This window comes from Niallia sp. WK069_GA_01, assembly GCF_983173855.1.
Map to the genome: position 1 here is coordinate 4,670,001 of NZ_OZ470138.1, position 57,671 is coordinate 4,727,671.

At 36.4% G+C, this 57,671-nt stretch carries 49 protein-coding genes, 11 tRNA genes, 1 rRNA gene and 2 riboswitches; of the genes, 5 read left to right on the forward strand and 56 right to left on the reverse strand.

Annotated features, from left to right (window positions below; genetic code table 11):
* Nucleotides 1-75 precede the first annotated feature (75 nt).
* From AC5LWL_RS21715 to AC5LWL_RS21775, 13 genes are all read right to left on the reverse strand, one after another.
* A 16S ribosomal RNA gene (locus AC5LWL_RS21715) occupies nucleotides 76-1,626 on the reverse strand.
* A gap of 124 nt (nucleotides 1,627-1,750) precedes the next feature.
* A tRNA-Gly gene (locus AC5LWL_RS21720) sits at nucleotides 1,751-1,824 on the reverse strand.
* Between the two features lie 34 nt (nucleotides 1,825-1,858).
* Nucleotides 1,859-1,935 (reverse strand) — tRNA-Pro (locus tag AC5LWL_RS21725).
* Between the two features lie 5 nt (nucleotides 1,936-1,940).
* A tRNA-Arg gene (locus tag AC5LWL_RS21730) sits at nucleotides 1,941-2,017 on the reverse strand.
* Nucleotides 2,018-2,084: 67 nt separating this feature from the next.
* Nucleotides 2,085-2,168: transfer RNA gene (locus AC5LWL_RS21735), tRNA-Leu, on the reverse strand.
* 55 nt (nucleotides 2,169-2,223) lie between these two features.
* A tRNA-Leu gene (locus tag AC5LWL_RS21740) sits at nucleotides 2,224-2,308 on the reverse strand.
* A gap of 22 nt (nucleotides 2,309-2,330) precedes the next feature.
* A tRNA-Lys gene (locus tag AC5LWL_RS21745) sits at nucleotides 2,331-2,406 on the reverse strand.
* A 1-nt stretch (nucleotide 2,407) separates the two neighbouring features.
* Nucleotides 2,408-2,482, reverse strand: a tRNA-Gln gene (locus AC5LWL_RS21750).
* A gap of 4 nt (nucleotides 2,483-2,486) precedes the next feature.
* A tRNA-Asp gene (locus tag AC5LWL_RS21755) sits at nucleotides 2,487-2,562 on the reverse strand.
* Between the two features lie 32 nt (nucleotides 2,563-2,594).
* Nucleotides 2,595-2,666: transfer RNA gene (locus AC5LWL_RS21760), tRNA-Glu, on the reverse strand.
* A gap of 25 nt (nucleotides 2,667-2,691) precedes the next feature.
* Nucleotides 2,692-2,782 (reverse strand) — tRNA-Ser (locus AC5LWL_RS21765).
* 6 nt (nucleotides 2,783-2,788) lie between these two features.
* Nucleotides 2,789-2,863: transfer RNA gene (locus AC5LWL_RS21770), tRNA-Asn, on the reverse strand.
* Between the two features lie 547 nt (nucleotides 2,864-3,410).
* Nucleotides 3,411-3,881 carry a SprT family protein gene (locus tag AC5LWL_RS21775; RefSeq protein ID WP_493436241.1) on the reverse strand — a complete coding sequence of 157 codons (471 nt, stop codon included), beginning with the start codon at nucleotides 3,879-3,881 and terminating at the stop codon, nucleotides 3,411-3,413.
* 164 nt (nucleotides 3,882-4,045) lie between these two features.
* Between AC5LWL_RS21775 and cmpA the strand changes: the two genes are divergently transcribed.
* Entirely contained in the window at nucleotides 4,046-4,159 is a 114-nt protein-coding gene (cmpA, locus tag AC5LWL_RS21780; RefSeq protein ID WP_493436242.1) for a cortex morphogenetic protein CmpA, read from the forward strand.
* A gap of 84 nt (nucleotides 4,160-4,243) precedes the next feature.
* Here the strand turns inward: cmpA and AC5LWL_RS21785 are convergent, their stop codons facing one another.
* The 17 genes from AC5LWL_RS21785 to acpS all read right to left on the reverse strand — a co-directional run bounded on the left by AC5LWL_RS21785 (nucleotide 4,244) and on the right by acpS (nucleotide 21,036).
* Nucleotides 4,244-6,427, reverse strand: coding sequence for a Tex family protein (locus AC5LWL_RS21785; protein ID WP_493436684.1), 2,184 nt, complete (start codon nucleotides 6,425-6,427; stop codon nucleotides 4,244-4,246).
* Between the two features lie 179 nt (nucleotides 6,428-6,606).
* Nucleotides 6,607-7,203, reverse strand: coding sequence for a PP2C family serine/threonine-protein phosphatase (locus tag AC5LWL_RS21790; protein ID WP_493436243.1), 597 nt, complete (start codon nucleotides 7,201-7,203; stop codon nucleotides 6,607-6,609).
* Complete coding sequence (gene sigB, locus AC5LWL_RS21795; protein ID WP_493436244.1) at nucleotides 7,200-7,997, reverse strand: RNA polymerase sigma factor SigB; 798 nt, start codon at nucleotides 7,995-7,997, stop codon at nucleotides 7,200-7,202. The genes AC5LWL_RS21790 and sigB overlap by 4 nt, the downstream gene beginning before the upstream one ends.
* The gene (rsbW, locus tag AC5LWL_RS21800) at nucleotides 7,975-8,448 is read right to left on the reverse strand and encodes an anti-sigma B factor RsbW (protein WP_493436245.1); all 474 of its coding nucleotides are present in this window, start codon (nucleotides 8,446-8,448) and stop codon (nucleotides 7,975-7,977) included. Before rsbW ends, sigB begins: the two co-directional genes overlap by 23 nt.
* The gene (locus tag AC5LWL_RS21805; RefSeq protein ID WP_493436246.1) at nucleotides 8,445-8,777 is read right to left on the reverse strand and encodes an anti-sigma factor antagonist; all 333 of its coding nucleotides are present in this window, start codon (nucleotides 8,775-8,777) and stop codon (nucleotides 8,445-8,447) included. Before AC5LWL_RS21805 ends, rsbW begins: the two co-directional genes overlap by 4 nt.
* Before the next feature lie 57 nt (nucleotides 8,778-8,834).
* Nucleotides 8,835-9,845 carry a PP2C family protein-serine/threonine phosphatase gene (locus AC5LWL_RS21810; protein WP_493436247.1) on the reverse strand — a complete coding sequence of 337 codons (1,011 nt, stop codon included), beginning with the start codon at nucleotides 9,843-9,845 and terminating at the stop codon, nucleotides 8,835-8,837.
* 11 nt (nucleotides 9,846-9,856) lie between these two features.
* On the reverse strand, nucleotides 9,857-10,258 hold the full coding sequence (locus AC5LWL_RS21815; RefSeq protein WP_493436248.1) for an anti-sigma regulatory factor: 402 nt from the start codon (nucleotides 10,256-10,258) through the stop codon (nucleotides 9,857-9,859).
* Nucleotides 10,259-10,261: 3 nt separating this feature from the next.
* Nucleotides 10,262-10,618, reverse strand: a complete 357-nt coding sequence (locus AC5LWL_RS21820) for an STAS domain-containing protein (protein ID WP_445490560.1) — start codon at nucleotides 10,616-10,618, stop codon at nucleotides 10,262-10,264.
* 5 nt (nucleotides 10,619-10,623) lie between these two features.
* Nucleotides 10,624-11,448, reverse strand: coding sequence for an STAS domain-containing protein (locus tag AC5LWL_RS21825; protein ID WP_493436249.1), 825 nt, complete (start codon nucleotides 11,446-11,448; stop codon nucleotides 10,624-10,626).
* 378 nt (nucleotides 11,449-11,826) lie between these two features.
* The gene (ndoA, locus tag AC5LWL_RS21830) at nucleotides 11,827-12,177 is read right to left on the reverse strand and encodes a type II toxin-antitoxin system endoribonuclease NdoA (RefSeq protein WP_019156408.1); all 351 of its coding nucleotides are present in this window, start codon (nucleotides 12,175-12,177) and stop codon (nucleotides 11,827-11,829) included.
* Nucleotides 12,178-12,181: 4 nt separating this feature from the next.
* Complete coding sequence (locus AC5LWL_RS21835) at nucleotides 12,182-12,463, reverse strand: CopG family ribbon-helix-helix protein (protein ID WP_493436250.1); 282 nt, start codon at nucleotides 12,461-12,463, stop codon at nucleotides 12,182-12,184.
* A 264-nt stretch (nucleotides 12,464-12,727) separates the two neighbouring features.
* Nucleotides 12,728-13,888, reverse strand: coding sequence for an alanine racemase (gene alr, locus AC5LWL_RS21840; protein ID WP_493436251.1), 1,161 nt, complete (start codon nucleotides 13,886-13,888; stop codon nucleotides 12,728-12,730).
* Nucleotides 13,889-14,400: 512 nt separating this feature from the next.
* Nucleotides 14,401-15,321 (reverse strand): Ppx/GppA phosphatase family protein, encoded by a 921-nt coding sequence (locus AC5LWL_RS21845; protein ID WP_493436252.1) that lies wholly within the window; start codon nucleotides 15,319-15,321, stop codon nucleotides 14,401-14,403.
* Nucleotides 15,322-15,346: 25 nt separating this feature from the next.
* A complete protein-coding gene (locus AC5LWL_RS21850; protein ID WP_493436253.1) occupies nucleotides 15,347-17,512 on the reverse strand; it encodes an RNA degradosome polyphosphate kinase in 2,166 nt (721 codons plus the stop codon).
* A 4-nt stretch (nucleotides 17,513-17,516) separates the two neighbouring features.
* The gene (locus AC5LWL_RS21855) at nucleotides 17,517-19,034 is read right to left on the reverse strand and encodes a Ppx/GppA phosphatase family protein (RefSeq protein ID WP_493436254.1); all 1,518 of its coding nucleotides are present in this window, start codon (nucleotides 19,032-19,034) and stop codon (nucleotides 17,517-17,519) included.
* A 302-nt stretch (nucleotides 19,035-19,336) separates the two neighbouring features.
* A complete protein-coding gene (locus tag AC5LWL_RS21860) occupies nucleotides 19,337-20,347 on the reverse strand; it encodes a LolA family protein (protein WP_493436255.1) in 1,011 nt (336 codons plus the stop codon).
* A 338-nt stretch (nucleotides 20,348-20,685) separates the two neighbouring features.
* The gene (gene acpS / locus AC5LWL_RS21865) at nucleotides 20,686-21,036 is read right to left on the reverse strand and encodes a holo-ACP synthase (RefSeq protein ID WP_493436256.1); all 351 of its coding nucleotides are present in this window, start codon (nucleotides 21,034-21,036) and stop codon (nucleotides 20,686-20,688) included.
* A 179-nt stretch (nucleotides 21,037-21,215) separates the two neighbouring features.
* Between acpS and AC5LWL_RS21870 the strand changes: the two genes are divergently transcribed.
* Nucleotides 21,216-21,938, forward strand: coding sequence for a rhomboid family intramembrane serine protease (locus AC5LWL_RS21870; RefSeq protein WP_493436257.1), 723 nt, complete (start codon nucleotides 21,216-21,218; stop codon nucleotides 21,936-21,938).
* 165 nt (nucleotides 21,939-22,103) lie between these two features.
* On the opposite strand, the gene AC5LWL_RS21875 is transcribed toward AC5LWL_RS21870, so the two are convergent.
* From AC5LWL_RS21875 to AC5LWL_RS21910, 8 genes are all read right to left on the reverse strand, one after another.
* On the reverse strand, nucleotides 22,104-23,540 hold the full coding sequence (locus AC5LWL_RS21875) for a PH domain-containing protein (protein ID WP_493436258.1): 1,437 nt from the start codon (nucleotides 23,538-23,540) through the stop codon (nucleotides 22,104-22,106).
* Nucleotides 23,533-24,012 carry a PH domain-containing protein gene (locus tag AC5LWL_RS21880; protein WP_493436259.1) on the reverse strand — a complete coding sequence of 160 codons (480 nt, stop codon included), beginning with the start codon at nucleotides 24,010-24,012 and terminating at the stop codon, nucleotides 23,533-23,535. Before AC5LWL_RS21880 ends, AC5LWL_RS21875 begins: the two co-directional genes overlap by 8 nt.
* Nucleotides 24,013-24,141: 129 nt before the next feature.
* Complete coding sequence (gene uvsE / locus AC5LWL_RS21885; RefSeq protein WP_493436260.1) at nucleotides 24,142-25,107, reverse strand: UV DNA damage repair endonuclease UvsE; 966 nt, start codon at nucleotides 25,105-25,107, stop codon at nucleotides 24,142-24,144.
* A 251-nt stretch (nucleotides 25,108-25,358) separates the two neighbouring features.
* Nucleotides 25,359-26,843, reverse strand: coding sequence for a degradosome RNA helicase CshA (cshA, locus tag AC5LWL_RS21890; protein ID WP_493436261.1), 1,485 nt, complete (start codon nucleotides 26,841-26,843; stop codon nucleotides 25,359-25,361).
* 997 nt (nucleotides 26,844-27,840) lie between these two features.
* Complete coding sequence (locus AC5LWL_RS21895; RefSeq protein WP_493436262.1) at nucleotides 27,841-28,548, reverse strand: alpha/beta hydrolase; 708 nt, start codon at nucleotides 28,546-28,548, stop codon at nucleotides 27,841-27,843.
* A gap of 156 nt (nucleotides 28,549-28,704) precedes the next feature.
* Entirely contained in the window at nucleotides 28,705-30,048 is a 1,344-nt protein-coding gene (locus AC5LWL_RS21900; RefSeq protein WP_493436263.1) for a protoglobin domain-containing protein, read from the reverse strand.
* Nucleotides 30,049-30,213: 165 nt separating this feature from the next.
* On the reverse strand, nucleotides 30,214-31,584 hold the full coding sequence (locus AC5LWL_RS21905; protein ID WP_493436264.1) for a UDP-N-acetylmuramoyl-tripeptide--D-alanyl-D-alanine ligase: 1,371 nt from the start codon (nucleotides 31,582-31,584) through the stop codon (nucleotides 30,214-30,216).
* 117 nt (nucleotides 31,585-31,701) lie between these two features.
* On the reverse strand, nucleotides 31,702-32,775 hold the full coding sequence (locus AC5LWL_RS21910; protein WP_493436265.1) for a D-alanine--D-alanine ligase: 1,074 nt from the start codon (nucleotides 32,773-32,775) through the stop codon (nucleotides 31,702-31,704).
* Between the two features lie 1,076 nt (nucleotides 32,776-33,851).
* Here AC5LWL_RS21910 and AC5LWL_RS21915 point away from each other — a divergent pair.
* Nucleotides 33,852-34,094: a hypothetical protein gene (locus AC5LWL_RS21915; RefSeq protein ID WP_493436685.1), complete on the forward strand. Its 243-nt coding sequence runs from the start codon at nucleotides 33,852-33,854 to the stop codon at nucleotides 34,092-34,094.
* A gap of 129 nt (nucleotides 34,095-34,223) precedes the next feature.
* Here the strand turns inward: AC5LWL_RS21915 and AC5LWL_RS21920 are convergent, their stop codons facing one another.
* From AC5LWL_RS21920 to AC5LWL_RS21995, 16 genes are all read right to left on the reverse strand, one after another.
* A complete protein-coding gene (locus AC5LWL_RS21920) occupies nucleotides 34,224-34,925 on the reverse strand; it encodes an ATP-binding protein (RefSeq protein WP_493436266.1) in 702 nt (233 codons plus the stop codon).
* Nucleotides 34,922-35,404 (reverse strand): ECF transporter S component, encoded by a 483-nt coding sequence (locus tag AC5LWL_RS21925; RefSeq protein WP_493436267.1) that lies wholly within the window; start codon nucleotides 35,402-35,404, stop codon nucleotides 34,922-34,924. The genes AC5LWL_RS21920 and AC5LWL_RS21925 overlap by 4 nt, the downstream gene beginning before the upstream one ends.
* Nucleotides 35,385-35,981, reverse strand: coding sequence for a cob(I)yrinic acid a,c-diamide adenosyltransferase (locus tag AC5LWL_RS21930; protein ID WP_493436268.1), 597 nt, complete (start codon nucleotides 35,979-35,981; stop codon nucleotides 35,385-35,387). The genes AC5LWL_RS21925 and AC5LWL_RS21930 overlap by 20 nt, the downstream gene beginning before the upstream one ends.
* 17 nt (nucleotides 35,982-35,998) lie before the next feature.
* Nucleotides 35,999-36,439: a bifunctional adenosylcobinamide kinase/adenosylcobinamide-phosphate guanylyltransferase gene (locus AC5LWL_RS21935; protein ID WP_493436269.1), complete on the reverse strand. Its 441-nt coding sequence runs from the start codon at nucleotides 36,437-36,439 to the stop codon at nucleotides 35,999-36,001.
* Nucleotides 36,388-37,014 carry a histidine phosphatase family protein gene (locus AC5LWL_RS21940; protein WP_493436270.1) on the reverse strand — a complete coding sequence of 209 codons (627 nt, stop codon included), beginning with the start codon at nucleotides 37,012-37,014 and terminating at the stop codon, nucleotides 36,388-36,390. Before AC5LWL_RS21940 ends, AC5LWL_RS21935 begins: the two co-directional genes overlap by 52 nt.
* Entirely contained in the window at nucleotides 36,972-37,766 is a 795-nt protein-coding gene (gene cobS, locus AC5LWL_RS21945) for an adenosylcobinamide-GDP ribazoletransferase (protein WP_493436271.1), read from the reverse strand. Before cobS ends, AC5LWL_RS21940 begins: the two co-directional genes overlap by 43 nt.
* Nucleotides 37,763-39,271: a cobyric acid synthase gene (locus tag AC5LWL_RS21950; RefSeq protein WP_493436272.1), complete on the reverse strand. Its 1,509-nt coding sequence runs from the start codon at nucleotides 39,269-39,271 to the stop codon at nucleotides 37,763-37,765. Before AC5LWL_RS21950 ends, cobS begins: the two co-directional genes overlap by 4 nt.
* Nucleotides 39,268-39,846, reverse strand: a complete 579-nt coding sequence (locus AC5LWL_RS21955) for a bifunctional adenosylcobinamide kinase/adenosylcobinamide-phosphate guanylyltransferase (RefSeq protein WP_493436273.1) — start codon at nucleotides 39,844-39,846, stop codon at nucleotides 39,268-39,270. Before AC5LWL_RS21955 ends, AC5LWL_RS21950 begins: the two co-directional genes overlap by 4 nt.
* The gene (gene cobD, locus AC5LWL_RS21960; RefSeq protein ID WP_493436274.1) at nucleotides 39,804-40,904 is read right to left on the reverse strand and encodes a threonine-phosphate decarboxylase CobD; all 1,101 of its coding nucleotides are present in this window, start codon (nucleotides 40,902-40,904) and stop codon (nucleotides 39,804-39,806) included. Before cobD ends, AC5LWL_RS21955 begins: the two co-directional genes overlap by 43 nt.
* Nucleotides 40,879-41,844: an adenosylcobinamide-phosphate synthase CbiB gene (gene cbiB, locus AC5LWL_RS21965; protein ID WP_493436275.1), complete on the reverse strand. Its 966-nt coding sequence runs from the start codon at nucleotides 41,842-41,844 to the stop codon at nucleotides 40,879-40,881. The genes cobD and cbiB overlap by 26 nt, the downstream gene beginning before the upstream one ends.
* Before the next feature lie 3 nt (nucleotides 41,845-41,847).
* Nucleotides 41,848-43,308: a heme ABC transporter ATP-binding protein gene (locus AC5LWL_RS21970; RefSeq protein ID WP_493436276.1), complete on the reverse strand. Its 1,461-nt coding sequence runs from the start codon at nucleotides 43,306-43,308 to the stop codon at nucleotides 41,848-41,850.
* Nucleotides 43,301-44,368 (reverse strand): FecCD family ABC transporter permease, encoded by a 1,068-nt coding sequence (locus AC5LWL_RS21975; protein WP_493436277.1) that lies wholly within the window; start codon nucleotides 44,366-44,368, stop codon nucleotides 43,301-43,303. The genes AC5LWL_RS21970 and AC5LWL_RS21975 overlap by 8 nt, the downstream gene beginning before the upstream one ends.
* Nucleotides 44,334-45,296, reverse strand: coding sequence for an ABC transporter substrate-binding protein (locus AC5LWL_RS21980; RefSeq protein ID WP_493436278.1), 963 nt, complete (start codon nucleotides 45,294-45,296; stop codon nucleotides 44,334-44,336). The genes AC5LWL_RS21975 and AC5LWL_RS21980 overlap by 35 nt, the downstream gene beginning before the upstream one ends.
* A 123-nt stretch (nucleotides 45,297-45,419) precedes the next feature.
* Nucleotides 45,420-45,604, reverse strand: a riboswitch (cobalamin riboswitch).
* Between the two features lie 323 nt (nucleotides 45,605-45,927).
* On the reverse strand, nucleotides 45,928-46,665 hold the full coding sequence (gene sfsA / locus AC5LWL_RS21985) for a DNA/RNA nuclease SfsA (RefSeq protein ID WP_493436279.1): 738 nt from the start codon (nucleotides 46,663-46,665) through the stop codon (nucleotides 45,928-45,930).
* Nucleotides 46,666-46,687: 22 nt separating this feature from the next.
* On the reverse strand, nucleotides 46,688-47,464 hold the full coding sequence (locus tag AC5LWL_RS21990; protein WP_493436280.1) for a hypothetical protein: 777 nt from the start codon (nucleotides 47,462-47,464) through the stop codon (nucleotides 46,688-46,690).
* A gap of 515 nt (nucleotides 47,465-47,979) precedes the next feature.
* Nucleotides 47,980-49,311, reverse strand: coding sequence for a 5'-deoxyadenosine deaminase (locus AC5LWL_RS21995; RefSeq protein WP_493436281.1), 1,332 nt, complete (start codon nucleotides 49,309-49,311; stop codon nucleotides 47,980-47,982).
* A gap of 389 nt (nucleotides 49,312-49,700) precedes the next feature.
* Nucleotides 49,701-49,800, reverse strand: a riboswitch (purine riboswitch).
* Between the two features lie 193 nt (nucleotides 49,801-49,993).
* Here AC5LWL_RS21995 and mgtE point away from each other — a divergent pair.
* On the forward strand, nucleotides 49,994-51,352 hold the full coding sequence (gene mgtE, locus AC5LWL_RS22000) for a magnesium transporter (RefSeq protein WP_493436282.1): 1,359 nt from the start codon (nucleotides 49,994-49,996) through the stop codon (nucleotides 51,350-51,352).
* Between the two features lie 398 nt (nucleotides 51,353-51,750).
* On the forward strand, nucleotides 51,751-52,920 hold the full coding sequence (locus AC5LWL_RS22005) for an FtsW/RodA/SpoVE family cell cycle protein (protein ID WP_493436283.1): 1,170 nt from the start codon (nucleotides 51,751-51,753) through the stop codon (nucleotides 52,918-52,920).
* Between the two features lie 666 nt (nucleotides 52,921-53,586).
* Here the strand turns inward: AC5LWL_RS22005 and AC5LWL_RS22010 are convergent.
* Both AC5LWL_RS22010 and AC5LWL_RS22015 read right to left on the reverse strand, forming a co-directional pair.
* Entirely contained in the window at nucleotides 53,587-54,729 is a 1,143-nt protein-coding gene (locus tag AC5LWL_RS22010; RefSeq protein ID WP_493432573.1) for an IS110 family RNA-guided transposase, read from the reverse strand.
* A gap of 1,071 nt (nucleotides 54,730-55,800) precedes the next feature.
* Entirely contained in the window at nucleotides 55,801-56,718 is a 918-nt protein-coding gene (locus AC5LWL_RS22015) for an IS110 family RNA-guided transposase (RefSeq protein ID WP_493433173.1), read from the reverse strand.
* Nucleotides 56,719-57,671 lie beyond the last annotated feature (953 nt).

Below are 57,671 nucleotides of genomic sequence, written 5' to 3' on the forward strand. Positions count from 1 at the left end.
AGGAATTGCTCCCTCAAAACTGAACAACAAACTCGTCAACAATCTGTGATGGAATGTAAATTCCATTTTCCTTAGAAAGGAGGTGATCCAGCCGCACCTTCCGATACGGCTACCTTGTTACGACTTCACCCCAATCATCTATCCCACCTTAGGCGGCTGGCTCACATAAAGTGTTACCCCACCGACTTCGGGTGTTACAAACTCTCGTGGTGTGACGGGCGGTGTGTACAAGGCCCGGGAACGTATTCACCGCGGCATGCTGATCCGCGATTACTAGCGATTCCAGCTTCATGTAGGCGAGTTGCAGCCTACAATCCGAACTGAGAATGGTTTTATGGGATTGGCTTGACCTCGCGGTTTTGCTGCCCTTTGTACCATCCATTGTAGCACGTGTGTAGCCCAGGTCATAAGGGGCATGATGATTTGACGTCATCCCCACCTTCCTCCGGTTTGTCACCGGCAGTCACCTTAGAGTGCCCAACCAAATGCTGGCAACTAAGATCAAGGGTTGCGCTCGTTGCGGGACTTAACCCAACATCTCACGACACGAGCTGACGACAACCATGCACCACCTGTCACTCTGTCCCCCGAAGGGGAACGTCCTATCTCTAGGAGTGTCAGAGGATGTCAAGACCTGGTAAGGTTCTTCGCGTTGCTTCGAATTAAACCACATGCTCCACCGCTTGTGCGGGCCCCCGTCAATTCCTTTGAGTTTCAGCCTTGCGGCCGTACTCCCCAGGCGGAGTGCTTAATGCGTTTGCTGCAGCACTAAAGGGCGGAAACCCTCTAACACTTAGCACTCATCGTTTACGGCGTGGACTACCAGGGTATCTAATCCTGTTTGCTCCCCACGCTTTCGCGCCTCAGCGTCAGTTACAGACCAAAGAGTCGCCTTCGCCACTGGTGTTCCTCCACATCTCTACGCATTTCACCGCTACACGTGGAATTCCACTCTTCTCTTCTGCACTCAAGTCCCCCAGTTTCCAATGACCCTCCACGGTTGAGCCGTGGGCTTTCACATCAGACTTAAAGGACCGCCTGCGCGCGCTTTACGCCCAATAATTCCGGACAACGCTTGCCACCTACGTATTACCGCGGCTGCTGGCACGTAGTTAGCCGTGGCTTTCTGGTTAGGTACCGTCAAGGTACGAGCAGTTACTCTCGTACTTGTTCTTCCCTAACAACAGAGTTTTACGATCCGAAAACCTTCATCACTCACGCGGCGTTGCTCCGTCAGACTTTCGTCCATTGCGGAAGATTCCCTACTGCTGCCTCCCGTAGGAGTCTGGGCCGTGTCTCAGTCCCAGTGTGGCCGATCACCCTCTCAGGTCGGCTACGCATCGTTGCCTTGGTGAGCCGTTACCTCACCAACTAGCTAATGCGCCGCGGGCCCATCTGTAAGTGACAGCGTAAACCGTCTTTCAGCTTCCCTACATGAGTAGAAAAGGATTATCCGGTATTAGCTCCGGTTTCCCGAAGTTATCCCAGTCTTACAGGCAGGTTGCCCACGTGTTACTCACCCGTCCGCCGCTAACTTAAAAAGCAAGCTTTTTAAGTCCGCTCGACTTGCATGTATTAGGCACGCCGCCAGCGTTCGTCCTGAGCCAGGATCAAACTCTCCATATAAGAGTAAGATTAGCTCATTGCTAAACTCTAGCTTTTTGTTACTTGTTGTGTTTATAACTTAGTTATAAACGTTTATTGTTGACGTTTTGTTTGTTCAGTTTTCAAAGAGCAATTAGGTTTTTATTGGAGCGGGTGATGGGAATCGAACCCACGACATCAGCTTGGAAGGCTGAGGTTTTACCATTAAACTACACCCGCATTATGTATTTTATATTCTTTCATTTGACAAGAGTGGTCGGGAAGACAGGATTCGAACCTGCGACCCCTTGGTCCCAAACCAAGTGCTCTACCAAGCTGAGCTACTTCCCGTAATATGGCGCGCCCGAAAGGAGTCGAACCCATAACCTTCTGATCCGTAGTCAGACGCTCTATCCAATTGAGCTACGGGCGCATATTTTCTCGAAAGCGACTTTTTAATAATACAACATTCTTTTTCTTTTGTCAACACTTTTTTTCGATGCGGCCGAGAGGACTTGAACCTCCACGGGGTTAACCCCCACTAGGCCCTCAACCTAGCGCGTCTGCCATTCCGCCACGACCGCACTACAAGAGGTAAACTGCATTGTATCATTAAATAATGATTTCATTTGTTGTATTTGGTGCGGGTGAAGGGAGTCGAACCCCCACGCCTTGCGGCGCTAGATCCTAAGTCTAGTGCGTCTGCCAATTCCGCCACACCCGCATGTTGCAATAATAAAAATAAATGGTGAGCCATGAAGGATTCGAACCTTCGACCCTCTGATTAAAAGTCAGATGCTCTACCAACTGAGCTAATGGCTCTTGGCTGGGCTAGCTGGATTCGAACCAACGAGTGACGGAGTCAAAGTCCGTTGCCTTACCGCTTGGCTATAGCCCAATAATGGCGGTCCCGACGGGAATCGAACCCGCGATCTCCTGCGTGACAGGCAGGCATGTTAACCGCTACACCACGGGACCACAATAATTAAAAAGTATAAAATTACAAAAGATGACCCGTACGGGATTCGAACCCGTGTTACCGCCGTGAAAGGGCGGTGTCTTAACCGCTTGACCAACGGGCCATAATAATCAAAAACAAAAAACTTCTGGCGGAGAAGGAGGGATTTGAACCCTCGCGCCGCTCACACGACCTACACCCTTAGCAGGGGCGCCTCTTCAGCCTCTTGAGTACTTCCCCAATATATGGCTCCGCAGGTAGGACTCGAACCTACGACCGTTCGGTTAACAGCCGAATGCTCTACCACTGAGCTACTGCGGAACAATAATAATTACTTCCTCGACTTGCTATTCTTTGAATGTCCTCATCTCAGAAAGTTAATTCAAGATGAGACTCGATGAGTACAACTCGCAGCAAATCATTGAAGAATTTGCTCGTTGCTCTACCACTGAGCTACTGCGGAACAATAAAACTTGTCCTTACAATTCAACAGAATCTACAAAGCAATTTCTCTAGTGCTTTTGTCGACTCTTCATATTATAAGAACATAACAATAGAAAGTCAAGCAACTTTTTTAAAAAAATTATCCCAAACCTAAAAAATCTCTTTTTAGACTTCCCTACATAAAAGAATAAGTTTATAAGCAGTAGCACCATTACTATAATACATAGCAGCTAAAAAAGAATAATCACAACCTCCTCCCTAACACCGAAAGCTCACTCAACCAATTTCTTTTCACAAAACACCCTAACTGCTTATCAAATACATACCATTAGTCAAACTTACTTATTTACCTCCCTAAAAAGGACTTTTCCCATCCATAGTTATGTAGACATCCTCCGTAATCATATAATGAAAATACAAAACATTAATACGATATAATGTCTTTCATCTTTAATTTACCTCTGCATTTGCCACAAACATACTTTTGCAGATTCATTTTTTTACGCCTTTGATACAACTGATGGCAAGATTGACATTGATAAATAATCATTTTCTTCTTTTTATTCGCTGTATGCTCAACAGGTAAACTAGAACAAAATCTTGGAGCATCCACTTTTTTTAAAAGAATTTTAAAATCAGCATCTCGATGCTGATATCCCATTTTTTTAATATGAAGGTGATAATGACAAAGTTCATGTTTAATAATACCAATTAATTCTTCTGCTCCAAATATCTCATAATACTTTTTATTTATCTCTATATTATGGCTGTTCAGCAAGTATCTTCCGCCAGTTGTGCGAAGTCTTCCATTAAACAATGCTTTATGTAAAAATGCTTCTCCAAAATACTTAATCGAAATGTCTTCAACTAAAGATTGCAGCTCCTTATCTGTCATAATCCTCCTCCTCAACAAGACAAACCATTCCAGCATACTATACTATATATTTTTTTAAACAACTTTAATGTACACTAGTTACCCTATTCCTGCACATAACATTCCCTAATAAAAATCATTGAAATAAAAAATTCACTCCATTTCATAACGAAAGGAGGATACCAATGCCTAACTGGTTACAAAATCAAATGAAAAAAGCTTTTTATAAAAAAGATAGATATCAAATAAAAATCTTGAATCAATGTTGGTATTATTATAGAAAAAAGCACAATTCCTAATTTCCTCAATTAGTAAATAAAAATGCCTTTTAAGGCCATCATCCTTTTTTAGGATAATCTCAACTTAAAAGGCATCTTTCTATTTTAGTTTTGATCGCTAGGCTGCAGCATAGTTAAAGCAACTCTTCCTTTATTCTGATCTACTCCATCCACCCAGACAGTTACAACATCTCCTACACTTACAATATCTAATGGATGTTTTACAAATTTATTACTTAACTTAGATATATGAACCAAACCATCTTGTTTTACACCAATATCAACAAATGCACCAAAGTCAACAACATTGCGAACGGTCCCTTGTAATTCCATTCCTGTTTTTAAATCTTCCAATTTAAGAACATCCTTTCTTAATAATGGAGCAGGAACTTCATCACGGGGATCTCGGAAAGGACGGGCTAAAGCATCCACAATATCTTTTAAAGTCAATTCACCTATTCCTAATTCAGCTGAAATGCTCAATAAGTCTAAATTTGCTAATTCCGCTTTTAGAGCCGCTGTACCAATATCTTTTGATGACAATCCCATCTTTTTCAACAGACTTTTCACTTCATCATAATGTTCTGGATGGATGCCTGTTCGGTCTAAAGGCTCCTCTCCATCTATTATCCGCAGAAAGCCAATGGCCTGTTCATAAGTTTTAGCACCTAATCTAGGGATTTTTTTTAATTGTTTTCGATTATTAAATTTACCTTCCTCTTCTCTCTTTTTCACAATATTATTGGCAACCGCTTTCGATAGTCCAGCAACATATTGCAATAGTGAGGAAGATGCCGTGTTCACATTGACACCAACTTTATTTACCGTTGTTTCTACAACAAAGGTTAAGGATTCTGATAGTTTTTTCTGCGATACATCATGTTGATATTGTCCCACACCAACAGACTTTGGATCGATTTTCACTAATTCAGCAAGTGGATCTTGAAGTCTTCGAGCAATCGATACGGCACTTCTTTCTTCTACTTGAAAATCAGGGAACTCCTCTCTAGCGATATCAGACGCAGAGTAAACACTCGCACCAGCTTCATTTACAATTAAATAAAACACTTCTCTATTTTGCTGTTTCAGCATGTCCACAACAAATTGTTCCGTTTCCCGAGATGCAGTGCCGTTTCCAACTGCAACCATTTCAATAGCATATTTCTTTAATAAATTTTGAAACTTAGCAGCAGCTTCTTTCGTTTTGGAGGCTGGTGGATGTGGATAAATAACCCCGATTTCTAAAACCTTGCCTGTTTCATCTACTACCGCTAATTTACACCCGGTCCGGTAAGCTGGATCTACTCCTAATACCATTTTTCCTTTTAAAGGTGGCTGAAGCAACAGATTTCTCAAGTTCTCCGAAAAAATATGAATGGCCTGTTCTTCTGCTTTTTCTGTTAATTCACTTCTTATTTCTCGCTCAATAGAAGGCTGAATTAATCGTTTATATCCATCCTCAATCGCTTCTTTTATCCATTCGTTTGAAGTGGACCCTTCTTTAAGCAGCCACTTTTTCTCTAAAAAATTTATAATAGAATCAGAAGGAGTTTTAATGCCTACTTTTAATACATCTTCTTTTTCCCCTCTATTTAACGCTAATGTTCGATGTGGTACAATTTTGTTTATTGGCTCTTCATATTCGTAATACATTTCGTAAATATTTTTTTCATCTTTTTCTGAATCCTTTGCTGCCGTTGAAATTACTCCTGAGGTAAAGGTTTTAGTACGAATCCACTTTCTGCTTTCTGCATCATCAGAAACCCTCTCCGCTATGATATCCTTTCCTCCATTCATTACATCTTCAATTGATAACACTTCTTTTTGTTCTGATATGTATTTATTCGCTTCTTCTTCTACAGAATCACTGCTTATATTAGTCATTAACCAATCTGCAAAGGGCTCTAACCCTTTTTCCTTTGCTACCGTTGCCTTCGTTCTTCTCTTTTGTTTATATGGTCGATAAAGGTCTTCAACTTCTTGTAGCTTAATCGCTTTTATTATACTTTTATGCAGTTCTTCTGTAAGCTTCCCTTGTTCCTCAATAATTCGAATTACTTCTTCCTTACGCTGATCGAGGTTTTGGATATAATGATAACGATCCATAATCGCCTTTATTTGCACTTCATCTAAGGCACCAGTTTGCTCTTTCCGATAACGAGCAATAAAAGGCACTGTATTCCCTTCATCTAACAATGAAATAACATTTTTGACTTGTTTTTGGGTGATCGATTGCTCTTTTGCAATTATAGATAAATAATCTTGTTTTTTATCCATTAATTTCTCCATAAAATCCTTCACTCATCCTTCCTAAAAACTCAAATAATGTACTAATAATACATTACACCTTATTTTTATTTTCTCCAATTATTAACTGCAGCAGAATAACTAAAACAGTTATTGAGGTATTCTATTGCTATTGTACCAAACTCTTCTGCATTATAAGCACAAAAAGAAAAAGCTTACTATTAGAGCAAGCTTCCAAGAATAAAGGTAGAATCATCATCCGTATTTTTATATTTGTCCATAATCGTATCTGCAATTGTTCGAAGGGGAATATATCCTTTAAGCATCTCTTTTACCCCTTGTATATTAAAGCCATCGGAAAAAACAAGGAATTTAGAATTAGCCTCATAGGAAAAACTTTGCGTATGATAATTTTGAGGTCTGCCGGATAAATAACCTGTTACAGGCAACGGATAGGTTAACTTTCCAGAAGGAGAATATAAAAAGAAGCGAATATTACCAACACAGCTATACATGATATTTCTTGTCTTGTAATCCGCTTTAAATACACAAACAGCTGCACCTCTTTTTTTTACCATTACCCTGTTGCATTGTTCCATCAACGCATCTACTGATTCATTATGAAACTCTGCAACTATGTCTGTAACAGCCTCCGAAGCTTCATTTGCAAATTCCCCACTGCCTAATCCATCTGCCAAAACACAGATAAAGTATTGATCAGTTGATGTATAAAAATAACTGTCTCCGCATAACAATTTCCCTTTTTTGATTGTTTGATGTGCAAGTACATGAATATGACTATCTTTTAAAGCAGTCATAGAATAAACTCCGAGTTATTTGTTTCTGCATGAATGGCTTCTTGTAGTTTTTTTATGGCTCTACGTTGAAGTCGGGAAACATGCATTTGAGATATGCCCAGTTTATCCCCAGCATCTTTTTGACTCAAATTATCCAAATAGGTGAATTGAATGATGCTTTTCTCCCGTTCTGATAACACGTGAAGAACTTTTTCTAAAACAAGCTTTTGGTTCACTCGTTCAAATCCTTGATCAACATCTCCTACTATATCAAGAAGGGTTACTGTACCACCTTCAGAATCTGCTTCTATAGAATGATCCACAGATAAAGCTTGATAGCTTTTCCCCATCTCCATCGCTTCCAAGATTTCTTCATCGGATACTTCTAAATATTCCGCTATCTCTTCTACCTTTGGTGATCGTTGTAAATCTGTTGTTAATTGTTCTACTGTTTTTTTAATTTTTGGTCCCAATTCTTTAATTCTTCTTGGAACATGTACACTCCATGTTTTATCCCGCAAGAAGCGCTTTATCTCTCCTATAATGGTTGGAACCGCAAATGCTTCAAAACTCTTTCCAAAACTTTCATCATAACGGCGTATTGCTCCTAAGAGGCCGATAATGCCTACTTGACTGATATCTTCATGAAACATTCTACCTTTTGAATATTTCCTTGCAAGTGTTTCCACTAAATAACGATAGTTCTTAACAAGAGCATCTTGAGCATCTGCATCTTGATTTAATTGATATGCCTTAATCAATTCATTAACTTGCTCTTTTGTTAGTTGGTGCTTAGGTTGAGATTGTCTCTGCATCCCTCTCCACCTGCTCTCCCTCAAGGTATTTCGTCATAAAAACAGTCACACCACCATTATGATGAATTCTAACTTCATCCATAAGTGTTTCAATTAAATAAAGACCTAATCCTCCTTCACGAAGAAATTCAATAGAATCATTATGTTCATACGGACCTAAGTCTTTTGTTGCAGATTGGAAATCAAAGCTTTTTCCATTATCCGCAACTACCACTTCTAGACGATCATTAAAAAGTCGAAATCCTATTAAAACTTCGCCTGCCTCTTTATTTTTGTATGCATGTTGAACAGCATTCGTACAAGCTTCACTAGTAGCTATTTTCAAATCTTCAATTTCATCATAAGTAAAACCCATTCTGCTTGCAATACCGGATAAAGTTAATCGGATAATACCTACATATTCAGGTTTAGAGGGGATTTTCATTTCAATATATTCAAACTCACGCGTCATTGAATTCCACCTTCTATCTTACTTGTAATATCGATAATATCTGCCAAACCTGTAATTTCAAATAGTCTCTTTAAACGATCGGATAAGTTCACCAACTTAAATTCTCCATCATTTGCACGAACATTTTTAAATATGCCTACAAATACACCTAAGCCTGTACTATCCATATAATTAACATCTGCTAAATCCACAACCATTTTAATTCCTTTCTTCTCTGAGAAAGCATAAATTCTCTCTCGAAGCTTAGGAGCTGTATACGCATCTATTTCACCGGATATCTTTACTTCAACATCTAACTCTTTTTCTTTCACATCTATTATCATGTTCATACACGACCCACCTTTAACATTATTACGTCTTTGTTAAATACCCAATAAACGAATACGTTAAACCTCTCTTTTAAAAATAATTAATGTAAAATCATCTCTTAACTGAAAATCTTGGATTTTCTCTAATTCCTTATATACATTCTCGACAACATCCTGCGCTTTTAAATGCATATGTTTTTTTATGTAACCGATTAAATTTTCCTTTTCAATAAATCCCTCTTCTGTTCTGCATTCCGTTACACCATCAGACATTAAAACAATCATATCACCTGGATTTATTTCTTTTTTCACTTGTTCATATTTTGTTTTTTTGTCTACCCCAAGCAAAAGACCCTTCGCTTCAAGATCACTAAATCCTCCTGTATTTGCATCATAAAATAAACCAGGCTCATGTCCTGCTGAAGCATAATGGAATATATGTGACCGAATATCATATCTGCCATAAAACATTGTGATAAACATGCTTGGATCAACATTCTGTTCCACAACCCGATTTAAGTTCTCCAGCACATTACTAGGAAGCTTCCTATTTTCCGGAAGGCTATCCATCGCATATTTTATCATCGACATACAAAGCGCAGCAGGAATGCCCTTTCCGATTACATCAGCAATTGCAATACTAATCGAATGCCCTTCGTCTTCTACAAAATGGTAATAATCTCCATTCATCATTTTAGCTGGTACACTAATAGCACCTATATCCAATTCGGCTAAAGAGGGAATTTCAGTGCTTAAAAGTGTCTGTTGGACATTTGCCGCAATCTCCATCTCACTTCTGATTTCTTGCTGTACATGACGAAGACTTTGATGTTCACGATAGGCAAAACCATATCCGATCATTACCTCCAGCAAAATATCAAACGATTTTATCACATGTTCTGGTAAATCAGGGTATAAATCAATCATTAAATATTTGTGCAAGCTAATAATATCTTCTGGTGATATTTTATGTTCAATCGATTTCCTACTAAACTTCTGCCCTTGATAAAGGGCCTGTTCAGATTCATCTTTTATATAACTCACTAGAAGATCTCGATACTTAGAATCCATCATTTCTCGGAACTCCATTTATCTCCCTCCTATCTAAGCCACTTTACAGCTTTAATATCTGTACCTTGTCCCACAGACGTTTCGATATCAAATTCATCCATCAGTCGTTTTACACCAGGCAACCCGGCCCCTAATCCGCCAGATGTTGAAAATCCATCTTGCATAACTTGCCTAATATCTTTAATTCCTGGTCCATTATCAACAGCACTTAACCGCAGTCCTATTTTTCCGTTCTCTGCCAGCTTTTCAATACATATCTGTCCTTGCCCTGCATACAAATAAATATTTCTCGCTAATTCACTAATGGCAGTAGTAATGCGAGCCTGATCCACAGTACCGAATCCTAGCTCTTTAGCAACGTTTCTTCCTAGTTGACGTGCTGCTACGATGTCCCATTCATTCACTATTTTTACACAGGATTGGTCCCCCATAGGTCAGTCCCCCAATTCCTGTTGTAATTTCTCCAAACCTTTTTCTAAATCCAAGGCTGTTAATACATCATTTAAGCTTATGCCAAGTTCTACTAAAGTAATGGCAACAGCAGGCTGAATTCCTGTAAGCACAACTTTCGCTCCCATTAGTTTTGACATACCAATTACGTCACCTAATACTTTTGCAATAAAGGAGTCTATAAAGTCGATAGACGTTAAATCGATAACAACACCATTAGCACTTGTTTCGTGGATTTTATTTAATAAATCTTCCTGAAATTGCAAAGCTGTTTGATCATCCAGTTCCCACTGGATAGATATAAGTAAACAATCATGAAGTTTTAATATTGGTATTCTCACTTTATTCACCCCAATTCAACCAATTTTCTATTCGTATATTCTAAAGCACTTTCCATGCCTTTTTTTAAAGTATTCTTTGTTTCAAACTGTTCTAAGTTAATCCCTAAATTAACAATTGTCTGTGCAATCTCTGGCCGAATACCGACAATCATACTTTTTGTACCTACTAGCCTTACAGCATTTGTTGCCTGAATAATATGATGTGCCACCATTGTATCAACTACTGGAACACCAGTAATATCAATGAGTACTACTTCTGAGCGATGTTTTACCACACCATCCAATAAATTTTCCATAATTTGCTTCGCCCTTTGTGTATCAATGGTTCCCACTAACGGCATGATTGTAATGCCATCAAATACTGGAATAAGGGGCGCAGATAATTCCTGAAGCGCAATTTTTTGCATAGATACTGTTCTTTCCCAAATATTCGAATATGTACGAATCACTTTACTACATAGCGGGTTAAGCCAATTATGAAAATCACGAACATATTCAAGTGAATCCTTTTCGGCAAACGCCTCTTGTTTCTCCATTGCTTGAAATATTATTTCTTCAAAAGTCTGTAATCCTTTTACCAAAAAGGATAGAGGCCAATTTAAACTGACTGCCTTCTCAATAAACAGAAGCAGTTTATCATTAAACTTTCCATCTAAATCCAGTGAATGCATCGTGAAGAGATTAACATATTCTTGACCAGTTACGGAAAACAATTTATCCGAACATAATTGTTCAGTCGTTTCATCCTTGTCTTCCTTCATTAGGTTAAGCCAATTAGAAAGGACCTCCTCTTGATTAGACTGTATATAATCTGCAAATTCCTTTTTCACGGCCTTTCCTCCATTTTATCATAATAAAAGATAGTTTCTATTTTAAAGCACATTTATATATATAAATTGATAATTTGATTGAATATATATCTATATAATGGCGGTGATTATTATTCGACTATTTTATATACCCTTTTTTTAACCTTTTAAACCCCTTTTTTAAAAAAAGAAAAATATTTAATGAAAGACACTTTGCTAGCTTAACTAATGCAGGAAAGAAAAGAAAGAGGTTACTTTTCCTAATGAATGGTTATCTATTTCCTAACCTTCCACTATTGTCTTAAATACAAAAAAAGTGAGCAAAATCATTTTCTGCTCACTTTTTTGAGAAAATATAAGAAAAAAACGCCCTTATCCATAAGAGCGCACCATTTTTTTTTAGAATTCTATGAGACCTAGACTTATCTGTAAGGCTTCATCCACTTTTTCCATCATCTCATCATCAAGATGAGTGATTTTGTCCGTTAACCTCTGTTTATCTATCGTGCGAATTTGTTCTAAAAGAATTACTGAATCTCTTTCGAAACCATATCGCTTTGCGTCAATTTCCACATGAGTCGGCAATTTCGCCTTTTGTATTTGAGCCGTAATTGCTGCAATAATGACTGTGGGACTGAACCGATTCCCGATGTCGTTTTGAATGACAAGTACAGGACGGACACCGCCTTGCTCTGAGCCAACAACTGGGGATAGGTCTGCAAAATAAACGTCACCACGTTTAACAATCAAAGGATTACCCTCCGCTTACAAGACGTTCTACTGTATTCTCTGCCTCATATTCTGCGAGAAAGCTTTCTGATGCAATGGATAAATTTAATTTAGCCATTTCCATATAACCTCGTCTCATGGATTCCCGGATATGTCTCTTTTTCCGTTCACGAAGATACATTTTAGTTGCTTGGTAAATGAATTCACTACGATTAACATTTTCTTGCTTTACGAAGCCATCCAATTCAGTTAACAAATGTTTTGGTAATCTAATCAAGATCTCTGTTGTTGCGCCTGATTCTGACACAAACATACACCTCCACCATCACTACACACCATAATTAGCTCTACTTTTCCAATCATACCATTAATAACACAATCTGCAAAGTACATTCAGCAATTCAAATGTATTATCCACCAAAAAATGTATCTTTTATGCATAAATACGTAAAGATTTCTTAAATATACTCTATTTCTGCAAAAATACTTTCTTTTTTACGCTTTTATCCTTAATGATTCATCAAATTCTAAACTCTAACATCACAAGTTTATTCCATATTTTTTTAGAACTTTATTGCACTAATGGATTAATAATGTCTATTATTTTCCCATCGTTTTTATATACACGCGGCACTCTATTAGAAATGCTACATGTAATTTCATAATTAATCGTCTGTAATTTCGCAGCAATTTCATTTACAGATATAACATCATTCCCTTGTTGTCCAATCAATGTAACCTTTGTACCCACTTCCATGCAGCAGGGCAATTTAATCATACACTGATCCATACAAACTCTCCCTATTATGGGCACTCTTTTCCCGTTCACCAGCACTTCTTGACCACTAAGTTTTCTTAACCATCCATCAGCATATCCGATCGGCAGTGTCCCTATCCACTCTTCCTCTGAAGCCTCATACGTTGCTCCATAACTCACTTTGTCCCCTTTTTGCAGTTTTTTTACTTGTACAATTTGAGTATGTAGGGAAAAAGCTTCTTTTAAAAGGTAAGGTAATTTTTTCTCTATATCTAAAGAAGGAGTTAAACCATACATGGATATTCCCATTCTTACTGCATTAAATTGCATTTCAGGATATAAGAGACTTGCTGCACTATTACTGCAATGAACAATAGAAGGCTTATTGGAAAAGCAAGAAAGCATCTTTTGAAAACGTTCAAGCTGTTCTTGTACATAGATAGAATCTGTTTCATCTGCTGTCGCAAAATGTGTAAAAATTCCTTCCGCTTTTATATTTTTATGGGAAGCTAACAAACATTCTACTTCATATATCTCTTCTTTTTTCCTTAATCCAATTCGTCCCATACCAGTATCAAGCTTAATATGTATTTTCAAAGTATCGTTGGAATCTAAAACCTCTGCTGTCTTCTTTAGCCAGTCTGCTTCCAACATAGTAACCGTTATTTCGTATTCAACTGCAATAGGAGTATCTATCGGTCGAACAGCGCCTAAAACTAGTATCGGTGCAGTTATTCCATTTTTCCTTAACTGGATTGCTTCATCTAAAAACGCAACCGCCAAATAGTCTGCACCTGACAGTAATGCAGTTTGAGCAATTTGCAATGCTCCATGTCCATATGCATTCGCTTTTACCACCGCAAATAGTCTTGTATCTGGTCGCAGCCTTTTTTTCAGCCTCATTATGTTTCCCTTAATAAAATCTAAGTCAATTTCCACCCATGTATCCCGATAGAAAGCAGGGTTTATTTCCATTGATAGTGACACATCCTTCTGTTAAAAAAAGATAGTTTTTTTATAAATTATTCTACTGCATCGATAACTTGTCAATCCAATTTGGAAAACTCTTCGATTGAATGATTCTTTTTGCTCTTTTCATATAGATTATTGATATTGACCTGCATTCTGGATACACTTCCCTTACCGAGGACGGCTTGTTGGTTCTTACTGTTACCTCTGGCCTGAAAGTCTCACCATGCTTACTTTCACGCGCTAAAGGCCCAGTTTCTTCAAGTCATTCATCAATTTTAATGTTACTTCCCCCTTTAAATTATATTAGCTGGTATTTGTGTTACCTAGACGGCAGAGCTAAACAGCAATCTAACTTCATGAATCTTCCCATTGAATAAAAGCTGCCTCTACGTTTATGGACGGAGAGGCAGCTTTTATCTATGTTAATTCTTTTCCTATTATATAAATTAATGGGGTTCTGCTGCCCGTTTATAGTGAAGTTAAGTGAAGGTCTTTGCAATCAGCGACAATTAACCCTAGCTTCCTAACTGTTCTAGCAGCACGCCTTCTCGCAAACCTTGTTCGGATACAATTAGCTTAGGACTATCTAGCATTTTTATTATTGTAATTACTGGAAGAAGTCCACCTATAATAATATCAGAACGTTCTTTAGATAATCCTCGTATTTGCTTCCGTTCATTTTTATCTTTTGACAGAATATCAGAAAAAATGCTATACACTTCTTTTTTTGTCATCGTTAGTCCATGTAATGCTAATAAATTATTCTGTTCCCGGAGGCGATTTCGATATACTTTTGCTAGGCAGCGGTTCGATCCTCCTGTCGCATAGATCGGCAGATTGACCCCTTCCATAAACCATTCTACTTCTTTCAGTTTTTCTTCAATATACATAGTCCCACGAAAAAGTGCATCTCCTGATCTATTATCATCTTTAAAGAATGCTTCTGTAAGAGTAACCGCACCAAATGGCAAACTGGTTAAATGCTTTAATTTATTATTTTCAATCACAATTATCTCACAGCTTGCACCACCTGTATCCACAATAATGCCACTTTCTACCTTTAATGATGTCGTTACCGCAAGATAATTATAATACGCTTCTTTTTCCCCACTAATTACTTCCATTTCTAATCCAATGGCTGCTTTTACTCGTTTCAAAAAATCTTGTCCATTTTTTGCATTTCTGATGGCGGCGGTCCCTATTAGTTTCCACTCTATATCAGAGAAGTCTTCTGTCCTTTTTTTAAAATCGATTAGCGCATCTTCCGCTCTTTTCATTGCATTCTCTTGCAAAAAACCATCTTTTTCCATACCTTCTGCAAGACGAACCATACTCTTTTCTTTTATTACTGTATCTGATACCCCATTTTCATCAACCTCCTTTACGAGAAGACGAAATGAATTAGAGCCTGCATCAATAATTGCATAATATTTCACAGTCCTTCCTCCTCATGAAACAAATTTATTTATTTAAATTATGTTCTATATACTGTTCCTCTATATCCATGTCATTACTTCTTTTTTCCTGCCCGTATACGGGGATAAACGTTCTTTTCCATTTATGATCTGCTTTTTTCGTTTCTATTTTTTCTTCAGCCTCCAATGCAAAATGTTCTTGCGCATGCAATAAGACTTTTCCACGGCGATCAATCTTGTGGTATTGACCGTTGCAATCCATTACTCTTGTTTTTACATTGTCTGCAAGCATTATTTCAAATGATTCAATGATAACTTGTTTCGCAGCATCATCTTCTACAGGAAACATAAGTTCGACGCGATGGTCTAAATTTCTTGGCATAAGATCTGCACTTGCTAAGAATACACGTCTATCCTGCTTGGATCCAAACATATATATTCTTGTGTGTTCTAAATATCTACCTACAATGGAATGGACAGTAATATTGTCGCTTATTCCCTCTACACCAGGCTTTAAACAACAGATTCCGCGAACAATTAAGTGAACCTTCACACCCGCTTGAGATGCTTTATAAAATGCTTCAATTATTTTTCGATCCGACAGGGAATTCATCTTTGCATAAATAGATGCTGGTAATCCAGATTTCGCTTGTTCTATTTCGATATTAATTTGTTCCATTAATTCAGAACGAAGCCAAAGCGGCGCCATCACCAGTTTATTAAAATAAGGAGGCTCAGAATATCCAGACAACATATTAAATACGTTGGAAGCATCTACTCCAATTTGTGTATCACTTGTCAAAAGGCTCATATCTGTATAAAAGCGTGCTGTGCTGTCATTATAATTTCCCGTTCCTAAATGCATATACCGTTTTATCGACGATTCTTCTTTACGAACAATTAGTGTCAATTTGCAATGCGTCTTTAGACCAACTAGACCATAAATAACATGACACCCTGCTTTTTCTAACCGTTGTGCCCAGTTAATATTGTTTTCTTCATCAAATCTAGCTTTTAATTCAACAAGAACGGTTACTTCTTTACCGTTTTCCGCCGCTCTTTCTAAACTCTTAATTATAGGGGATTTTCCAGACACGCGATAAAGCGTCATTTTTATCGCTAACACTTGTTCATCCTCAGAAGCTTGACGAATTAGTTCTACTACTGGTTCAAAAGAATCGTACGGGTGATGCAGTAATACATCTTTTTTTGTGATTGTCTCAAAGATATTATTATTAATTAATTCTTCATTTATATAACTTCTTTTCGGCTCAAATAATAATTCATCAGAATCACTAAGTATATTTGACCATGACGACAAAAAGGTTAAATCAATCGGCCCATTTACTTCGTGCAATCTTTTCTCTACAACATGGATAGACTCTTTTAACTTCGTCTTCATTTTTTCACTTGTATCCACTTCTATATCCAGACGAAGCACTGCTCCTCGATCACGCTCACGCAGTTTTTTTTCTATTTCTTCCACTAAATCGATAATTTCATCTTGTTCCACTTCAAAATCCATATCACGAATAATACTAAAACATGTAGTCTCTAGTACTTTATATCCAATAAATAATTTATCTAAATTATTTCGGACAATTTCTTCTAATAAAATAAATTGTTTAGCACCTTCACTTGGAATCTGAATTACTCGTTCTATCACATCCGGCACTTGTACAGTTACAAATCTTATGTTGTCTTCTGTCTTTTCTTTTTTCTGAATATATGCAGCAATATTTAAACTACGATTGGATATTAACGGAAAGGGTCGTGAAGAATCTACTGCCATTGGTGTTAAAACCGGATAAATAAATTTATTAAAATATTTTTTAATAAATTTAGCTTGTTCATCAGACAACTGATTCATTTTAACGAAATCAATATTCTCATTTTTTAATAAGGGGACTAGCATTCTATTATAGGTAGTATATTGTTGTTCAATCATTCGTACAGTCAGCTCTTCTATCTTCTTTAGTTGCTCTTTTGGCTTTAAACCAGCAATATCTCGCTTTCCGTATGGAATCTTAGAGTGTTTTTCCAATGTTGCCACACGCACCATAAAAAATTCATCTAAATTACTTGCTGTTATAGCGAGAAATCTACAACGTTCTAATAGAGGATTTTCCTTGTCTCGCGCTTCTTCTAATACCCTTTGATTAAATGAAAGCCAGCTGACTTCACGGTTTATAAAATGTTTGCACTCATTCATACTGCTACCCCCTAAAATTGAGTTTTTTTCCATAAACTTTTTCAAAATATTCAGCTTTATCTATAAACGTCCATCTTTCTAAAGACAAATCATATTTTGAATTAGGTGTAATGACTATTTCTTCTTCTTTTACCGACACGCGAATCGAAGTAATCTTTTGCTGTTTGCTGTCATTTAATGCATCTGCAACTCTTAATATTGCTGCGAGCTTCGCTATACGTAGACGTACATCCGTCTGAATTGTGTCAAAATGCATACCATCTTCCGTTGGCGTCAACCAACTGTGATATCTTGCTAAATTAGCGACGATCAATTGTTCCTCCTCTGAAATACCAATTAATTCCGTTGATTTTATTAAATAATAAGAATGTAAGTAGTGGGAATTTACGGTTACAAAAGATCCGATATTACGAAGAATCACTCCAAGCTGCAGGAGCAGGCGATCTCTTTTCTTTAATCCATGCAATGATTTTAAACGGTCAAATAAATGCAAAGCGAATTTTTCAACACTGACTCTATCTTTTTCTGTACATTGATAATGAGCAGCCATTTGCTTTGCTGCTTCCAAGATATCTGCATATAAAAATGCATCTGAACGTTTTTTCTTGTTTCTCATGTATTCATGGACAATTAATCCATCCACTAAATCCACAGTGGAAAGAAAAATCTTTTTTGCTCCTGTCCATTCCAATAATTTTTTGACTAACATAGCTGATGGCAGGAGTTGTGATACAGCGTCTAAAGACACCATATATTTTTTAGTAAGTTCCTGTTCCGGATGCGATAAAATTGTATTATAAATACCATCAAAATGCTCTCTTGTAATCCATTCTCTATTTTTTTTTGTAAAAGCCCGTTTAAATGCCAATAAATCTGTTCCTATTAAAATAAAATGTTCAATCTTTACTTTCGGAGTAGCAAACTGTTGATAAGCATCAATTTTACTTAAGATAAAATCCTCCATTAACTCTGTGAACTGACTAACTTTTCTTTCTAAATCCTTTAAAAGCTCGCGTACACGAAGAGGACCAAGCTTTATATTTCTTGAAAACTGAAAATTCCCTTCATTATAAACAGTCAGCTGAATACTGCCTGAACCAATATCTATCAGCATCGTTCCGTCATGAATGAACTGTTGAAAATTATCAGTACCGTACGCAACTGCCTGATTATGCAAATATCGTTCTTCTGCATTCGATAGCCATTCTAGCTCTAAACCAGTTTTTCTATAGATTTGTTCTTTTATATAATAAGCATTAGTTGCTTCCTGAACTGAGCTTGTCGCCACTGCACGCCATTGTGTGACCCCATATTCTTTCATGGCTTGTACAAATCCGGCCAACGCATTACACGTATTTAAAACAGTTGTATGTTCAATCTCTTTATATGTATAAATATCACTGCCAATGGATACATCTGCCTTTCTCGTTTCAATAGCTTTTTCTAATCTTGTATCATATATTTTAAGTGTCACAGACTGTGAACCAACGCTTATGGCAGCGAATAATCTTTCCTTTATCATTTCTTTATTCCCCCCATTCCTTTGTAGTATAAGATATTCTTTTTGCCAATTGTTTTTCTTGTAACTATATTAACGTAAATTTTATAATAATTTACATTTACTTTAAAAAATTTACATTTAATTAAAACACTTCTTAAAGAACCTTATATCCAATCGCTTCATGCCCTTTAGAATTGATAAAAAGCAATATATTTTTTTAGGCGGACTAAAGTGCTTGCAGTGGTCAGAAACCCAAATTGAGTATCTGCATATATATATTCAAAAAAAACAGCTCCACATAGAAGCTGCCTTTGATGTTTATATTATTTAATTGCTTCTCCCTGCACCGAACGAGCAATTACAACCATTTCATCCTCTGTTAAATCTGTTGAAGCAATAATATAATCTACTCCCCCAAATGTCCAAGAAACTTTATTAGCTGTCACAGCACCTATTGTAAACCCAAGATCAACAGGGTTGCCAGTTACCACAATTGGTCCAGCAGTTGCTGGAGCAATTTCTGCTTTCTCTTGAATAATCGTATAGGATTTTTCTCCATCATACGTCAATACAACACGACTGCCATTTTCTGTTGTTACCTTTTTCTCTTCCACCAGCTTAACATTTTCTAACTGATCTTCTGGATATTTAACAGAAAAGGTTTTATCCTCTACTTCTCCCATAACCGGAACAACTAGTTTCGCAGCCGTCATGCTTTTTTTCAGATCAAAATCTTTTTTATCAAAATTGACATCAAACTTCACATTAGAAAATTTAACTGTAACAAGGGCATTTCCTTCTGTATCTTTAACCTTTACACTAATCGGCGCAAGATCTTTTTTATTAAGCGTTATTTCTTGAGTAGGTAGCATTTTATTATTTTGATAGCGTGTTTTTGTATCAAAAATATAATATTTATCTGTTGTCTTAAACTTTACCTCTTTATCTTCCTGTATATCTTTCACTAATGACTCATATAAGTATGCCTGGCTACTATTCTCTGGCCATTCACTCTGAAATTTAAAACTTTTGTTTAATGCAGGTGTTAACACATAAACCCCTTCATCATTTTTTAGAATCATTTGACTCTGGTCTTTTTTGGCATTTTTAAGATTAACCCGATAATAATTTGGATCCTTATGCCAAATTTGCACTTCATATGTTTGTGGTTCTGTTCCCATTTTCAAGGTCATTTTTGCATCTGCCTTATAACCTTTTGTTGAAACTTTTTCATTTAACTCCTTCATAACATCATCTTTTGACTTCGCTCCACAGGCAGTTAACAAAAGCATGACCGATAGCCCTACGAATAGCAACCATAACTTCTTGTTCATTTTTTCAACTCCCTTATTCTCTATTCACGCGGAAAAATAAGAAGAGTGGCAGCCCTTAGTCAGCCCTGAAAAAATGTTCATTTGCCCCTCATACGTGCTATTTATTTATGAGAGGCAAATGATTGTTTTTTTACAACTATGGGCTTGTCGGCAAACCACGTACTGTGGTGACGCCGGCATTAGTGTCATGCACCTCAGAATTAAAGCTAGACACTCGCAAAAGTTCAAAAGCTTATACACAAAATACCGGCATCAAAGCAACCACTCTTATTTCTCCTATTTCTCTATGAATATATGAGACAACCTAAGGGATTATAACCAAGCTTAGTCTTTTCTCTTCATTTTTCGATGATCACTTGAGCAAAAGCATATTCTTTACTATGGGTAATAGATAAGTGAACACCTTGCGTTAACGGTTTTATAAAAATAGGTTTGCCATAACAATCTTTATCCACTTCTATATCTTGGAAACTAAGTTCTTTCCCGATGCCTGTTCCCATCGCTTTGCTAAATGCTTCTTTTGCAGCAAACCGTCCTGCTAAATACTCAATTTGTCTAGCCTTCTTGTAGTTTTTAAATGTTTTTTGTTCTTGTTCGGTTAAGATACGTTTAACAAATCGTGGTGTTCTATCCATTATTTCTTTTATTCTGCTTAACTCAATAATATCAATTCCAATACCTTTAATCATATGGCACATCCTTCTATTTTTATACAACCGTGCATAAATTATTATCAGAGTGTAGACAAACTTATTTTCTACAGATCAAGAACCAGGGCGTCTTTAGTCGAAAGACGATTAAAATTAATTGTATCTTTTCCTCTATAATGGCTATTATGTAGGAAGGAGATAATAAGGAGGTTTTACACTTGTTTACTAGAAGAGAAAGTTTCAAAGAATACATTACATACTATCCAATTGTTTCAGCCATTTTATTTATCCATCTTGTCCTATATATTTTAACTAGTCTTCCCCTATTTCCAAACCAATATATTCTAGAAAAGACGATTGGGGTTAATTTATATATTGTAGAAGGAGAATGGTGGAGGCTAATCACCCCCATTTTTATACATGGAGGGTTTTCTCACTTTTTATTTAACAGCTTTAGTATTTTTTTATTTGGACCAGCCTTAGAAAGAATTCTCGGGAAAGTTTCCTTTTTGTTTATCTATCTCTCTACCGGAATTATCGCAAATATTGTCACCCTTTTTATTGAACCATTAACTTATACTCATCTCGGTTCAAGCGGTGCTATTTTCGGTTTATTTGGCTACTATATTTCATTAATCGTTTTTCGAAAAGATATCCTATCAAAAAATAATTCTCAAACCATTGCGACTATTGCTGTTCTTAGTTTAATCATGACGTTTCTTCAGCCAAACATTAATATTACTGCACATATCACTGGTTTTCTCAGCGGCTTGTTAATCGGCAGCTTCTCCCAATCTAAAGGGAGAAACATATTAAATGCTTACAAGGAAGAGCTGTCTCAAATAAAAACCTTTGCAGCAACACGCAAAAAACCGCCAACTAAAAATATAATAGTTTGGATTATTCTTATTATCTTAGCTCTATTAGGACTATTTAAGTAAAATAACAATATAAGCATTTTTATAAGAAAAGTGTGGGACGCCTTGTTCAGCCTTGAAGAAAAATTTTATACTTTCTTACCTTAAAATAAAAATAGCTGTCTGAAAAGTATCGGTTTAACTTTCACCATTATTTTTAAGTGAAAATACCGCTTTCCAGACAGCCCTTTATTTAGAATAAGAATACCAGCTATACACTTTTTTTACATCTTCTATCTTTAAGTCAGAAACTGAACCGCCAGACCCGCCAATTCCTGAAGCTACTATTGCATGCAGGGAAGCTAGATTTGCTTTTTTCTGCCAGAAGCCTACCTTATAATCAACAGTTTGAATACGGTTTTTTTTCATAATTAAAGTCGTTTTTGCTAGATGACGGAAAGAAAGCGTTAACTGCTTCTCCGCCAAATGCCATCCAGCTGCTCGATAGTTAAAATATCCCCATGCAGGCAATATGACCATTAAACAAGCAGAAATCCAGCCCCATGTATGAAAAAAGTATAAAGAAGCTGCCATTACAGGTAGTGCGACCCAACTATTTCGGAAAATATATCTCCATACAGCGACCTTCGGCGGAGAATGCAAATCAGCCGCTACCTGGTAATCAGGCAACACCGCTTCTACTATTTTTTTTATTTTATCCTTTTTAATGATTGGCAGAACCACTACACTTGATGCTTCGTTATCTGTTAGAGAGCCTCCCGCACTTTCCAAATGTACGGTTGCAAGATGCAATGGCTGCCTCATCATATTTTCAGTTATTCTAACAGCTTGAATACGTTGAATCGGAATGGTTATTTGCCTCTTCTCTAGCAATCCTCTTGTTATTACAAGATCATTTCCCAGTTTTGCAACAGTAAAATTTGCATACTTTAGCATCGTCATCAATAAAGAGACAATCCATAGTATAAAAAAGATAACAAAAACCAAAACGGCGACAATCGCAACACTATTTGCTACAAAGTGCTGAAACTCCTGAAATATTTTTTTGTACGGAATGATATCATCAAATTGGGAAACAGCTGCTATTATAGCTGAGAAAACAACTCCAACTCCACCAGATGTTGTGGCTAATAATAGCAGTTCTTTATTACTAATTTTATATAATTCTTGTCTTATTTCCTCTTCTTGAACGTCTTCCAAAACCCCGCTGTTATTCAGCCTGTTTTTATGTTTATTAATATACTCTCGCAGCTGTTCTGCATGCTCCTTCGAGATTGCAGTCAAGACCGCTTCCGCTTCACTTACTCCACCAGCAGTTTCTATCTTCACTTTCACCAACCCGAACGGTCTATGTAAAATCCCCTCCGTAAAATCAATACTCTGAATTCTTTCAAACGGAATATACCGTTTCTTTTTAACAAAAATACCATGTTCAATTCTCAGTTCTCTTGAATGGAGATGATAGGTAAAGAAAAACCAGGAAAAAATGCCTCCGACAATTGTTAATACAATAAAACAAACGATTCCGATCTTATAATAAAAACCCAAATTTGAGGCACTGCCGCCTAGCACAATAACAGCAAGGAAAGGAAAAATAATATCCTTTAGTTGTTTCAAAATATTAAATATAATCGTGATGGGATGAAGTTTTTTTGGTTCAAACATCCTCTTCCGCCACCCTTGCTTTTTTGGATATATAATTTCGTATCTCCTCCGCTACTTCCATTCCCAGTATTGGAATTTCGTGAACAGTAGCAGCAGTAGAGATAGATACAGCAGCAAGTTCATATTTGCGAAGCAGCGGTCCTTGCTTTGTATCCACATGCTGTACACGAACCATCGGAACCAAGGTTCTCTTCATTACAAGTACACCATGTTGTATTTCAATTTCATCTTCTCTTATTTCATACCTCCATCTTTTCCATCTTAAAGTTGGCAATAATCCTACAAAAAAATAAAGACAAATAAGAAAAAAAGCCACACTTAAAATAGAAAACAGGATTGGCCAATCTAACAGGATGGTTACTGTAATAACAGCTGCACATAAAATCAATGGAAAAACAGATGTGAACAATCCTGTTAATCTCCATACTTTCATCCCTTTTTTTGATAGGCGATTTTCAGGTTGTTTTAACATAAATAGATTCCCCTTCTCTCTCTTTTCGTTTCTCTCCCCAATAACCGAACTTTTCTCCATTTCCTTAATTACGTAAATATCTCTAAATAGTTTCAACTATTAAAGGACTTTTTTACTCTTTCACCCTATTTAAGTAATAATAAAGGTGGATCCATTTAAGAATTTTATATCTTTGTGATTTTTTAGATTATCTACTAATTGAAATAAAGCATCGTCTTTTTGTTTCGCTTCAATCATACAATCCAACATTGGAATCGTTTTATTTACTTTTTTTAAAAAGCTTAAAAATTGATCTACATTAATATAGTCAGCATGGGCCCGATCCTGTTCACCATCACGCGGACTGGAAATATGCATCTTTATAGGAAGCGGAGAATATTTCCATGTATTAATTACTCTTCCCCAATGATTATACCAGTCATCCCCTTCGTTATGGACCATATGATGGTGCAAATCAAAAACACACGGAATATTTAATTTTTCACAAAGATACAAAGTATCGTTAAAAGTGAAATTTTTATCATCGTTCTCTAATATAATCATCTTTTGCAGCCTAATGGGAACTAATCCCCAATTTAAAATAAACTGTTCTAATGCCTGCTCTTTATCATTGTAAACTCCTCCTACATGCAGAACACATCGATGCTCTGTGTTTAGCTTCATTCCTTTTAATAATTTTCCGTGCATTTGCATTGTTTTTAAAGAATTTTTTAAGATTTCTGGCTCCGTATTATTCAAAACAACAAAATGGTCTGGGTGAAAATCTACTCGCATATCATATTTTTTTACCATCTTGCCTAATTCATAAAGTTTAGATTTTAAAACACGTATATAATCCCAAAAATATAAATCTGGATGATTTGCTAACGGTATTATTCTAGAACTAAACCGAAAGAAAAAAATTTCGTTCGCGATATTATGCTTTAGCAGTCTTGTGCAGTTTTCTAAATTACTTAATGCTATTCTTTCCAATTTCTTTATGGCAGCTTCCTTATCTTTAATGTTGGTAAATTGCCTATATGTCATTGTTTGAGAAGGTGAAGCATTTTGCAAGTGTACACTCATTGCTACATATCCTAGTCTAAAAATAGTCAAATGCTGTTCCCTCTTTCGTAAAATGTTTATTTGTTTTATAGTATATGCAAATTTCTTCAACATAAAAAAGGCACAGAAACGCTAGTGCTAGATATCCACGCCAGACTTCAAAAGCTTATGCTTTCTTACCAAATAAAAAAACCCATGTGAGGCTGCACCCTCACATGGGTTTTCAATAAAATCATTCTAATCGTCACCATCAATAGACGCTTCCAATATAGTGTACAGCGACTATTCTATCTTATTTTTCCTTAACGATAGGAATTTGATTTTGAATTTGAATAGCTTTTATTATTTGTTTGACCTGTTCGTTTATTACTATATCCTTGGCGTTGACGAGAAGCGTTATGATTTTTTTGGGATTTGTCTTTATAACTGCTATTATTTTTATCATAAGGCTTGCGATCTCGTCTCATAGGAAGCGATTTTTCTTCTGTTAACTTAACTGGTGTTGTATCTGGTTCCTTTGTCAACATTTTAAGAACAGCCGCAACAATAGTTCTCGGATCTTTTTGCGCTAATAATTCATCAGCACTTTCTTTATATGATTCGATATTATTCTCATCTACCGTTTGCATAATCTTCTCTATTACCGCTTTTTGTTGCCCTTCTAATGCTTGATCAACAGTAGGAGGAATCATTTTTTCCATTTTTCTTTTCGTTGTTTTTTCCACTACTTGAAGATAGGATCTTTCACGGTATGTTATAAATGTAATAGCTACTCCCTCTTTACCCGCTCTGCCTGTTCTTCCGATACGGTGAACATAGCTTTCTGGATCTTGAGGAATATCGAAATTATACACATGTGTTACACCGGAAATATCTAATCCACGAGCCGCTACATCTGTTGCCACTAAAACATCAATGGCACCTTCTTTAAATTTACGAAGAACAGACATACGTTTCGCCTGACTTAAATCTCCGTGAATTCCTTCTGCTGTATATCCTCGTAAATTCAATGCTTCAGAAAGCTCATCAACACGACGTTTTGTACGACCGAAAATAATCGCTAACTCTGGTGCTTGAATATCTAATAATCTTGTCAAAATATCAAATTTTGTTTTCTCTTGTGATTCAATATAATATTGTTCGATTAACGGAACAGTCATTTCTTTTGCTTTTACTTTTACTACCTGTGGTTCTTTCATAAAACGCTCAGCCATTCTTCTAATAGGGGCTGGCATAGTGGCAGAGAATAAAAGAGTTTGTCGCTCTTCTGGTATTTTTGAAAGAATTGATTCAATATCATCAATAAAGCCCATGTTTAACATTTCGTCCGCTTCATCTAAAATAACTGTTTGCACATGATCTAAATGAAGTGTTTTTCTGTTAATATGATCTAAAATACGACCTGGTGTTCCAACAATAATATGCGGATTTTTCTTTAATGCACGGATTTGACGGCTAATATCTTGACCACCAAAAATTGAAAGGACTCTTGTTCTTTTTCCATACCCAATTTTGTACAACTCTTCTGATACTTGAATAGCAAGTTCACGTGTCGGAGCAATAATAATTCCTTGTATAACGTCTTTTGACAAATCAATTTTATCTACCAATGGCACACCAAACGCTGCTGTTTTTCCAGTACCTGTTTGTGCTTGACCGATTAAATCTTTATTTTGAAGGCTTAAAGGGATCGTTTCTGCTTGAATAGGTGTCGCTTCTTCAAACCCCATTCTTTTTAATGATTTCATCGTGGCAGCACTAATACCTAAATCTTGAAACTTTACCAATATATCCAATCTCCTTCTAGTCATTAAAAATATTCACACGAGTAGGTATTTCCATCTTACTAAGTTTTATATGTACCCCATTTTTTTATTAACGAAACATATTAAATGGCGTTATTTTTTTAATCCACTTTATCCACTATTCCCCATACAATTAAATAAAAAACTAAACAAGTTTACATATAAGATATGAAAAGTTTTGAGGAATTCATACATCCCTCATTTACTTTGAGTGGAGAACTGGAGGCTATATGCTTATTTGTCAACTATACATAGCATGAGATACTGTAAAATTGAGTTCTTTTTTAGAGGAAATATTTCAAATGACATCCATTTTTTTTGAGTTTACAGCTACTGTTTTCCAGTTAGCCAAATACAAAGAAATTTCTTGCGTGTAATCTGACGTTACGAAATTTCTCTCTATTTGACAACTTAAAAGCCAAATCACTAAAAACAGATTAACTTCTCATTTAACTCTAGGTCTGTTAGCTACAATGCTGTTATTCATAAGAATCAAACATCTAAAAATCAGCATAATAATAGTACAAAACCTAAATTTCAAAAATCCTTATACAACATATATATAAAGTTAATCTTTATAAGTATGTCCAGTATTTTTAATTTTTCCCCTTTATACTTTAAAAATAATCTTATCACTTACATATTCGCTTTGCAATAAAATGACATCTATACAAAAGAGTTCTTTTCTTGAAAATGAATGCGCCTCTTTTCCATTAACTATTTTATTCTAAAAGGAAAAAAAGGGAACCTAGCGATAATGTAAAAAAAAAATTATGAAGCTTGCTCATTTTCTTAGAGGAGATGTAAAGGTTGTTTTTTAACATTTTTCTTCCGAGCTGTTCAAGGCGCTTGCGCTTTTCTATTGTCTAGCTTCAGCGCCTAGCTCTGGGGAGTATTGCCCCATACTTCACAAGTGATATATAGGGTTATCAAAACGATTCTAATTTTGATTAAGAAGGTTCACTGCTTACGCAAAAAATTAAACTGTTTCTTCTTTTTGAGATACAGTTAAAAAGGCGAGGATTTCTGAAAATAATCTTTCCTTTTCGATACAATGACAGATTAAATGATCAGATTCCTTTATATAGAGAAGTTTTTTTTCTTTCGCACAGATTGCCTCGTATAAATAACACGTGCTTTTTACTGGAACCAATCCATCGTTTTCCCCTTGTGCAATAAATGTAGGCACTTGCACCTTGCAAAGCAATGGGCGAATATGATGCACTAGCTTTCTAAATTGAACAGTAGCCATTATAGGGGTCGTTTTTATTTTTTTTATATAGCGGATAAATAGTTCATTTTTTGTTATTGCGCCCTTCCAAAAGTCACTGGCCATGTATTTAATTTCTTTCCACATTTGAGGAGGGTTTACATAGTATGCTGCTGGACTTAATAGAATTAATTTTTTCACAGGATAATGAATTGCTAAATAACTAGCTATTAATCCACCCATTGAAAAACCAATCACGAAAACAGTTTCTTCTTTTTGCAAAAGACTTTTCAGTTCATTTTCAGCATGTTCTATCCATTCATTAAAGCGAATTCCTTGTAACTGAAGTTTCTCCCCATGGCCTGGCAATGTTGGAATTACACATTTCCAATTCGTGTATTGTTCGAGAAAATTCACTAATGGCTTCACTTCCATTGGTGATCCAGTAAACCCATGAAGACATAAACAAGCAACCATCACCAACATCACCTTTCTACATAAAATGAATAGAGAGACTCGCTTCTCCATTCTTCCTTCAATTGGTCAGTAAACAAAATTTTGATTAAACAGCCTAGAAAACTCTTTAACACAATCTCCATTTTACACAATAAGTGTAATTTTATCCACTATTATTCACTTATCCTCTATTAATTTAAGAGAAAGCTGATGGTTTACTTCATTTAACTGCTCAGCCATTTGTGCCACTTGATAAGATGCTCCTGTTATTTCTTCAAATGTTCGTTGAAACTCATCTACTATTCCATGAAAGTTTTGAATTTTTTCAGAACTGTGCTTTACACTGTCCACTGTATTACTTAAAGTCGAAATAATTTTTTCATTTACCACTTTTAACAGACTAGCATCTTCTGCAATACGGTTATAACTGGATTCAAACTTGCCTACCGTTCTTTGAACCATGCTGATTTGTCCATGAATATTATCCAACGACTTTTGCGTTTCGGTTGCAAGCTTTCGCACCTCTTTGGCCACTACAGAAAAGCCTTTGCCATGGATTCCTGCCCGTTGTGCCTCAATCGCGGCATTTAATGATAATATATTGGTTTGATTAGATATCCCCCTGATTGTTTGAACAATAGCACCGATTTCTTTTGAGCTTTCCGTTAGATGCTTGGTTAAATGCTTGGTCTCCTCAATTAAAGTAACCACCTCATCTACTTGTTCTAAGGAGGATGCTACTTCTTGTTTTCCTAATTCGACTTCGCTGAGTGTATCAGTAGAAATCGTATTAATTTCGTTTATTTCAATTAACATTTGATTTACCAAGTTCTCTTTATCTGAAATAGCAGACGTAGTTTCCTCCGCCCCTGCTGCTAATGTTGCAGCAGAATCATCCAATTGCTGTTGCAATGTGTGGATTTCATTTAATTTCATCATGGAAGACGTATATGATTCTATATAAGTAGAGATTCCTATTTGCATATCGAAGGAACATAGTTTTTGAAAAGAAAGATATAAAGATTTAGCTTTGTCCAGCGGCAGCTTCTCATTTGTTAAAATAACAAACATTTCATTTTGAATTAACGTATATGCACCAATATACCACTCTGGAAACAGTTTAATTTTGTTATGGATTTTTCCGATCCGAATACGGTTTTCTATATACCTTTCATCAATTTTCCCTGATACCATTTCTAATAAATAGTGAGTAAGTGTTTTTTTTAAGCGGTCAATGGTGGAATGTTCATTAATGATATTTATTAAGTGAGGAATTTGCTGTAAATTTCTATAAAATGCCGTAACGATTCTATCAGCATTTTTTTCCATAATTGGTCTAAGCTCAATCAAAAACTCCATATCCTGCTCTGTTAAACCTACAAACTTTGTTTGAACAGATAAATCTTGGTTATTAATAGTTAACTTTAAGTTTCCTTTATTGTTCGAGTTAACATTGGATGAATGGATCGATTCCTTGTCTCCTTTGTTACGATGCAAAAAGCCAAATGGACAACCAGCCATTACTAGCCTCCTATTCCAAATTAATTTCTACCTATAATCCTAGTATAAAGTATTTTCTTTCGACAGAGTTCGATAATATCTGAAAAAATTGTGAATTTTCTAAAAAAAATAATTAAGACTTCCACCAAGGCGAAAGTCCTAATATGTTTCTTTTTATCGAATTGTTTATTGAAGTGCCTTTACTACTTCTTCTAGCTTCATTCCTCTTGAGGCTTTTACTAAAACGACCGTCTCCTCGTCCACTACTTCTTTTAATGCGTGAATGAGCTCTTTTTTTTGTAAAAACGCCATAACCTGCTTTTCAGGGAGAAGTGTTTTTGCTCCTTTGGCAATAAATTGTCCAAGCTGTCCATAAGTAAAGACATAATCAATAGCATCCCCACAAATACTTTTTCCAACTTGTTCATGATAAATTTCTTCATCCGTACCCAGTTCTAACATATCACCAAGAACCATCACTTTTTTCTTAAAACCAGGAAGATTCTTTACTACATCAATAGCTGCCAACATAGAAGTAGGACTGGCATTATAAGCATCATTTATTATGTGGACACCTTTTTTTCCTGTTAACAATTCCATTCTCATATTGGTTAATTTTAACGTTTTGAATCCTTCATCCATTTCTTCATAAGAAATAGCAAAATAATCTGCGACAAGCATCGCTGCTAGCGCATTCAATATATTATGCTTACCAAGAATAGGAAGATCAAAGACTCTATCTGATTCATTTATTTGAAAACAGCTTCCATTTTCCCTTGTCTGAATAGTGGTTGGATATAAATCATTATTCGTTTTTATTCCGAATGTTTTTCTTTCCAGACATGTTAGCTTTGTTATTTCGTTTGAAAGCAATGGCTCATCTCCAAAATAAACAACTCTGCCCGTTGGTTTTAGTCCATTAATAATTTCTAATTTGGCTGCAGCAATTCCTTCTCGTGAGCCTAAATCAAGTAGATGTGATTCTCCGATATTTGTAATGACTACTACATCCGGCTCCGCTAGTTTTGTTAGAAAATCAATTTCTCCTCTACTGCTCATTCCCATTTCAAGAACCGCAATATCAGTGTCTTCTTGTAAATTTAGGACCGTCAGTGGCAGCCCAAGATGATTATTATAGTTTCCTTCTGTTTTTTGCACCTTATATTTTAATGACAACAAATTTGTCGTGATATCTTTAGTAGATGTTTTCCCATTACTTCCGGTAACCCCTACAACTTTTACTCCTAGTTCATGACGATAACTTTTTGCTAACTGCTGAATGCTTTTCAATGGATCTTCTACATAAAGAAGTGGTAAACCTTTGGGTGGATTCGGAACATCCTTTTGCCAAAGGGATGCAGCAGCCCCACTGTTAATGGCAGCTTCTACAAATCGATGTCCATCCACTTTTTCTCCTTTAAAGGGAATAAATAAATTGCCCTTTTCAATTTTTCTGGAATCAATTGTAATACCATGAATCTCAATATTCTCTGCCCCTTCTATTCCTTCTTCCACACCCATCATTTGAGCAACTTCTTGTAATGTACGTTTAATCATCTTAATCCCTCCAATCTCCATATGTTCCATTATGTAATAGTTGATAAGGTAGCTTTCAAAAAACTACAGATTGAAGCTTGCGTAATAATTACGCAAGCCTTTTTAGCATTAACTTTATTAAATCGTGTATTTTATCATTTGTTTCTCTTCATGTCTCTCAAGTGCAAGTTCTACTAGCTTTTCAATTAAAGCGGAATATTCTAATCCGCTATGCTTCCAAAGAAGAGGAAACATGCTAAACGGCGTAAATCCAGGCATTGTATTCACTTCATTAATATAAACATTTCCTTCTTTTGTTAAGAAAAAGTCTGCACGAACCAACCCAGAACAATCCAATGCTTTAAATGCTTTTATAGCATCCTCTTCAATAGAGCTATATTCTTTTTCTGTAATAGCTGCAGGAATAATTAAGGCTGTATCTCCATCTTCATATTTTGCTTTATAATCATAAAAGTCTTTTTTAGGCATTATTTCACCTGCAACTGAAACTTGTGGCGTATTGTTGCCAAGCACTCCTACTTCTATTTCTCTTGCGGTTACACCTTCTTCGATAATAATCTTTCTGTCAAATTGAAACGCCTCTAGAAATGCAGCATCCAGCTCTTCACGATTTGTACACTTGCTAATTCCAACACTTGATCCGAGATTAGCCGGTTTCACAAAACAAGGATAACCTAACTTCTCTTCCACTTTTTTATATGCAGACTCTTTATCATTGTTCCAATCATTTCTAATAAAGGATGTATATTTCACTTGGGGAAGACCAGCAACCTCAAAGATATTCTTCATAATTACTTTGTCCATCCCTGCTGACGATGCTAACACACCGTTTCCAACATAGGGAAGATTTAATAATTCTAATAATCCTTGTACTGTCCCATCTTCTCCATTTGTACCATGCAATAATGGAAATATTACATCAAAAGAGCGATCTTCTGTTGATTGAAATAACTGGGATGAAAGGGTTGTTGTCTGCAATTCATTTTTGGATTGAAACGCCAGCTGCTGAACATTCTCAACAGGTCCTGCTAATTGTTCTCCCTTAATCCATTCCCCATTTTCCGATATGTAAATAGGATGAATTTCAAATTTATCTGTATCTAATGCTTTTATAACGGCCATGGCCGTTTGCATACTAACTTTATGTTCAGCTGATTTTCCACCATATAATAAACCAAGTTTTGTCTTCATTATAAGTACCTCCAATTTATCAATCACACTTGTTTATTTTACCACTAGAACGGCTTCTTTAAAAAGAAGAATCCTCATTTGGTTTTTTCTTTTCATCTAATTGCAATAGTTTGAAATGTTTGTTATTAATCTATGTGTGAAAAGGTAATCTGGTAGCTTATTCGCTTTGTAGCATATAAGAAAAGTTCCAGTAACATTGGCTAGCCTGAAAAGTGGTGTTCAAAATTGTTCCGCTTGAGTCTATTTCTATAAGGTGGGTGTTTTTACCCGTTCAGCAACAGCAACTAATGGATCAAAACAGCTTGACTGAAGTGGAAGGTGCGATTGTCCTGTTGAATTAGCGGATTAGGTGAGACCCCTCAGGCGCAGGCTCATCGCAAGCCCCCAGAAAAACAATTCCCTATTTATAAGGAATAATATTAGCAAAAAAACTCCCTAAAAGATTAATCAATCACTCTTTTCTAATTGTCTACACCAAGTTATAGCATTACATGAAGAGGAATTTATAACGGCGAATTTTGAGATACTAAACACTAGACCAATAACTCCCTAAAACAAATTTTTAAAATTCAGGAGTCTGCCCCCACTATGGTAATGCTTTTCGTGCACTAGGGAACGGCTTTCGAATTTTGGTTTTTGGTCCTGATTCACTCTTTATCGGACAAACTCCCCTCTTTTCTCTGCTGTTTTTGTCCTGATTCATCCTTTTTGAATCTAAACAGGTAAAATAAACCAATTAAAAAGCTACTTAATGTTTCACAGGATGCTTCTGGATAATTTTAGATAATCAACACTCTTGATATATTCTAATAAAAATAATAAGAACAACAAAGGAGTAAAGGATAACGATATTTAATACATATATTAGAGTGGAAATGAAAAAGGAAGGACGTTTTATAAGAAAATACTTTCATTTTGGCAGTATTCATATTATCTTCATTTACGATAATTAGTCTTGCAAATGCATAAGACAACGAAACGAAGATTACTTGCAAAAACCTCCACTCTGAGACGTCTAGCCCCTTTAAAGAAGTATGAGGGAAAATAAACCAATTAGTGAGGTTGTCGATATGGAAATCAAATGGAAGAACGAAGATATTATTTTTGATACACTGTGGGAATCGGAAGTATGGGCAGACTCGATAGCAAACGAAATATATGGAAGAACTATTGATGGGTACATAACTCCTGACTATAAAATAGCTTTCGCCCTGTCATTTTTTTTAGGTTCAGTTCCTAATTTCATAGTTCATACAGAAGAAAAGATAATAAAAGACTCCTTTCTTTATAAGGTTTGGATAACCACTGCCCTTGATTAAGCAAAAACCTTCTAAGTTCGTCAAACTTCAAGGTTTTTTTATTAATGTTCCTCTTTCCATTGGCTCTCAAGCTGCTCCTTACTTTAAACATAGAAACGGTCTTCACCAAGGGAGAAGGCCGTTTCTATGTTAATTAATATGTAAGTCGTGAAAAAAAGTAGTGGTTAATCTTCTAATTTCTTCTTCCTCTGTTTGTTCATACTCTATGAGAAAACAAGTCGATGGGCCGGCGGATTTTTCTATATCAAGTGTACAGGAAATTCTTCCGTTTATAGGATCTCTTAATAACACGGACAGCTCATACAAAATCCCCTTTGATCCAACAGGCTGAAGATTGTACTTGTTTAATCTTGCCAGTTTGTAAAATAAGGATAACGGAGCAATCTTATCCGGATTTTCTACTACCTCACTTCCAACAAGCGGCGAACCAATCACTGCTATTTTGCTTGTTGAAAAGGGCATTTTTCCAACAGATTCACTTTTTCCAAGAACTGTAATTCCAATAGCGGACTGTTTTAAAGAAAAATTACTTTCTGTACTTCCTGTAATTGTCAACTTCTTTGTTAATTCTAATTCTGCTATCCCTTTTTCTATTCCATACAAAAGCTGCTGCCACGCTTTCTCTCCACAGAAATTTTGCAGAATAACCGAAAATGGAATTCCGCCTGCTGCAAGGCATTCCATCACTGCAACACGAAAAGAGAAATAAGCTACTGTTTCATAGGAAGCCTCTACTATATCCTCCTCTTTCATGCCGATAGCACCACTATTATCCGCCGCAATAATAATCTTTTCCTGTGCATTAAAAGGAATTATTTGAACATCTCTCATTGACTGATTTTCCTCCACAGTGAAGTAGTCTCAAGTCTTGCTAACAACAAATAAGCAACAGCAGCATTGATCATTGCACTTAGAAATAAAGAAGGAGTAATCATGAAATAAAATGCTTTGCTCATAAGAAAAAGAAAAGGAAGAGGCAATATAATACTATTTGCAACAATAAAAAAGCAATAAGCCATATATTTTTTGCCAATTCGGTACAATAAAGAAAAAAACAGTACTAATAAGAACATTTCCACACAAATTATAAAATGAAAGGATCCAAGGGGAAAACCAGCTAGGAAAGCAGATAAGAGATGGCCGATTCCAGCAACAACACCTCCGCTAACTCCTCCTAACATAACACCTGCTAATAAACTTGGAAAACTATCTAATGCCACACTGCCAACCATTCCAGGTATTTTTATAAATGCCCCGACAGTTGATAGTGCAATAAATAACGCAAGGATACTAATTTTCTTGCCCTTCATCCTGTTTTTTTCTCCCTCCTCGAAATACTTTGGCACTTCGTTCATATTCTACATCTGCTACATGGCTCCGATAATTAATCACTCTCGCCAACGCAAAAAAATAATCAGATAAACGATTTAAATACTGCAAAGGAAGATCAGAAACAGTGGGATCCACCTTTTTCAAAGAGACAACTAACCGTTCTGCTCTTCTTGTCACTGTTCTTGCAATATGGATGCTGCTTGCAGCTGGAGTTCCTCCTGGAAGAATAAACCTTTCTAATTTTGGCGCCTCTTCGATAAATTGATCAATTCTTTTTTCTAAATACTCAATCGCTTGAGCCGTCAGCTTTAATGGTCGATCCTTTAAAACACTGGCCAAGTCACCTCCGCAATCAAAAAGCTCATGCTGAATCTTTTCTAAATCACGAATAATATCTTTAAACGCATCTCCTTCTAATTGAGTGACAGCTTGGCCAACAAAAGAGTTCACTTCATCTACTGTGCCATAACTTTCGATACGAATATCATCTTTATCTACTCTTCCTCCAATAATACTCGTTTGCCCTTTATCTCCTGTTTTCGTATAAATCCGCATTCAAACTCCTGCCTTCCTCATTTTAATTGATCATGTAATCCGTACCAAACAACATCAACCCGATCAGCCATTCTCACAGCTTCCTGAAAGATTCTGCCTGTAACATCACGCCACAATCTATCTTCTTTTTTGATTGGTACAATCCCTTTGGTGATATCACTGCCAATCAAGATGACTTGATGGTTGTCTCCACTATTCTCCCAGTCCTTCAGCCTTTTAAAGAATGTATAAAAATAATCGTATATTTTGTCCTCTTCCAAGGTCATTATCTTATGTCGTATCCAATATTCGATACCCTCCAACAAGAGAAAAGGCTTTGTCACTTCCAGTAAATCCTCTATATCTTCCTTGTCATAAAAACGAACAACTTTCATCTCTTCCTTATCAAACGTTAATTGATAAAAGTTTAATGCCCATCTTTTCTTTCCATTAAAGCTGCCTCCTGTAATAAAGTGCATCTCTCTCTCCTCCTAAAGCAATCGCTGTCCTCCCATATCAATTCATAACCACTATCTATTGCTACTGGATAATCAAAAAAATCTCTTTTATCCTTTCCGTAGCGATGCAGCAAATAACGAATAACTCCACCATGTGTCATAATTGCTATATGTTGTGCAGCAGCACTAGCTTCCATTATCATCTGCCAGCCTTGTTCTATTCGTTCTGTAAATGAAGCAAATGATTCTCCACCAGGAGGAGTTGTGGTAAATGGATTACTGATCCAATTTCGGTAGATAGAGTCGTTTGCTAACTGCTCATATGTTTTCCCTTCCCATTCTCCAAAATTCAGTTCGCGAAAGCAGGATGATTCTGTTATGTCTTTATCAGGAAAAAGGGAAGCAGCACTTTGTTTTGCCCGTAGCAAATCACTAGAAAAAAGTCGTTTGTAATAATGAAAGTTGAGTGACTTTGCTTTTAATTGATTAATCCCTTTTTGGCTTAACGGGCTATCCAGCCAGCCAATATAGGCTTTCTGTTCATTCTCTTTTGTTAACCCATGACGAAATAATGCAATAACCACACGACTGCCCATAATATAATCTCCGTCCCTTCCACTGCTGCTCCCAGCAAATCTCCCGTTAATCCACCGAACCATTTTACGATTTTTTTTGCCAAAACGAAAAAGCTTACTCCACTGCTTATCAATAAAAACAAAACATCTACAAATGCTGCTTCATAAAAAAAATACACCAGCACTAAGCTTATAGCTGCATACCCTGAATAAACCGCAGTAATGTTCCCGCTGACGGCTTTTTTAAAAAAAGAACCAAGACCATCTTTTTTCGCTTCTGGAACATGGATTAAAAGAAGCCCCATCACCATTTTGGAATAAAAAGGAATGAAAACAAGCAGAAAGTACGTTTCAGGCTGTATATTGTTCATCGTTTCATACACAAAGAAAAACTTTGCACTTAATAGCACGATAACAGATAAAACACCAAAGGCACCAATACGCGGGTCTTTCATAATCTCTAAACGTTTCCCATGATCTTGATAAGAGAAAAAAGCATCACTTGCATCCATCCAGCCATCAAGATGAAGACCACCTGTAAATACAATCATAAACAGCCATAGAAAAAAGGAAACAGCCAGAATGGAAAATGGTGTAAGATGAAGCAAACCATATACTATACTACTGTAGAACACCCCTTGCAGCAGTCCTAATACTGGAAAAGTACGGACACTGCTGTTTACATATTCCTTTTCCATTGGCAGCGTCTTATGAATCGGTACTGCAGTGAAAAATTGCATATTTAAGAGAAACCCTATCCATACTTTTTTCATCGGTTTATTCCTTCAAACATAATTGTCCACAGCTTTTCCCAATTTAACTGACGCTTCATTTTATCTGCCAATAAATCGAAGCGTTTATCCTTCATTTCTTGAATAAATACCGTTTCTTTTAATGCGTATCCCTTTTCTTTACGAAGACCGTTCAGCCAAATGCTTCTCCATTCATCGTTATGAAAAAGGTGGTGCAAATACGTTCCAATTACCTTTCCATTATCCATAAAGCAGCCATCTGCTTTTCCATTGGATAAACGTAAAAATGGAACCACCTGATCATCTGCTTGCACTGTTGTATCACCTAAATGAATTTCATATCCATTTATTAGCTCTCCAGCTATGCCAGTTCCGGAAAAATAATTTCCTTCTACTCTTGTCGTTATCTTCTTTTTATTAAAAAAAGTAGACGCAGGAATAATATTTAAACCTTCTGCTTCATTGCCTGAGATGCCACTATCTGTTCCAAACGGGTCATGGAGTTCCTTGCAAAGCATTTGAAATCCTCCACAAAGCCCCATGATTGTTCCGCCTTCTTGATAAAAGACCTGAATTTTTTCTGCTAATCCTGTTTCTTTTATTTTTGCTAAATCATGAATGGTGCTTTTTGTGCCAGGAATAATTACGGCATCCGGATAACCAAATTCTTCACCTGTTGCTACAAGTCGTATCGTCACATCCTCTTCAAAATAAAATGGTTCTATATCACTATAGTTTGAAATAAAAGGAAGCTTTACAACAGCAATATCCAAGCTGACTCGCACACCGGATGGTCTTTTTTCTTGAAAGGACAGAGAGTCTTCACCATCAATCATATGGTTTTCTATAAAGGGAAGCACACCCAATACAGGTATCTTTGTATTCTCTTCTATCCAAGTAATTCCGTCTGCAAATAAATCAGGGTCTCCCCGGAATTTATTAATAATGATTCCTTTTACACGATTCCGTTCCGTTGGAGACAATAAAGCGAGTGTGCCAACAATGCTGGCGAATACGCCGCCGCGATCGATATCTGCCACCAGCACAACTGGAACATCCGCCATTTCCGCAACCTTCATATTAACTAACTCACGTGATTTCAAATTAACTTCAACAGGACTTCCAGCACCCTCCATCACAATCGCGTCGAATCTTTCTGCCAAATAATCCAATGATCTTTGAATAACTGCTAACCCTTTTTCATAAAATTGATCCCGATATTGCTTCCCTGATACTACTTGCTCCACCTTGCCAAGCAAAACAATTTCTGCATGCATATCAGAACGGGGTTTTAATAGAATAGGGTTCATCCAAACGTTTGCATCCACTTTTGCAGCTTCTGCTTGAATTCCTTGTGCTCTGCCAATCTCTTTTCCATCCTTTGTTACATAGGAGTTATTTGACATATTCTGTGATTTAAATGGAGCCGTCTTCACCCCTTCATTAACTAATATTCTGCACAATCCTGTTGCTATTAAGCTTTTTCCTACATCAGAAGAGGTGCCTAACACCATAATTCCGTTCATACTTGTCTCCCCTCTTTCTTTCTTATCGGAATTCCGCTATCCACTAGATATGCTTCGTCTGCTATGTGTACAAAGGTTTGATGCAATCTGCCTAGCAGTCTGCTATACGTTATCAGCAGGGGAGTTTGAAGTGCTTCATATGTCACTTCATTACTAACGATAAGGAAGATAGAACAGCTTTTGCTTAATGATAAAACCGCGGCTTCTATTTTACCCTGCAATTCTTTCAGCATTTGTTCATTCCATTCCTGTTGTTCACCTTGAAAAAGTTCATTGCTGACCAATGTTGTTAAACAATCAACTAATAGAACATCCTGTTTATGAAAGCTGGACAGCAATTCTTGCAAATCTGACGGCTGTTCCCATGTCTTCCATTGCCTTTTCTGCACAGCACGGATTTTCTGATGACGCTCGACTCGTTCTTTCATTTCATCATCCGTTACTACACCTGTTGCTAAATAATGAAGCTGCAAATTGTCTTTTTCAGCATATTCCATCGCCAGCCTTTCAGCAAAGGAGGTTTTCCCGCTTCTTACTCCGCCTGTAATAAAAATGAATGTCGATTGTTGACCCATTTTTTGATAACTCCTTGCAAATGCTCATTTTCTTGTTCATTTTTAATAGCAAACCGCAGCCATTTACCGTTTAAGCCAGGATAATTATAAGTGTGCCTTGCAACAATTCCCTCTTCTAATAAGAACTGAAAAAACGCTTTTTGATCATCTAAAGTTGGATCCTTTAGCAAGTAAAAATTAGCATGTGAATCAGTCATCTTAAATGCCAGCTTTTCATAAAAGATACGAAGTTTGTTTTTTTCTGTTTCTATGTAGTGAAGCGTATCCGTAATAAAATTCTCTTCCTCTAGTAAAAACAAGCCTGCATGCAAAGCAATATTATTTACACTCCAATGTGTCTGCTGAGAAGCTAATTTTATAATTATCTCTTTAGCCGCAATGGTATAGCCCAATCGAATGCCAGGAATGCTGAACATCTTCGTCATGGATCGTAAAATAAGCAAATGGGGTGAATGCTTTAATTCAGGTACCATATCCTCATAGCCTTTTACAAAATCATAAAATGCTTCGTCTAAAATCAGTAAGCTATTGTTTCGTTTACATGCCTGCAATAAGGAGAGTAGCTCTTTTTTCTTGTAATAAATGCCTGTTGGATTATTGGGATTGCATAAAAAAACGGCATGAACACCTTTTAACGAAGCTTCCAAATCTTCCATATTCAGCATCCAATCTGTGTCGTTCACTATGTAATAAGACACTTCGCAGTTATTCACTTTACAGACTTGTTCATATTCAGAAAAAGTCGGCTGAATAAGCAGCACTTTTTTGCCAAACAGCATTCTGCCAATTAAGGAAATTAATTCTGCTGCACCATTTCCAAGCAGAATTTGCCCTTCTTTTATGTTTTCTTTTTCTGCTATTTTTTTAACTAGCTGCCTTCCTTTTGGATCAGGATAATACTGGATCGTATTATATAAACTGGTCCATTGATTTTTTAACGTTTTAGGAGGACCCAACGGATTAATATTCGCACTAAAATCGATAAGCGCATGCGGAGGTTCTATATCCATTTGTTCATATAAATAGTAGGGATTAGCTCCGTGTGATGGCAAATTCAATCAACAAACCTCCAATCCATAAAAAAGATAAAAAGAATAATGTCGCTTTGGTTAACAGCTTATTGCTCTTTATGATATGTGCTTTCTCAAGCTTTACTTTACATTTGCCCATTTTGGCACGATTAGAAATTTCGCCTTTATAATAATTAATTCCCCCTAATTGTACACCTAATAAGATGGCAGCTGCTGCTTCTCCCCAGCCGCTGTTTGGAGAAGGATGTTTTTTGGCATCCTGAAGCAATGTGCACCACCCTTCCTTGAATGAATAGAATGGAGAACGAATACATAAAAGCAGCAGCCATGCCGTGATCCTGCTTGGCAGTAGATTCACTACATCGTCTAGTTTTGCTGAGAAATAGCCAAATTGCCCATATCTTTTATTTTTATATCCAACCATTGAGTCACAAGTATTAACAGCACGATAAAGGAGACTAAGAGGAGCTCCTCCAATAAATGCCCAAAATAATGGCGCCGTTACTCCATCACTTGTATTCTCTGCCACTGTTTCTACAGCACCACGTACAATTTCCTGTTCAGATAAAGTTTCCGTATCTCTTCCAACAATATAAGAAAGCTTTAAACGCGCTTCTGGAAGGTTCTTTTTTAATAAAGGTTCATATACTTCAAGCGCCGCATCTTTTAGACTTTTCTGAGCAATAGTAGTCGCAATAAGGCAGCTTTCCACCAAAATCCCGATGCTAAAATGAATTTCATAGCTTGCAAATACAATCAAAAATGCTGTGGTATACGTAATCCCCAATACGAGAAATAGCATACATAACCCTTTTGATTTCCGATTATTGCCCTTGTTCCATTTCTTTTCTAATTTGGCTATCAGATTGCCCATCCATTTCACAGGATGGGGCCAGCTTGGCGGATCACCAATGATTTTATCGATTATAACAGCAATGGTTATGCTGATAAGGTGGGAAATGATCATAATCTAAAACCTCTTGCTTCTTTTTTCTAATGCTTTCATTAAGCATTCTGCTACACCTGTTGCAATTAATTTTCCTAATCGTGTAATAGTCCCTGCAAACTCTAATTCCGCTCCTTCTTGAGTTGCAGCTATTAAAATGCTGTCTGTTGATGTGCCAGTTGCAATCGTACCCGTTACAGGATCAATCACTTGTTGATTGCGAAGCACACTTGCTTTTGCCTCTGTTGCTGTCATAATGCTTTGTACATATGCCTGTTCCGAAATCTCCCCATTAATAAAAATCCAAATATTAATGGTTCCAGGAAGAAGATGGGAAGGGTGCTCCTTGCTATTTGCGGCATCAACCGCATTTCCAACGCCTGCTGTAACAACGATAAAAACAGAAAAATCTTCTTCTTTATATGTATGATAAGCAGCATCTTCCACATAGACTGCCGTCATCATGCCAACTGTCTGTTCAGGAACGAAATGGTGTGCAAGCAAATAGTGCTTCATTTCTTGCTGATAATCATCACATTTATATCTTTTATCAACATGTCTATTAACAAAGCTTGTATACCAACCAATTCCAGCTCCTGTCACTCCTGATGATATTGTTTTTAATGGCTTAGGTGAGGACAGTGCAATATAGTTGGAAGAAACACGTAAATTTTTTTCATCAATTAATATCTGACTGCTTTTTGTTTTTTTTCGGGGCAATAAGACAAGCTGTGGTGCTGCGGTCTGCGGATGCATTGTTTGTTTCACCTTCGTTTTGTATACCTTCTCTATTTTCTCTTCTTGAAGAACCTCAGCTGGATTAGAATCCACCACGATTTCCCCTTCATTTAGCAGCAGAAGTCGATCACAATACAAACCAGCTAAATTCAAATCATGAAAGATGCTGATAATGGTCAAATTCTTTTCCTGACTCCATTGCTTCAAATTATCCAATAACTCTTTTTGATAAGATAAATCGAGATGATTTGTTGGTTCATCTAGTAGTAAAATTTCAGGTTCCTGTGCCAATGCTTGTGCCAAATAAACTCTTTGTCTTTCTCCTCCAGATAATTCTTGAATCGATGCATCCTGAAAATGTGCGATTCCTGTAATCTCCATTACTTCTTGCACTATTTTCTCATCTTCCATGCTCCACGACTGCAGAAATGTCTGTTGATAAGCATATCTCCCAAGTGCCACTACTTCTTTCACTTGATAGGAAAAAGACTCATGAGCATGTTGAGAAAGAACCGCCACAATTTTTGCTAAATCTTTTGCTGTATATTTCGTTATTTGCTTATCTTTTATGAAAATTCCGCCTTTTTCACTCTTAAGAATTCCGCTTATCAGCTTTAGAAGCGTCGTTTTTCCACTGCCATTTGGACCTAATATACCTAGAAGCTCTCCTTTTTTTACAGAAAAGGAAAGCTCAGAAAGAATGGTTCGGCCAGTATATTGAAAAGAAAGATTATTTACTTTAAGCATTCTTTTTATTCCTTCCATTTCTACGATTTAATAATATTAATGCAAAGATTGGTGCTCCAATTAACGCTGTGATCACACCAATTGGCAGCTCTGTTGGAGAAATAATTGTTCTCGCAACTAAATCCGCTAAAATAAGAAAACCACTTCCTATTATCATCGACAGCCCCAACAAATGCTTATGGTTTGGTCCTGCTAAAATTCTGACTAAATGCGGGATAACTAAACCGACAAAGCCTATCGTTCCTGAAACTGCCACAGCGGCACCTGTTAAGATCGATCCTGCCAGCAAAATGATCATTTTTCTTTTTTGGACATTTACACCAAGATGCTGTGCTCGTTCTTCACCAAACGCCAATGCATTTAATTCTTTCCCCTGCAGCAGCAGCAAACCAGATCCCATAATAAAAAAAGGAAGGATAATTTTTATATAAGCCCATCCTCTCATGGAAACACTGCCAAGCAGCCAACCAATAATCTGTCTTAATTCATCTCCTGTTAATGCAATCATTAACGAAATAAAAGCACTTAAAAAGGCACTGAAAATAATTCCAGTTAAAATAATTGTTTCGACACGCATCATTGGATCCATTTTTTTCGCAAAAAGCAACACAAAAAAAATCGTAATAAAGGAACCAAGAATACTTAGGAGTGGAAGTGTGAATCCCCCAACGAACGGTATGCTCACTTGAAAAAACAACGTCATCACAGCCCCCACAGATGCTCCAGATGAAACACCAAGTGTATAAGGATCTGCCAGCGGGTTTCTCAGCAGCCCTTGAAAAGCAGCACCTGCTATCGATAAACTTGCTCCAACCAATCCTGCCAAAATCACTCTCGGTAATCGAATATTTTGCACAATATTAACAAACATTGGATCAACATTTTTTAGTAGATCAAAAGGAACAATACTGCTGATAAGTATTTTTACTACATCCGTTACAGGTATAGAGACGGTACCAACTGAAATAGCTATTATGATCGAAAAAAGGAGAAAAAAAGCGGCATATAAATAAGCCGCTCTCTTTTTATTTAAATACGTCTGGATATACTGCTTTTGCAAATTCTTCTACCCCTTTTACTAAACGAGGGCCTGAACGACTAACTGTATCAGAGTCTACATCTACTACTGCTTTGTTTTTTACTGCAGTAATATCTTTCCAGCCTTTTCGTTTAGAAATTGTTTCAGCAGGATCTTCTGTTGCATAACTGCCGTAAGTAGTAATAATTACATCTGGGTTTGCTTTAATAATCGCTTCTTGATCTACTTGAATCCAACCTTCTTCTATTACAACATTCGTGGCATTAATTGTATCAAGCATCTCTTGCATAAATGTATTTTTTCCTGTTGAATAAATGCTTGGTTCTCCACTTATTTCAACATACACAGATTTTTTTTCATTATCAGCAATTTTAGCAGCTTTTTCTTTTATATCGGCTAGTTTATTTTTCATTTCTGTGATAAGTTGTCCTGCTTCTTTTGTTTCTCCTGTTGCTTTTCCAATCATTTCAATACTATCATAAACACCTTCAAAATTTGTTGCATCATTTACAACCAATACATCAATTCCAGCATCGCGCAGCTGTTGTAATCCTTCTTTTGAATTATGCGCACTAGATGCATGTGCTAGTACCACATCTGGTTTTAATGAAATAATTTTTTCGACATTAAACTCCATGCCGCCTACTTTTTCAATCTTTGCTGTTTCTGCCGGATAATTATCATAATCAGAGACTCCGACTAATTCTTTTCCTAATCCCAATTCAAAAGCAATTTCCGTATTGCTTGGAATTAAAGACACGATCTTTTCTGGATCTTTATCTATTACTACGTCCTCTCCAAGAGCATCTTTAATAGTTACCGGAAAAGATGCCTTTTCAGTGGAAGCATTATTGTCTGCTGTGTTGTCATTCTTTTGCGTTTCACCACAACCAGCAAGCACTCCAACTGCTAAAAGAAGTGCAAATAATAAAGTATAAATCTTTTTCATTCTCGTTCCGCCTTTTCAAAATTAATTGAAAAATAAAAAACACCTCTACAAACTAATAGAGATGTTGGGATGACTTTAAATATATTCAAAGCACGCTCCACACCGCCTATCCTCGTAGGTTTTTCGGGTGTATAGAAAACGGCAGGTCTCCTGACTTATGATTTTAGCTCCTTGAACCTTCCCATACGAAAAGTACAGTGGTTATCTCAAGTAACAATCATTTACAGTGGCGGGACCGTGTTGGAATTCCACCAACTTCCCTTTTAAGTCTTATGAAAGAAAAATGTCCCATCCAGTTTGCAGTAGTCTATTGTTTACACTTTGCTTCTGTGACATTCATCTAAAAGAGGTTGTTCAAAAAGTCCGGTAAAAATGACACATCGAATTTCTTCGTTGGTTTGCTTCTCCGCTTCTCACGTATTAACTAGAGGTTCTTCCACTAAAAACGCTCACGTCCTGTGAGCAACGTGGAAGTCATCACATCCTGTGAAAGGGTGATGCTCGGGAGCAAACCGCCTCGAACTTCTCGGTCCTTTTTATCCTCCTTTTTGAACACGCACTACAAGACACCAATTTCTAACTATTTCATTTTTCATCAAATTGATTATACACTAAAAAGCTAGTAGTTTGACTATTTAAACAAAATGTTTTGAACTTCAACAGGGATTGCTTTATTTAAAGTAATTCCTTCTAACGAAAGCTTACAATTATACCCTATCAGCTTCACCCCTGCCTTTTCCGCTTCTATTAAAGCTTCTGCAAACTTTTCATCAATATGAGGGGCAGTTGTTATTTGTGTAACGTCTTCTCGCTGCGCAATAAACAGAATGGCTGTCTGAATCCTTTTCTCCCGCGCAATCGTTGTTATCTCTTTTACGTGCTTTGTGCCTCTTGCCGTAACAGCATCTGGAAACATCCCTATCCCATTTTCTGCTAGTGTTACACTTTTCACCTCTAAAAGCAACAAAGTTCCATCCTTATGCTTCAGCAGAAAATCCCATCGCGAATTGCCATACGTATATTCCGATCTTATCCATTCATAGTTGATTAAATCTGGAATAATGGATTCTTTTAGCATTTTTTCAACTAGCATATTCGGAAATGTAGTATTAACGGAAACCAATTCCCCGTTTGCCTCTACTAAAACTGCTGTCCATTTTGTTTTACGTTTTGGGTTCGTACTAGGCAATACGTAAACACTAGCACCTTCGATTAATAACTCCTTTAACCTCCCAGGATCAGCTAAATGCACCACTTCTTCAGACTGAGTAATTTCGGAATAACAATGCAAAATAAACCGATTCGGTCTGCTGGTAAATATCATTTTTATTAAAGCATTAGGGAATTTTATTGAAACGCTTTCTTTCATTATAATCACCATACTCATCTTTTTAGAGAATAACTACTTGCCATTCTTTTGTTTTTTTATCAAAAACAAGTTTTGCATCACTTATTTCTTTGCTTTTCTTTTCATACTCTTCATACATGCTATCCATATTAGAAAAATCTCCAATTACCCATATAGGAATCTCAATTCGAAACCGATTTTGCACAGTCTTCTGTATGGAAAGAACCATTCCCTCTTTCATAAAGTCTTTTAGAATCGTCATTACTTGTTTTGTTACTGGTGGATACATTCTTTTCTTTTTGATTCCAAATAATGCTTTTTCTAATTTCAATTGGGATAATTTACTTGCAATAACTTCACAAAGCAAATAATAAAACATATCTAATTTTTTATAATACGTTTTATTAAACCAGCCATCATCATGGGCTAAATAAACAAATTGGTTGTTAAGTTGCTGATAAAATGGAGCTTTTAAGTGATCTTTTATATGACCAAGATAAAGCAGCTCTGCTATTGTCTGCCCCTCTAACATGTCTAAAGCCTCTGTTTCTTCAAAGTCTATCCAAGAAAAGTCACCATATCCATAAACATCTTCTCTAACCAATCTTGCCAGTTTAGACTTGGGCACATACTCAAGCATTGTATGAGAATGGAATTCCCCTTCTTCAAATCCATGCTTTAATAACAAAATAGAAGGAATTGATTCCCCTAAAACTTGAAAAAATTCATTAAATTCAATTCCATACGAAAGAACGAAACGTTCCTTTTCATGTAAATGAACATAAATCAGATCTCGAATATCATGATTGCTTTTTTTCATAAAGTACCCCCCAACCTCCTAGCAAAAACGATTATAAAACCTCTGGCTACCCTAAAAAATACCTTTGGTTCTCTCCATTAGTCCGCATCCAGAATACACTTCGCTTTCCTGTGGGGTCTCTTCTTTCTCGCATTCCCACAGGAGTCTTCGTATATTCTGGCTGCTCCCTACTTCGTTTCTTCACGGTAATAAATTTAGTTTAACAAAAAGAGTGAAAAATATCTTATTAAATATTGGTTTTCAATAAAATATTTATTAGGATGACAGAATAGAAAGATGGAAAGAAGAAAATATAACATAAAATGACAAATTTCATTATGTTGAGAATTTCTGCTTTGTCTTTTTGCATGACTCCTCTTCTATTATTACGTAACTCCTCACTTCTTTTACTCTAAGGATCAACGATTTAATAAAGGAAGGGGGTTTAAAGGGGGCTCACAAGGAGGATGACACGACAAAAAGGAAGGAACTTCTTATAATACAGATGTTCCCCCCATTTCTTCTCTACTGCTTATTTAAATATTCGTCCTTTTTAACAATCTTTTGATGCTTATATTGGATTCTTTTAATACAAGTTCTTTATCTACCGTTTTCATGATTCGATTTTCCATCATGATCCTTCCATCAATAATGGTTGTTTCTACATCTGCTCGTGTAGCAGAATAGACAATTCGCGAAATAGGGTCCACATCATAAGAAGGGAATGTATGGAAATTATATAAATTTAGGATAGCTAAATCCGCTTTTTTCCCTACCTCAATACTGCCTATTTCGTTTTCCATGCCAACTGCTTTTGCTCCACCGATTGTCGCCATACGGAATACCGTTCTTGCATCCATTGCAGTTGGTCCGTGCAGTGGTTTTTGAATCAGTGCAGCCAGCCTCATTTCATTAAACATATCTAAATTATTATTGCATGGTGCACCGTCTGCTCCAAGACTAACAGAAACATGATCGCAAAGCAGATTGTGCGTGTCTGCGATCCCCGAAGCAAGCTTTAAATTAGATCCAGGACAATGGCTGACATGGACACCCTTTTCCTTTATAATTCTTTTTTCTTCTTCATCCAGCCAAATACAATGAGCTAAGATTAATCGCTCATTAGCTAAACCGAGATGATCCAAATAAACGACATTTCGCATGCCCGTTTCTTGTTCAACAATTTGTATTTCTCCTTGATTTTCTGATGCATGTGTATGAACTCTTACATTATATTGGTCAGAAAGGGTCTTCACTTCGTTTAATAAAGGTTCTGTACAAGAAACAACAAATCTTGGTGAAAAGGCATATTGTATTCTGCCATGATCAAACTGATGCCATTTCTCTAATAAATCGACACTTTGCTGAATCGACTCTGCTGTTTTCTCTTGAAGAGCTAATGGAACCTCATCCCCCTTATCCATCATTACTTTTCCAGAGACAGCCCGAATTCCACTTTCCGCTATTGCGCGAAAAGCATATTCTGTATGATGAACGGTTTCCATATCTACAATTGTTGTCGTACCACTTTCCATCAGTTCGCCAATCCCTAACATAGCGGAATAATAAATGGACTCTTCGTCGTGGGCAGCTTCTAACGGCCAAATTCGTTTGCGCAGCCAATCCATTAACTCTAGGTCATCTCCTTTTCCGCGGAACAGTGTCTGGCATAAATGAATATGTGTTTGCACAAACCCGGGAATGACTGTCTTATTGGTTGCATCAATGATTTTATCTGCCTTTGTTTCGTTAAGATTTCCCCCTATTTCTTTTATGATATTATTTTCAATGAAAATATCTCCTACGAAGATTTCTTCTGCTTGATTCATCGTAACAATTTGAGCATTTTTAATTAATATATTCGTCATGTTCTTCCCCCTTATTTTTTCTATTAGCTATCCTGAAAAGAAGCTATAGCTCTTTCAAATAGTCCGCAGTCAGAATACACTTCGCTTTCCATGGGGCGAGCGGTGAGCCTCCTCGGAGTAAACTCCTGCGGAGTCTCATCTGTCTCGCAAATCCCATAGGAGTCTTCGTGTATTCTGACTGCTCCATGTTTCAAACTTAGATCATAAAACAATATGGAAACTGCTTCTTTTCATGTGCTATAGTGCAATTTTGATTGCATGGGTGTCTACCCTAAAAATAGGCTTTAGCTCTCTTGATAAGTTCGCAGTCTGCGTACACTTTGCCTTCCCTATAGTTAGCGGGGCTTCACAGCTTTTTTTCATAAAAAAAGCCACGAAAAAACATGCATGTCTTTTGCACATTTTTTCGTAGCTAGAAATTTACGGTTTCTAAGTAGAGACCCTTAAACCAATTTTTAAGGATATACGAAGTAGTTATAGATGCTATTAAACTAATTCTAAAAGAAAGAAAAAAAAGTCTCAATGATGTTGTCAGAAAATTTAACATAGTTTTTTTATAGTGGATTCTGTTTCTCTCTTGTTCATAAATTTATGCATTTCATTCTGCTTGTTTATCTCATATAATAGAACAGGGTATATACATCTATGAAGATAATACAGTTTTGAAGGGAGCGTGAGAAGTATGATTCACAACTTGACAGAAAATCAGATTACACTTCACATTATTAAAGCGCTAAAAGAAAACAAAAAATCTCAGTTTGAATCGATCGTAGATGAATTACAGCCATACGATATTGCTCAAATTTATGAGAGCCTCCCCGAAAAACATAGGACGCGTTTTTTACTGTTTTTAAAAATAGACTTGCTTGCCAATCTTCTTGAAGAACTAAACAAGGAAGAACAAGTTGGGGTTTTAAATAAACTCGGCATCGAAAGAACCGGCCAAGTTCTTGATTTAATGGATAATGATGACCTTGCTTCCCTTTTAAATGAGCTATCTCCAGAAAGAATTGAACTCCTTCTTTCCGGAATGAAAAAAGAAGAATCTTTAATTGTTCAAAATTTAATGAACTATCCTGATGAAACAGCTGGTCGTATTATGACAAATCGTTTTGTTTGGATCCGCGATTACTATACCGTAAGAGAAGCAGTTGATAAACTTAAAATTTTCGCAGATTTTGCAGAAACAATCAGCTACCTTTATGTTATTGATCAAAAACGCACTCTTGTTGGTGTTGTTTCCTACCGGGATTTGTTAATTGCAGAACCACAAGAAAAAATACGGGATATTATGTACGAAAGAGTTATTAGTGTCTCCGTTACACAGGACCAGGAAGATGTTGCACAAACGATTCAAAATTATGACTTCCTTGCCGTTCCTGTTGTTAATGAAGAGAATATCTTAATGGGAATTGTAACGGTCGATGATATTATTGATGTTATGATTAAAGAAGCAGATGAGGATATTCAAAAGTTGTCTGCTGCCGGTAAAGCAATTGATTTTGATACAAAAGCAATTGTTGCAGCTTACAGAAGACTGCCCTGGCTTATTTTACTTTTATTTATTGGAGTCGTGTCTGGAAGTATTATCAGCAATTATTCGGATATTTTAAGCAAAGTAGTCGCTCTTTCTTTTTTTATGCCCATGATATCTGGCATGACTGGCAACACTGGAACCCAATCTTTAGCTGTGATGGTCCGCGGATTAATATCCAATGATATAAACAAAAAAGTAGTGACCCGCATCCTTCTTAGGGAATTAACTGTTGGGTTGATTATTGGATTAACCTGTGGGATTGTCATTACATTAATCGCTTATATTTGGCAAGGGGATCCTATGCTTGGACTTGTTGTTGGAAGTTCGTTATTTTTCACGCTTATTATTGGTACTTTATCTGGAACGATTATTCCGCTTATTTTATATCGTCTGAATATTGACCCGGCCGTTGCGTCTGGTCCATTGATTACCACATTGAATGATATCTTTTCTTTGTTTATCTATTTTGGGATTGCAAAGGTTTTCCTTACCCATTTATTGTAAATATAAGAGTAACTCTAATTATTGTTTTAGAGTTACTCTTTTTTATGGCTATTCTGAAAAAAAGGGTTCCGCAGGTGGAATACACTCTGCTTTCTTGCGGGCTCATGTACGAGCATTCCCACGGGAGTCTTCGTGTATTCTGACTGCTCCCTGATTCAAACTTAGTTCATAAAAAATGGAATGCTGCTTCTTTTCATGCGCCATGATACAAATTCGGGTTTGTAGGGGCTTCTTTGAAATTTAATGGTGTTTTTTATCTGAACAACTTGTTAATTTTCAGCTAAAATTAATATTCTTTTGTTACTTTTAAATAATGGAAACAAATATGGTGGATTTGTCGTCTATATAAGAGAGTATTCTATACACCTCATTTTGTGTGAATTAAGGAGTTTGCTTGTATGAAAAGTAGGAATAATAGTTTTTCTGATAAATTTGATTGGACGCTTTGTCTTCTTTTATTATTATTTTGTTTGTTAAGCTGCATTTCTATTTATAGTGCACAGAAAGAAGGACAAACATATTTTACCTCTCAGATTTTCTGGTACGCTGTTGGTTCGGGAGCAATTGCTTTATGTATTTACTTTGACAATGAACAATTTCGAAAAATGACTTGGATACTTTATGGAATTGGAATTTTTCTTTTACTAGGACTTTTAGTTATGCCAGAGACTAAATTTACGCCTAATATTAATGGTGCACAAAGCTGGTATGTTATCAAAGGTGTCGGCAGCATCCAGCCTTCCGAATATATGAAAGTGTTTTATATATTGGCATTATCAAAAGTAATGTTTGATCATCATGAAAAAACCATTTATCCATCTGTTAAAACTGATTTTATTCTGTTATGTAAAATGGGAATAACAGCTGCATTTCCCATCGGTTTAGTAATACTACAAGACTTAGGGACAACCCTTGTATTAATGGCGATCCTAGTAGGAATGATCTTAGTTTCAGGAATCACATGGAAAATTATTATTCCTTTATATGGCGCTACTATAGCCTTTGCTTCTACAGTTCTTTATTTAGCAATTTATCAAAGGGAATTTCTAAAAAAATATTTAGACATTGAAGACTATCAATTTAAACGAATTAATTCTTGGCTAGATCCTTTCAAGGCTGGTGATGACGGCTTACAGCTAGTAAAATCATTGCGTGCAATTGGCTCCGGATTAGTAGACGGAAAAGGTATTGGCAAGACTGATGTATATAATATACCTGAACGACATACTGATTTTGTTTTCACCATTATTGGCGAAGAATACGGCTTTATCGGCGGAAGCCTCTTAATTAGTCTTTATTTTTTGCTGATCTACCATTTAATACGAACTGCTTTTTCGGCGAATGATACATATAGTATTTACATATGCGTTGGAATTATCAGCATGATTACGTTCCATGTTTTTGAAAATATTGGTATGACTATTCAATTATTGCCAATAACCGGCATACCTCTTCCGTTTATTAGTTATGGAGGAAGCTCTCTTATGACTAATATGCTGGCAATGGGATTAATTTTTAGTATTCGCTACCATCATAAATCATATATGTTTTCCTCTAATTCCTTTTAAATAATGGCTAGTTTATCCTTTTGCTTGATTATTTTATAGCCTAGCAGGACGCTCAGAAATAGAACAACGAAGCTTTTCTGGCGCCCGCCCTGCTGAAAGCACAGTTATTTTCGTGATGATCAGCACTTAGAATCTGGTGAGATAGTTCACATCAGAACTTTCTCACCAAATTATTCTATTGTTTTTTTCTTTCCTAATATAGAACAACATATAGGTTATTCTAACTTCGTACCATCAAATTCGTTTGCAAGTCTTGATGTTACTCGGTTTAAGAACAAAAAAAATGAGGAGGCTTGTTTTTAAAAAGGTGAGAAAGTATATATTTTTTGAACTTAGATGAGTGTCTAGCTCCAGCGCCTAGCCCCAGTGAGTATTGCCTCCAGCCTCTAAAAGTAAAAAACACTTTTTGAGTCTAGAGAACATTTTTCTTCGGGGCTAAACAAGGCGCTTGCGCTTTTTCTGTGAAAATAAAACGGGCGAGTGGCTATTCTGGGTATCTGTATAATACAGTAACGTGTTCTATTTGATAGGGCGGGTACAGGATTTTGGTGTAAAGAAAATCTTGAAGCGTGGACTTCTAGAAAAAAGACAATAGTAAAGAAAGGGTGTGACCTCAATTTTTTAAAAAAATCACAACCTTAATAGAGTATTGTAATGGAAGGTCGTCTAACCAGCTAGACGTGGTTCAGAGAAGTGTTGCTTATTAATAAATAGGGTATATATAATTCTTAAAACTTTATGTGCAATAGCCTGTAAAGCTTTTTTCTTTCCTCTTCTTGCAGATAGAGACCAAAAAACATTTGACATTGAGGTATTTTTCGACCTTGATATAGCCCAAGCAACCTCACAAAGAGCAGCTTTTATATGTGGGTTTCCTTGAACGCTTTTGGAACTTTTCTTTTTACCAGCACTTTCATTATTGCCAGGTGATACACCAGCCCAAGAAGCTAAATGTCTTGATGAAGGGAATTGGCTCATATCTGTTCCGATTTCCGCAATAATAACAGCAGCTGTGTGTTCCTTTATACCTGGGATAGATAAAAGTATTTCTTTTTCTTCTTGATAGGAATGAAGCAGGGTATCTATCCTATTTTCAAGTTCTTGAATGGAAGTTTCCAAATACATGATATGATTCCAAGAGCTTTTAATCATAAACATTTGATGTTCATTTAATGTTCCGAAAAGAGAATCGGAAATGGTATCAGCCTTCTTGCGGAGAGAATGATGGATATTGGCATCAACATCAGCCTTATCAAGGTATCCATTATCGACTAACTGTTTCAAAAGTTTACGTCCAGAAACCCCAAAGATATCAGAAATAACTGAACCAAGCTTTATGTTTGAACATTCGAGGACCTTTGAAATTCTATTTTTTTCAGCTGTTAAGTTACCAACCCATTTCTTGCGTAAACGGTTCAAATCTCTTAATTCCCGAAGATCTTGGGAAGGGACAAAGCTTTTTTCAATCAATCCATGACGAAGAAGCTTGGCAATCCATTCTGCATCTGAAACATCGGTCTTACGACCAGGAACGTTTTTAATACGTTGGGCATTGGCCACAGTAATATCGAAATATCCTTCAAGGATGTTGTATACCGGCTTCCAATAGATTCCGGTACTTTCCAGAGCAATGTGTGTAATTTGTTTTTCTTCTAACCACTTTAATAAATCAAATAAACTTTTGGTTAAAGTGGAAAAAGTCTTGGTTTCTTTTTGAATGGATTCATTATTAGTGCCAGTTAGGGCACAAACTACAATCTCTTTTTGATGAACATCCATTCCGGCACAATGGGTTAATAAAATGTCCAAATAAAACAACCTCCAAAGTAGTGTCTATGGAAAGTGGAATAAGCTTGGTCAAACAGCATTTTTCTGTACGTGATCATCCTCAAAAATTGAAGAGTCAACAAAGGGGTGTACACAAGGCAAATTCCAAACAGTTTCTTATACAGGGTCGAACCACCACAAAAGCGCACGTAAAGATTACTTCCCATAGCATTAATCAGTATGGAAAAATGGACAAAAAAGTAAAACCCCGGCTTAGAAAAAATTTTCATGCCGGGGTGTGAGTGTGAAATCATGTGTGTTTCTTATGAGGTTGCTTTCCACTACGGGTTGCTTCGCTTTCCGCGGGGTGGGAGCTCTGAGCCTCCTGATATGAACGAAACTGTCAAGTCTCCCACTCTCCACTACTAGATAGGTTATTTTTGGGTAACTTTAAGAAGAGAAGCGATTTTAGGCTTCTTGACTGTTCGTGTATCGATGAGCCTTAGTGGCTACAAGTTTCCTTTTTTAGCTTACCAACCGAACTTCCTATCTTAGAATGGCTGTCAAGTGCTTTCCTTGACTGCCATTCTAAGATAGGAGATACTTTTTTAAGCTAAAGAAGAAATCGTGATATACTTATACTTCCTCCTTTCTGATTGATTAGAATAGATAGTAAGGACACGGCACGAAGGCAAAAATTTCATCCTGCGGTTAGCATTCTGATATTCGTGGGTTTTCACATTTTATCTTTCCGTATAAAGGTCTTTCCACTAACTCGGGACGTGCGTTAATCAACGAATGATATAGCACAGAGGAGGCACGTGGGTTATCCTTTCCGGTATTTCTCTTTGCCTTCGAGCCCTATTCTCATGTATCTATTTTTCTTTCTCTTCCTCTACTTTCTTTCGTTTGGTAACATTAATGTTTTGGAATTTCTTCTACTTCTTGCGTAATAGCCCAGATAAAGCCAGCTAATTCTCTAGCAACGGCAACAATTGCTTTATTACTTTCTTTTCCTCTAGATACTAATCGATAATATTTTTTATGCAGACGATTTTGCGCTTTCCAGGATATTGCTTGAATAGACGGTGATAAAGGTTCTAGTCGTTTTTTTTAATTTCCTTTTACGGCCGGCTGACGAAGATAACTCCAAGCCGACTCGATTAACAATCGGCGAACGTGACGATTTCCTGATTTGGTAATAGCTCCTTGTCGACGTCTTTCTCCACTTGAGAATTCACTTGGAATCAATCCTACATAAGCCATCATTTGCTTAGGATTTGGGAAACGTTTAAACGATCCAATTTCCGCCGCAAGACTTGTCGCTGTAACCAGTGCAACGCCTCTTAGTCCTTGTAAAGTTTGAATAATAGGGGCATGAACTCCTTCCAATGCCTGTATTTGCATTTCCTCTTCGAATCTTTTTACCCGCTGTTCCAACTCCTTTAATTGATGATAATATTCTTGAAAAACTAATTGTAAATTGGAATTGGAAAACTTTAACGTATCTAGCCAATCTCGATATTTTCTTGTCCATTTATTCACTCCAACAGGTGGATAAATATTATTCCGTAATAAAAACTTACTTAAACGATGCTTGGTTCTCAGCTCGTCTTCTTTCGCATCTTCTCGTGCTCGCACTAGATCTCGAAGTGCTTCATCTTCTGGAGTCGGAACATAAACAGAAGTTAATTCTCCTGCACGATATAACTGGGCAAGACGAATAGAGTCTCTACGGTCTGTTTTAATACGTTCTCCCGGTCTTTGTGGTATTAAAGATGGAGCAATCACTTCACAATGAATACCTAAAGCAGTTAGTAATCGATATAATGGATATCCCGTTGGACCCGCTTCATAACAAACTCTTAAAGTACTTGGCTCTCCTAGTTTTTTCATTAACTTTTTAATCGCTTCAGGTGTATGAACAATCATTCCATAATATCTTGGTTCTTCTCTACCTTCTTCTGCAATAGCAACGGCAATTTTTTCTTTTGATACGTCTAAACCTACAAATTTTGTGGTATCCTTCATAATAGAACTAGCTCCTTCCGTAATGTAGCACTGATTTGGTTTTTTTGTTTTTAGTTCATAAACATTATTGCCAAATTAACCTACGAAATTACGAGTATGGGGCTAGTTTCGTTCATTATAACTCGGCGTTGCCTTGCGGGGTCTTTAGCCTTCCCACATTTCCCGCAGGAGTCTTCGCACCCTCCGTTGCAAGCAACCTGTTGTAGAATAAGTTCTTGTCTTCGAATTTCATGACAAGGTAGTATTCCTAAACTATAGTAGCGTTGTTTTTTTGTGTTATTATTCAACGTTGTTTTACAAAAATGTGCCGCTTTTAGTCTATTTCTATAAGGTGGGGATTTTTCCAGTTCAACGAAAGCAACTAATGGATCAAAACGGCTTGATTGGAGCGGATATGCGAGACTCCTGTGGGATTAGCGAGACAGCTGAGACCCTGCAGGCCAAGGGCCGAAGCGGCTAAAGCCGAGCCCCATGGAAAGCGAGCATCCTGAAACGAGAATCTTGCCCCTATTTATAAGAAATAATGTTTGCAAGAAACAGCCAAAAACACGAATCAATCATCCTTTTCTCATTGCTCTAAACCAAGTTATGCTAATACTTGAAGAAGAATTTATAACTGCGAAGTTTGAGTAGGTTATTCTAAAAACCAAAATTTTTTTTAGAAAAAGTGAAGATTGTGAACGTTTATCCATTTTTAAAATCCTTCGTTTAGATAGATAAAAATAAGGGAACTATTATCAATAAATAGGTTTATTTATCATTCTCTTCTATTTCTATCAAGGCTTAAATAAAAGTGAATGAATATGGCTATTGTATGAAACTTATAGAATAATCTATCTATTTTAAGATTTTTATGGTATTTTCAAATTAAGAGAATTTTATCATTGTAATAAAAACTAAATTAAAATAATTATAAATAAGTATTGATTTTAAATTAAAACTTGTTATAATTA

Coding starts and splice junctions, on each gene's coding strand:
- AC5LWL_RS21880 (WP_493436259.1), bottom strand. CDS start 24,012: ATGTTAAAACAACCTGAAAATCGCCTATCAAAAAAAGGGATGAAAGTA.
- AC5LWL_RS21995 (WP_493436281.1), bottom strand. CDS start 49,311: ATGACGAATATATTAATTAAAAATGCTCAAATTGTTACGATGAATCAA.
- AC5LWL_RS21990 (WP_493436280.1), bottom strand. CDS start 47,464: ATGAAAAAAAGCAATCATGATATTCGAGATCTGATTTATGTTCATTTA.
- AC5LWL_RS21850 (WP_493436253.1), bottom strand. CDS start 17,512: ATGAATGAGTGCAAACATTTTATAAACCGTGAAGTCAGCTGGCTTTCA.
- cbiB (WP_493436275.1), bottom strand. CDS start 41,844: ATGATCATTTCCCACCTTATCAGCATAACCATTGCTGTTATAATCGAT.
- AC5LWL_RS21895 (WP_493436262.1), bottom strand. CDS start 28,548: ATGGTTGCTTGTTTATGTCTTCATGGGTTTACTGGATCACCAATGGAA.
- sigB (WP_493436244.1), bottom strand. CDS start 7,997: ATGCAGAGACAATCTCAACCTAAGCACCAACTAACAAAAGAGCAAGTT.
- AC5LWL_RS21935 (WP_493436269.1), bottom strand. CDS start 36,439: ATGCACTTTATTACAGGAGGCAGCTTTAATGGAAAGAAAAGATGGGCA.
- AC5LWL_RS21815 (WP_493436248.1), bottom strand. CDS start 10,258: ATGGGGGACCAATCCTGTGTAAAAATAGTGAATGAATGGGACATCGTA.
- AC5LWL_RS21860 (WP_493436255.1), bottom strand. CDS start 20,347: ATGAACAAGAAGTTATGGTTGCTATTCGTAGGGCTATCGGTCATGCTT.
- cmpA (WP_493436242.1), top strand. CDS start 4,046: ATGCCTAACTGGTTACAAAATCAAATGAAAAAAGCTTTTTATAAAAAA.
- AC5LWL_RS21785 (WP_493436684.1), bottom strand. CDS start 6,427: ATGGAGAAATTAATGGATAAAAAACAAGATTATTTATCTATAATTGCA.
- alr (WP_493436251.1), bottom strand. CDS start 13,888: ATGGAAATAAACCCTGCTTTCTATCGGGATACATGGGTGGAAATTGAC.
- AC5LWL_RS21950 (WP_493436272.1), bottom strand. CDS start 39,271: ATGAACGGAATTATGGTGTTAGGCACCTCTTCTGATGTAGGAAAAAGC.
- AC5LWL_RS21920 (WP_493436266.1), bottom strand. CDS start 34,925: ATGAGAGATGTTCAAATAATTCCTTTTAATGCACAGGAAAAGATTATT.
- AC5LWL_RS21940 (WP_493436270.1), bottom strand. CDS start 37,014: ATGGGCAGTCGTGTGGTTATTGCATTATTTCGTCATGGGTTAACAAAA.
- AC5LWL_RS21790 (WP_493436243.1), bottom strand. CDS start 7,203: ATGACTGCTTTAAAAGATAGTCATATTCATGTACTTGCACATCAAACA.
- AC5LWL_RS21855 (WP_493436254.1), bottom strand. CDS start 19,034: ATGATAAAGGAAAGATTATTCGCTGCCATAAGCGTTGGTTCACAGTCT.
- rsbW (WP_493436245.1), bottom strand. CDS start 8,448: ATGACGCGTGAGTTTGAATATATTGAAATGAAAATCCCCTCTAAACCT.
- AC5LWL_RS21900 (WP_493436263.1), bottom strand. CDS start 30,048: ATGGCTGGTTGTCCATTTGGCTTTTTGCATCGTAACAAAGGAGACAAG.
- AC5LWL_RS21930 (WP_493436268.1), bottom strand. CDS start 35,981: ATGCGGATTTATACGAAAACAGGAGATAAAGGGCAAACGAGTATTATT.
- AC5LWL_RS21875 (WP_493436258.1), bottom strand. CDS start 23,540: ATGTTTGAACCAAAAAAACTTCATCCCATCACGATTATATTTAATATT.
- AC5LWL_RS21805 (WP_493436246.1), bottom strand. CDS start 8,777: ATGAACATGATAATAGATGTGAAAGAAAAAGAGTTAGATGTTGAAGTA.
- cobS (WP_493436271.1), bottom strand. CDS start 37,766: ATGAAAAAAGTATGGATAGGGTTTCTCTTAAATATGCAATTTTTCACT.
- AC5LWL_RS21980 (WP_493436278.1), bottom strand. CDS start 45,296: ATGAAAAAGATTTATACTTTATTATTTGCACTTCTTTTAGCAGTTGGA.
- AC5LWL_RS22005 (WP_493436283.1), top strand. CDS start 51,751: ATGAAAAGTAGGAATAATAGTTTTTCTGATAAATTTGATTGGACGCTT.
- acpS (WP_493436256.1), bottom strand. CDS start 21,036: ATGATTAAAGGTATTGGAATTGATATTATTGAGTTAAGCAGAATAAAA.
- AC5LWL_RS22015 (WP_493433173.1), bottom strand. CDS start 56,718: ATGAAGGATACCACAAAATTTGTAGGTTTAGACGTATCAAAAGAAAAA.
- AC5LWL_RS21925 (WP_493436267.1), bottom strand. CDS start 35,404: ATGAAGGGCAAGAAAATTAGTATCCTTGCGTTATTTATTGCACTATCA.
- AC5LWL_RS21910 (WP_493436265.1), bottom strand. CDS start 32,775: ATGAAGACAAAACTTGGTTTATTATATGGTGGAAAATCAGCTGAACAT.
- AC5LWL_RS21905 (WP_493436264.1), bottom strand. CDS start 31,584: ATGATTAAACGTACATTACAAGAAGTTGCTCAAATGATGGGTGTGGAA.
- AC5LWL_RS21810 (WP_493436247.1), bottom strand. CDS start 9,845: ATGGAGTTCCGAGAAATGATGGATTCTAAGTATCGAGATCTTCTAGTG.
- sfsA (WP_493436279.1), bottom strand. CDS start 46,665: ATGAAAGAAAGCGTTTCAATAAAATTCCCTAATGCTTTAATAAAAATG.
- AC5LWL_RS21970 (WP_493436276.1), bottom strand. CDS start 43,308: ATGCTTAAAGTAAATAATCTTTCTTTTCAATATACTGGCCGAACCATT.
- AC5LWL_RS21955 (WP_493436273.1), bottom strand. CDS start 39,846: ATGGGTCAACAATCGACATTCATTTTTATTACAGGCGGAGTAAGAAGC.
- mgtE (WP_493436282.1), top strand. CDS start 49,994: ATGATTCACAACTTGACAGAAAATCAGATTACACTTCACATTATTAAA.
- AC5LWL_RS21775 (WP_493436241.1), bottom strand. CDS start 3,881: ATGACAGATAAGGAGCTGCAATCTTTAGTTGAAGACATTTCGATTAAG.